Annotated in this window: 58 protein-coding genes and 1 other RNA gene (2 of these 59 only partly in view); 54 read left to right on the top strand and 5 right to left on the bottom strand. The window is 31.7% G+C overall.

Features of this window, described 5'->3' with window-relative positions; genetic code table 11:
- Positions 1 to 292, bottom strand: the 5' portion of a protein-coding gene (locus KA830_RS08790) for an asparaginase (protein ID WP_210134184.1). 683 nt of this gene lie to the left of the window's left edge; only the first 292 of its 975 coding nucleotides appear in the window; its start codon is at positions 290 to 292; its stop codon lies beyond the left edge, outside the window.
- Between the two features lie 78 nt (positions 293 to 370).
- Here KA830_RS08790 and cmk point away from each other — a divergent pair, with 78 nt between their 5' ends.
- From cmk to KA830_RS08665, 25 genes are all read left to right on the top strand, one after another.
- A complete protein-coding gene (gene cmk, locus KA830_RS08785; protein WP_064208934.1) occupies positions 371 to 1,027 on the top strand; it encodes a (d)CMP kinase in 657 nt (218 codons plus the stop codon).
- Between the two features lie 297 nt (positions 1,028 to 1,324).
- The gene (gene rpsA, locus KA830_RS08780) at positions 1,325 to 2,503 is read left to right on the top strand and encodes a 30S ribosomal protein S1 (RefSeq protein WP_070658580.1); all 1,179 of its coding nucleotides are present in this window, start codon (positions 1,325 to 1,327) and stop codon (positions 2,501 to 2,503) included.
- 196 nt (positions 2,504 to 2,699) lie between these two features.
- Positions 2,700 to 4,010, top strand: coding sequence for a ribosome biogenesis GTPase Der (der, locus tag KA830_RS08775; protein ID WP_046208224.1), 1,311 nt, complete (start codon positions 2,700 to 2,702; stop codon positions 4,008 to 4,010).
- Between the two features lie 16 nt (positions 4,011 to 4,026).
- A complete protein-coding gene (locus tag KA830_RS08770) occupies positions 4,027 to 5,025 on the top strand; it encodes an NAD(P)H-dependent glycerol-3-phosphate dehydrogenase (RefSeq protein ID WP_064208936.1) in 999 nt (332 codons plus the stop codon).
- Positions 5,026 to 5,194: 169 nt separating this feature from the next.
- Complete coding sequence (locus KA830_RS08765; RefSeq protein WP_019468914.1) at positions 5,195 to 5,467, top strand: HU family DNA-binding protein; 273 nt, start codon at positions 5,195 to 5,197, stop codon at positions 5,465 to 5,467.
- Positions 5,468 to 5,794: 327 nt separating this feature from the next.
- Positions 5,795 to 6,352 (top strand): heptaprenyl pyrophosphate synthase subunit A, encoded by a 558-nt coding sequence (locus KA830_RS08760; RefSeq protein ID WP_046208226.1) that lies wholly within the window; start codon positions 5,795 to 5,797, stop codon positions 6,350 to 6,352.
- A gap of 17 nt (positions 6,353 to 6,369) precedes the next feature.
- The gene (locus KA830_RS08755; RefSeq protein ID WP_046208358.1) at positions 6,370 to 7,071 is read left to right on the top strand and encodes a demethylmenaquinone methyltransferase; all 702 of its coding nucleotides are present in this window, start codon (positions 6,370 to 6,372) and stop codon (positions 7,069 to 7,071) included.
- A gap of 26 nt (positions 7,072 to 7,097) precedes the next feature.
- Positions 7,098 to 8,051 (top strand): polyprenyl synthetase family protein, encoded by a 954-nt coding sequence (locus tag KA830_RS08750; RefSeq protein ID WP_176745335.1) that lies wholly within the window; start codon positions 7,098 to 7,100, stop codon positions 8,049 to 8,051.
- Between the two features lie 124 nt (positions 8,052 to 8,175).
- Positions 8,176 to 8,625: a nucleoside-diphosphate kinase gene (gene ndk / locus KA830_RS08745; protein ID WP_070038216.1), complete on the top strand. Its 450-nt coding sequence runs from the start codon at positions 8,176 to 8,178 to the stop codon at positions 8,623 to 8,625.
- 387 nt (positions 8,626 to 9,012) lie between these two features.
- A complete protein-coding gene (gene aroC / locus KA830_RS08740; RefSeq protein WP_046208229.1) occupies positions 9,013 to 10,179 on the top strand; it encodes a chorismate synthase in 1,167 nt (388 codons plus the stop codon).
- Positions 10,180 to 10,205: 26 nt separating this feature from the next.
- Entirely contained in the window at positions 10,206 to 11,273 is a 1,068-nt protein-coding gene (gene aroB, locus KA830_RS08735; protein WP_192945975.1) for a 3-dehydroquinate synthase, read from the top strand.
- Positions 11,274 to 11,282: 9 nt separating this feature from the next.
- On the top strand, positions 11,283 to 12,581 hold the full coding sequence (gene aroA, locus KA830_RS08730) for a 3-phosphoshikimate 1-carboxyvinyltransferase (RefSeq protein ID WP_046208231.1): 1,299 nt from the start codon (positions 11,283 to 11,285) through the stop codon (positions 12,579 to 12,581).
- 3 nt (positions 12,582 to 12,584) lie between these two features.
- Entirely contained in the window at positions 12,585 to 13,832 is a 1,248-nt protein-coding gene (locus tag KA830_RS08725) for a tetratricopeptide repeat protein (RefSeq protein ID WP_204180012.1), read from the top strand.
- 21 nt (positions 13,833 to 13,853) lie between these two features.
- Complete coding sequence (locus KA830_RS08720; RefSeq protein ID WP_204180013.1) at positions 13,854 to 14,414, top strand: YpiB family protein; 561 nt, start codon at positions 13,854 to 13,856, stop codon at positions 14,412 to 14,414.
- A 4-nt stretch (positions 14,415 to 14,418) separates the two neighbouring features.
- The gene (locus KA830_RS08715; RefSeq protein WP_064208941.1) at positions 14,419 to 15,021 is read left to right on the top strand and encodes a DUF1405 domain-containing protein; all 603 of its coding nucleotides are present in this window, start codon (positions 14,419 to 14,421) and stop codon (positions 15,019 to 15,021) included.
- Positions 15,022 to 15,058: 37 nt separating this feature from the next.
- Complete coding sequence (locus KA830_RS08710; RefSeq protein WP_046208235.1) at positions 15,059 to 15,754, top strand: zinc metallopeptidase; 696 nt, start codon at positions 15,059 to 15,061, stop codon at positions 15,752 to 15,754.
- A 330-nt stretch (positions 15,755 to 16,084) separates the two neighbouring features.
- Entirely contained in the window at positions 16,085 to 16,402 is a 318-nt protein-coding gene (locus KA830_RS08705; RefSeq protein ID WP_019468926.1) for a nucleotide pyrophosphohydrolase, read from the top strand.
- 32 nt (positions 16,403 to 16,434) lie between these two features.
- Positions 16,435 to 17,583, top strand: a complete 1,149-nt coding sequence (bshA, locus tag KA830_RS08700) for an N-acetyl-alpha-D-glucosaminyl L-malate synthase BshA (RefSeq protein ID WP_064208942.1) — start codon at positions 16,435 to 16,437, stop codon at positions 17,581 to 17,583.
- Positions 17,576 to 18,784, top strand: a complete 1,209-nt coding sequence (locus KA830_RS08695; protein WP_046208237.1) for a CCA tRNA nucleotidyltransferase — start codon at positions 17,576 to 17,578, stop codon at positions 18,782 to 18,784. The genes bshA and KA830_RS08695 overlap by 8 nt, the downstream gene beginning before the upstream one ends.
- Positions 18,768 to 19,739, top strand: coding sequence for a biotin--[acetyl-CoA-carboxylase] ligase (locus tag KA830_RS08690; RefSeq protein WP_192945979.1), 972 nt, complete (start codon positions 18,768 to 18,770; stop codon positions 19,737 to 19,739). The genes KA830_RS08695 and KA830_RS08690 overlap by 17 nt, the downstream gene beginning before the upstream one ends.
- Positions 19,740 to 19,764: 25 nt before the next feature.
- Positions 19,765 to 22,482, top strand: a complete 2,718-nt coding sequence (locus KA830_RS08685) for a helicase C-terminal domain-containing protein (protein ID WP_210122812.1) — start codon at positions 19,765 to 19,767, stop codon at positions 22,480 to 22,482.
- A 74-nt stretch (positions 22,483 to 22,556) separates the two neighbouring features.
- A complete protein-coding gene (gene asnS / locus KA830_RS08680) occupies positions 22,557 to 23,849 on the top strand; it encodes an asparagine--tRNA ligase (protein WP_046208240.1) in 1,293 nt (430 codons plus the stop codon).
- Positions 23,850 to 23,954: 105 nt separating this feature from the next.
- Positions 23,955 to 24,629 (top strand): DnaD domain-containing protein, encoded by a 675-nt coding sequence (locus KA830_RS08675; protein WP_431011155.1) that lies wholly within the window; start codon positions 23,955 to 23,957, stop codon positions 24,627 to 24,629.
- On the top strand, positions 24,619 to 25,278 hold the full coding sequence (gene nth / locus KA830_RS08670; protein ID WP_046208242.1) for an endonuclease III: 660 nt from the start codon (positions 24,619 to 24,621) through the stop codon (positions 25,276 to 25,278). The genes KA830_RS08675 and nth overlap by 11 nt, the downstream gene beginning before the upstream one ends.
- A gap of 5 nt (positions 25,279 to 25,283) precedes the next feature.
- Positions 25,284 to 25,619, top strand: coding sequence for a YpoC family protein (locus tag KA830_RS08665; RefSeq protein WP_064208947.1), 336 nt, complete (start codon positions 25,284 to 25,286; stop codon positions 25,617 to 25,619).
- 312 nt (positions 25,620 to 25,931) lie between these two features.
- Here the strand turns inward: KA830_RS08665 and KA830_RS08660 are convergent, their stop codons facing one another.
- Both KA830_RS08660 and recU read right to left on the bottom strand, forming a co-directional pair.
- Positions 25,932 to 28,142, bottom strand: a complete 2,211-nt coding sequence (locus KA830_RS08660; protein ID WP_070658553.1) for a transglycosylase domain-containing protein — start codon at positions 28,140 to 28,142, stop codon at positions 25,932 to 25,934.
- The gene (recU, locus tag KA830_RS08655; RefSeq protein ID WP_046208244.1) at positions 28,139 to 28,765 is read right to left on the bottom strand and encodes a Holliday junction resolvase RecU; all 627 of its coding nucleotides are present in this window, start codon (positions 28,763 to 28,765) and stop codon (positions 28,139 to 28,141) included. Before recU ends, KA830_RS08660 begins: the two co-directional genes overlap by 4 nt.
- A 250-nt stretch (positions 28,766 to 29,015) precedes the next feature.
- Between recU and KA830_RS08650 the strand changes: the two genes are divergently transcribed.
- From KA830_RS08650 to KA830_RS08610, 9 genes are all read left to right on the top strand, one after another.
- Entirely contained in the window at positions 29,016 to 29,354 is a 339-nt protein-coding gene (locus KA830_RS08650; RefSeq protein ID WP_210134182.1) for a DUF1798 family protein, read from the top strand.
- A complete protein-coding gene (locus tag KA830_RS08645) occupies positions 29,351 to 29,917 on the top strand; it encodes an SLOG family protein (RefSeq protein WP_204180015.1) in 567 nt (188 codons plus the stop codon). The genes KA830_RS08650 and KA830_RS08645 overlap by 4 nt, the downstream gene beginning before the upstream one ends.
- A 12-nt stretch (positions 29,918 to 29,929) precedes the next feature.
- Positions 29,930 to 30,280 carry a cell division regulator GpsB gene (gene gpsB / locus KA830_RS08640; RefSeq protein WP_204180016.1) on the top strand — a complete coding sequence of 117 codons (351 nt, stop codon included), beginning with the start codon at positions 29,930 to 29,932 and terminating at the stop codon, positions 30,278 to 30,280.
- A 136-nt stretch (positions 30,281 to 30,416) separates the two neighbouring features.
- Positions 30,417 to 30,790: RNase P RNA component class B (rnpB, locus tag KA830_RS08635), an RNA gene on the top strand.
- A 162-nt stretch (positions 30,791 to 30,952) separates the two neighbouring features.
- A complete protein-coding gene (locus KA830_RS08630; protein WP_064208950.1) occupies positions 30,953 to 32,086 on the top strand; it encodes a THUMP domain-containing class I SAM-dependent RNA methyltransferase in 1,134 nt (377 codons plus the stop codon).
- 32 nt (positions 32,087 to 32,118) lie between these two features.
- The gene (rarD, locus tag KA830_RS08625) at positions 32,119 to 33,024 is read left to right on the top strand and encodes an EamA family transporter RarD (RefSeq protein ID WP_046208249.1); all 906 of its coding nucleotides are present in this window, start codon (positions 32,119 to 32,121) and stop codon (positions 33,022 to 33,024) included.
- A 246-nt stretch (positions 33,025 to 33,270) separates the two neighbouring features.
- Positions 33,271 to 33,906 (top strand): SDR family oxidoreductase, encoded by a 636-nt coding sequence (locus KA830_RS08620; RefSeq protein WP_046208250.1) that lies wholly within the window; start codon positions 33,271 to 33,273, stop codon positions 33,904 to 33,906.
- A 231-nt stretch (positions 33,907 to 34,137) separates the two neighbouring features.
- On the top strand, positions 34,138 to 37,584 hold the full coding sequence (locus KA830_RS08615) for a dynamin family protein (RefSeq protein WP_070658548.1): 3,447 nt from the start codon (positions 34,138 to 34,140) through the stop codon (positions 37,582 to 37,584).
- Between the two features lie 15 nt (positions 37,585 to 37,599).
- Entirely contained in the window at positions 37,600 to 38,481 is an 882-nt protein-coding gene (locus KA830_RS08610) for a 5'-3' exonuclease (protein WP_064208952.1), read from the top strand.
- 281 nt (positions 38,482 to 38,762) lie between these two features.
- Here the strand turns inward: KA830_RS08610 and KA830_RS08605 are convergent, their stop codons facing one another.
- Complete coding sequence (locus KA830_RS08605) at positions 38,763 to 39,173, bottom strand: ribonuclease HI family protein (protein WP_046208253.1); 411 nt, start codon at positions 39,171 to 39,173, stop codon at positions 38,763 to 38,765.
- A gap of 170 nt (positions 39,174 to 39,343) precedes the next feature.
- Between KA830_RS08605 and KA830_RS08600 the strand changes: the two genes are divergently transcribed.
- Positions 39,344 to 39,889, top strand: a complete 546-nt coding sequence (locus KA830_RS08600) for an RBBP9/YdeN family alpha/beta hydrolase (RefSeq protein ID WP_225309918.1) — start codon at positions 39,344 to 39,346, stop codon at positions 39,887 to 39,889.
- Positions 39,890 to 39,981: 92 nt separating this feature from the next.
- Here KA830_RS08600 and KA830_RS08595 read toward each other — a convergent pair whose 3' ends face one another.
- Entirely contained in the window at positions 39,982 to 40,686 is a 705-nt protein-coding gene (locus KA830_RS08595; protein ID WP_204180018.1) for a queuosine precursor transporter, read from the bottom strand.
- Positions 40,687 to 40,939: 253 nt separating this feature from the next.
- Between KA830_RS08595 and KA830_RS08590 the strand changes: the two genes are divergently transcribed.
- From KA830_RS08590 to sucB, 19 genes are all read left to right on the top strand, one after another.
- A complete protein-coding gene (locus KA830_RS08590) occupies positions 40,940 to 41,134 on the top strand; it encodes a zinc-finger domain-containing protein (RefSeq protein ID WP_046208256.1) in 195 nt (64 codons plus the stop codon).
- Between the two features lie 16 nt (positions 41,135 to 41,150).
- Entirely contained in the window at positions 41,151 to 41,408 is a 258-nt protein-coding gene (locus KA830_RS08585; protein WP_046208257.1) for a NifU N-terminal domain-containing protein, read from the top strand.
- A 19-nt stretch (positions 41,409 to 41,427) separates the two neighbouring features.
- Positions 41,428 to 42,546, top strand: a complete 1,119-nt coding sequence (locus tag KA830_RS08580; RefSeq protein ID WP_046208258.1) for a conserved virulence factor C family protein — start codon at positions 41,428 to 41,430, stop codon at positions 42,544 to 42,546.
- Between the two features lie 35 nt (positions 42,547 to 42,581).
- Complete coding sequence (gene brxA / locus KA830_RS08575; protein ID WP_046208259.1) at positions 42,582 to 43,019, top strand: bacilliredoxin BrxA; 438 nt, start codon at positions 42,582 to 42,584, stop codon at positions 43,017 to 43,019.
- Between the two features lie 364 nt (positions 43,020 to 43,383).
- Entirely contained in the window at positions 43,384 to 44,340 is a 957-nt protein-coding gene (locus KA830_RS08570) for a thymidylate synthase (RefSeq protein WP_046208260.1), read from the top strand.
- Between the two features lie 78 nt (positions 44,341 to 44,418).
- Positions 44,419 to 44,904 carry a dihydrofolate reductase gene (locus KA830_RS08565; protein ID WP_046208261.1) on the top strand — a complete coding sequence of 162 codons (486 nt, stop codon included), beginning with the start codon at positions 44,419 to 44,421 and terminating at the stop codon, positions 44,902 to 44,904.
- Positions 44,905 to 44,913: 9 nt separating this feature from the next.
- Positions 44,914 to 45,753, top strand: coding sequence for a DegV family protein (locus KA830_RS08560; protein ID WP_046208262.1), 840 nt, complete (start codon positions 44,914 to 44,916; stop codon positions 45,751 to 45,753).
- Positions 45,754 to 45,882: 129 nt separating this feature from the next.
- A complete protein-coding gene (msrA, locus tag KA830_RS08555) occupies positions 45,883 to 46,410 on the top strand; it encodes a peptide-methionine (S)-S-oxide reductase MsrA (RefSeq protein WP_046208263.1) in 528 nt (175 codons plus the stop codon).
- Positions 46,403 to 46,831: a peptide-methionine (R)-S-oxide reductase MsrB gene (gene msrB, locus KA830_RS08550; RefSeq protein WP_046208264.1), complete on the top strand. Its 429-nt coding sequence runs from the start codon at positions 46,403 to 46,405 to the stop codon at positions 46,829 to 46,831. The genes msrA and msrB overlap by 8 nt, the downstream gene beginning before the upstream one ends.
- A gap of 14 nt (positions 46,832 to 46,845) precedes the next feature.
- A complete protein-coding gene (locus KA830_RS08545; protein ID WP_046208265.1) occupies positions 46,846 to 47,349 on the top strand; it encodes a PTS sugar transporter subunit IIA in 504 nt (167 codons plus the stop codon).
- Positions 47,349 to 47,570, top strand: a complete 222-nt coding sequence (locus tag KA830_RS08540) for a YozE family protein (protein ID WP_046208266.1) — start codon at positions 47,349 to 47,351, stop codon at positions 47,568 to 47,570. The genes KA830_RS08545 and KA830_RS08540 overlap by 1 nt, the downstream gene beginning before the upstream one ends.
- Positions 47,571 to 47,728: 158 nt before the next feature.
- Positions 47,729 to 49,210, top strand: coding sequence for a S41 family peptidase (locus tag KA830_RS08535; RefSeq protein WP_075100072.1), 1,482 nt, complete (start codon positions 47,729 to 47,731; stop codon positions 49,208 to 49,210).
- A 15-nt stretch (positions 49,211 to 49,225) separates the two neighbouring features.
- On the top strand, positions 49,226 to 49,735 hold the full coding sequence (locus KA830_RS08530; RefSeq protein ID WP_064208958.1) for a GNAT family N-acetyltransferase: 510 nt from the start codon (positions 49,226 to 49,228) through the stop codon (positions 49,733 to 49,735).
- A 10-nt stretch (positions 49,736 to 49,745) separates the two neighbouring features.
- The gene (locus KA830_RS08525; RefSeq protein ID WP_046208269.1) at positions 49,746 to 50,819 is read left to right on the top strand and encodes an undecaprenyldiphospho-muramoylpentapeptide beta-N-acetylglucosaminyltransferase; all 1,074 of its coding nucleotides are present in this window, start codon (positions 49,746 to 49,748) and stop codon (positions 50,817 to 50,819) included.
- An 18-nt stretch (positions 50,820 to 50,837) separates the two neighbouring features.
- Positions 50,838 to 51,452: a phosphatase PAP2 family protein gene (locus KA830_RS08520; RefSeq protein ID WP_046208270.1), complete on the top strand. Its 615-nt coding sequence runs from the start codon at positions 50,838 to 50,840 to the stop codon at positions 51,450 to 51,452.
- Between the two features lie 448 nt (positions 51,453 to 51,900).
- Positions 51,901 to 52,563, top strand: coding sequence for a response regulator transcription factor (locus tag KA830_RS08515; RefSeq protein WP_046208271.1), 663 nt, complete (start codon positions 51,901 to 51,903; stop codon positions 52,561 to 52,563).
- A complete protein-coding gene (locus tag KA830_RS08510) occupies positions 52,560 to 53,915 on the top strand; it encodes a HAMP domain-containing sensor histidine kinase (RefSeq protein WP_210134180.1) in 1,356 nt (451 codons plus the stop codon). The genes KA830_RS08515 and KA830_RS08510 overlap by 4 nt, the downstream gene beginning before the upstream one ends.
- A 184-nt stretch (positions 53,916 to 54,099) precedes the next feature.
- Entirely contained in the window at positions 54,100 to 56,904 is a 2,805-nt protein-coding gene (locus KA830_RS08505; RefSeq protein WP_046208273.1) for a 2-oxoglutarate dehydrogenase E1 component, read from the top strand.
- Positions 56,905 to 56,917: 13 nt separating this feature from the next.
- Positions 56,918 to 57,671, top strand: partial view of a dihydrolipoyllysine-residue succinyltransferase gene (gene sucB / locus KA830_RS08500; protein ID WP_204180019.1) — the 5' portion only. Its footprint extends 524 nt past the window's final position; only the first 754 of its 1,278 coding nucleotides appear in the window; it begins with the start codon at positions 56,918 to 56,920; the stop codon falls past the right edge of the window.

The raw sequence follows: 57,671 nt of genomic DNA, 5'->3' as shown, positions 1-57,671 counted from the left end.
CTAATAAATAAGCTGTTTCCTCTAGTGTATCAGTACCATGTGTAATCACATAACCATCATAATCATCTTGATCCTCAGATTGATTTATAATTTGTTTTAAAGTTTCCACATACGCAATATTCATGTGTGGAGATGGTACATTAAAAGGTGTTATTTCAGTTACATCAGCATATTGATTAATAATATTTTGATGATTAGAAATTGGATTGTCTTTATTTGTAACAACTTTGTTCGATTCATCTTGTGACATGCTAATCGTGCCGCCAGTATGTATGACAAGAAGTTTTTTCATGTGTGCATTCCTCCTATTTATAAAATACATATTTATGATAAAATATTATTTATAAAACAACAAGGAAGGGTTACTAAAATGAAACCAATAAATATCGCACTTGATGGACCTGCAGCTGCAGGTAAGAGTACAATAGCAAAACTTGTGGCAGCCAAGTTATCTATGGTGTATGTAGATACTGGTGCAATGTATCGTGCTATAACCTATAAATATTTACAATTAAATAAAACAGAAAATTTTTCTGAACTTGTCGAATCAACTGAACTTTCATTAACTTATGACGAAGAAAAAGGACAAAGAGTCATTTTAGACAATCAAGATGTGACAGATTATTTAAGAGAAAATGATGTGACAAATCATGTTTCTTATGTATCTTCAAAAGAATCAGTGCGCTCATTTGCCGTTGAAAAGCAACAAGAGTTGGCACAGCAAAAAGGCATTGTAATGGATGGTAGAGACATTGGTACGGTTGTGTTGCCAGATGCTGATTTAAAAATATATATGATTGCCTCTGTTGAAGAACGTGCTTTACGTCGTCAAAAAGATAACGAGCTAAGAGATATACAATCAACAGTAGAACAATTAAAAAAAGAAATAGCCGAACGCGATCATTATGATATGAATAGAGAAATATCTCCTTTGAAAAAAGCAGAAGATGCAATAACTATTGATACTACCGGTATGAGTATCGAAGAAGTTACTGATAAAATTTTGACATTAGTAGAAGATATCTAAATTCATAAAATCATATTATCTATTGATTTTTTTTGTAGTCCTTTTGTTAAAATTGTGTAAAAAAGTTATAAAATATCAAAATCAGGGTATATTATCGTAGTAGGTTTTTAAAACCTGTACTACATATAAGTCAATGTAAATTGCTATTGATATTAAAACTATTATCTACATGTTAAGTATCAATTAATATTTTTAAATGTATAGAATGAGAGTATTCACTATAAAGTGGAATTCCTTGACAATTCTGTCAAATTATAAGATGTTATAAATATGTAGTGTAATAAGGAGGCAGACAAGATGACTGAAGAATTCAATGAATCAATGATTAACGAAATTAAAGAAGGGGATAGAGTTACTGGTGAAATTCAAGAAATTGAAGATAAACAAGTAATTGTACATGTTAATGGAGGTAAATTTAACGGTATTATCCCTATAAGTCAACTTTCAACACATCATATTGATAATCCTAGTGATGCTGTTAAAGTTGGTGACGAAATCGGTGCATATGTCACAAAAGTGGAATATGACGAAGAAAATGAGACAGGTGCTTATATCTTATCAAAACGTCAATTAGAAACTGAAAAATCATATGAATTTTTACAAGAAAAATTAGATAATGATGAAATCATCGAGGCTAAAGTCACTGAAGTTGTAAAAGGTGGTTTAGTAGTAGATGTTGGTCAAAGAGGATTTGTACCAGCTTCATTAATTTCAACTGATTTCATCGAAGATTTCTCTCATTTTGAAGGACAAGTTCTAAAATTAAAAGTTGAAGAACTAGATCCAGCAAATAATCGCGTCATTCTTAGTCGTAAAGCTGTAGAAGCATTAGAAAATGCTGAGAAAAAAGATGACTTACTCAATAATCTTAATGAAGGCGATGTCATAGAAGGTAAAGTTGCACGCTTAACAAACTTTGGTGCGTTTATCGATATTGGTGGTGTAGATGGACTTGTACATGTTTCCGAACTATCACATGAGCATGTTAAATCACCAGAAGATGTTGTTTCAATTGGTGATCAAGTCAAAGTGAAAGTAAAATCTGTTGATAAAGATTCTGAACGTATTTCATTATCAATTAAAGATACATTACCAAGCCCGTTTGAATCGTTAAGAGGAGAAGTCAATGAAGGTGAAGAAATCGAAGGTAAAGTTGTCAGACTTACAAGCTTTGGTGCCTTTGTTGAAATCAAACCTGGTGTGCAAGGTTTAGTTCATATTTCAGAAATCAGTCATTCTCACATCGGTACACCTGGTGAAGTATTAGAACCAGGACAAGTTGTCAGTGTTAAAATACTCAGTGTCGATATTGACAATGAACGTATTTCACTTTCTATTAAAGCAACATTACCTGACGAAAATGTTGCTGAAAGTGATAGTGAAACAACACAATCATATTTAGATAATAATGAAGACGAAGACAATCCAACACTAGGTGATGTTTTCGGAGATAAACTTAAAGATATTAAGTTTTAATAATTATCATAAGACTAAAAATAAATCTTGTCCTATTTTTACGTTAGGGCAAGATTTATTTTTTTAGTATACATATCAATCAATAAATTAATTGTATTTCATGAAAGTCATTTAAATTGATTCATTAATAATTTCTTTTGAAATACTTACCCCGTATGATAGAATTATAGAGATTAAAAAAGAGAGGAAGTTAGTTATGACTAAACCTATAGTTGCTATTGTAGGAAGACCCAATGTTGGAAAGTCTACAATTTTTAACAGAGTCGTAGGTGAACGTGTCTCAATTGTTGAAGATACACCAGGTGTGACTCGTGACAGAATTTATTCATCAGGCGAATGGTTAACTCATGATTTCAATATCATTGATACTGGAGGTATTGAAATAGGTGATGCACCATTCCAAACACAGATTAGAGCGCAAGCAGAAATTGCCATAGATGAAGCTGATGTCATTATTTTTATGGTAAATGTTAGAGAAGGTTTAACACAAAGTGATGAAATGGTAGCTCAAATGCTATACAAATCTAAAAAGCCCGTTGTATTGGCAGTGAATAAAGTTGATAATCCTGAAATGCGAAATGAAATTTATGATTTTTATTCACTAGGTTTTGGAGATCCATATCCAATTTCTGGTTCACATGGTTTAGGATTAGGTGATTTATTAGATGAAGTAGTTAAAAATTTCAAAGAAGAAGAGCCCGATCCATATGACGAGGATACAATTCGTTTATCAATTATTGGTCGCCCTAACGTAGGTAAGTCGAGCTTAGTTAACGCGATTTTAGGTGAAAATCGAGTCATAGTATCCAATGTTGCTGGAACAACTCGAGACGCTGTTGATACTGAATATAGCTATGACGATCAAGATTATGTGCTCATAGATACTGCTGGTATGCGTAAAAAGGGTAAAGTATATGAAAATACAGAAAAGTACTCAGTTTTACGTGCACTTAAAGCGATAGAGCGATCAAACGTTGTTTTAGTAGTTATCGATGCTGAACAAGGTATCATAGAACAAGACAAGCGTGTTGCTGGCTATGCGCACGAAGAAGGAAAAGCGATTGTTATCGTTGTCAATAAATGGGATGCTGTAGATAAAGAAACAAATACTATGAAGAAATTCAAGGACGAAGTACGCAAAGAATTTCAATTTTTAGATTACGCACAAATCGCTTTTGTTTCAGCAAAAGAACAAAAAAGATTATCTACGCTATTCCCGTATATTTTGGAAGCGAGTGAAAACCATAAAAAACGTGTTCAAAGTTCAACATTAAATGAAGTAATTACAGATGCAATTTCTATGAATCCTACACCAACAGATAAAGGTCGTCGATTAAACGTATTTTATGCTACACAAGTTGCAATAGAACCTCCAACATTTGTTGTGTTTGTAAATGACGTAGAATTAATGCATTTTTCTTATAAACGTTATCTTGAAAATCAAATCAGAGCTGCCTTTGGATTTGAAGGTACACCTGTACACATCATAACTAGAAGAAGAAATTAATAAATGGAGGGGTTACATGTCTAATATAGCTGTCTTTGGTACTGGGAGTTTCGGTACGGCATTAGCAAATGTCTTAGCTGAAAACGGGCATCAAGTATTAATGTGGGGAAAAAATGAAAAGACTGTTAATGAAATAAATGAATTTCATACAAACACTAAATATCTTAAAAATGCACAACTTGAATTATCAATTAACGCAACAACAGATATTCATAAAGCAATAGCGCATTCAGATGTATATCTCATGGCTTTACCTACAAAAGCGATGAGGGAAGTTGCAAGTGAAATTGATTCACACTTAACATCGAAAAAAACTTTTATCCATGTTGCTAAAGGAATAGAAAACGATACTTATAAACGCGTCTCTGAAATGTTAGAAGACTCAATTAGCTCTGAACATAATGCAGGTATTGGTGTACTATCAGGTCCAAGCCATGCTGAAGAGGTTGTTATCAAACAACCAACTACAGTGGCTGCTTCTTCTAAATCACCAGAAGTGAGTAAACTAGCTCAAGATTTATTTATGAATGATTATTTAAGAGTTTATACGAATGACGATTTAGTAGGCGTAGAATTGGGTGGCGCATTAAAAAATATTATAGCTGTTGCAAGCGGTGTAATTTCAGGCATGGGCTTCGGAGACAATGCCAAAGCGGCATTAATGACTAGAGGTTTAGCTGAAATAAGTCGACTTGGTGAAAAATTAGGCGCAGATCCACTGACATTTTTAGGTTTAGGTGGTATTGGCGATTTAATTGTAACGTGCACGTCTACTCATTCTAGAAATTATACATTAGGGTATAAATTAGGTGAAGGTAAATCACTAGAAAAAGCATTAGAAGAAATGAATATGGTGGTTGAAGGTGTATATACTACAAAATCAGTTTATAATTTAGCTAAAGAACATCATATTGATATGCCAATTACAACTGCATTATATAGAGTTTTGTTTGAAAATCAACCTGTTGATGAAAGCGTCAAAGACTTAATGGGACGGGGCAAAAAGGCCGAATAAGATAGAACTATTACACTTTTTTGCAAATATATAACAATTTGATATTAAAATCCTATTAATTCAACGTTTTTTACACATAAATCATTGCAGTTGCAGTATTCGTTGTGTTAAAGTCATACCATAATGATATTAAGTTATCATTATAAACCCTAGGGGAGGTGAATTCATAATGAACAAAACAGATTTAATCAATGCTGTTGCAGAACAAGCTGATTTAACTAAAAAAGAAGCTGGTCTAGCTGTAGATGCAGTATTCGAATCAATTCAAACATCACTTTCTAAAGGTGAAAAAGTACAATTAATTGGATTCGGTAATTTCGAAGTACGTGAACGTGCTGCTCGTAAAGGACGTAATCCACAAACTGGTAAAGAAATTGATATCCCTGCAAGCAAAGTTCCAGCATTCAAAGCTGGTAAAGCTTTAAAAGATGCAGTTAAATAATTCTTTACTTAAAAGTGAAGCCCTTGTTACAGGGGCTTTTTTTCTTTTGGTAAAAACTTTTAAATACAAATAAAAATAGATTGTAAACTAAGTCTCTTAATATGATATCATTCGATATGATGATATGATATTAAGAGATTTTTAAAGTGATCAAACATCAATTTAGTTTTTATAAAGATAATAAACAAACATAATTCATTTATTTTTATAATTTTTACTATTCACAAAATACATAAAACGTATATATTTATCACTTTGAAAACCGTTGATTTTAATTTTCCCTATATAATGTTAATATGTATATTGATAATAACGTGAGGTGTGAACATGGAAACGACATTAAGTATTTTTGAAAAACAAATTACCCAACGCTTGAAAGGTATACATCATTATGACGCTATTTATATAAATGAAGTATTAGCAAAAATCCTTGATTCTTATGATATACCTGAAGATGCTAAATTAGCTTGCCTCACTATAGATACTGCGATGCGTCATTTAGATGAGGTTTCCAAAAATTTATCCTCTAAGAAAGCCATTTTGATTGGTGATTTACTAAGCGCTCACTTTTATACATTATTAGCGAAGTTACATGATCCAATTTTTCAAAAGCAAATTAGTTCAGCGATTGTTGAAATTAATGAAATGAAATCCTCCATCCATAACGGAGTGATTCCCAAAGAAGAAATCGGTCATTTTATTTTAAAAATCGAAAATAAATTTCCACTTATTACTATCAATCGATACGTACCAAACATAGAAACAACAGATATCAATCAAAAATTATTAACAAACTTATTAGAAAATCATCCTTCGTATTTAAAAAAATATTCGAAAGATGAACTAAATACATTTTTAGAAGAAATTAAATTAGAAATTAATTAAAAAAGAGGTAATCAATGATGGCAGATAATAAAGCAAAAAAAGAACAAGTACATAACGTTTTTCAAAATATTTCTGGAAAATATGATCGCCTAAACAACATCATCAGCTTTGAACAACACAAGACATGGAGAAAACGCGTTATGAAAGAAATGAATGTTAAAGATGGTAGCAAAGCATTAGATGTTTGTTGCGGAACGGCAGACTGGACCATTTCTTTAAGCAAAGCAGTCGGTCCTTCTGGTGAAGTATTAGGTGTAGATTTTAGTGAAAACATGCTTGAAGTAGGTAAAAAGAAAACAGCGGACATGCAAAATATCCAACTCATTCATGGTGATGCAATGCATTTACCATTCGAGGATAATGAATTTGATTATGTCACAATTGGCTTTGGTTTACGTAATGTACCTGATTACCTTGCAACGCTTAAAGAACTAAATCGAGTTTTAAAACCTGGTGGGATGGTTGTTTGCTTAGAAACAAGTCAACCAACTGCTCCAATATTTAAACAATGTTATAAATTATACTTTAAATTTGTAATGCCTATATTTGGTAAAATATTTGCGAAATCGAAAGATGAATATGAATGGTTACAACAATCCACTTTTGATTTTCCAGACAAAGAAAAATTAAAGCGTTTATTTTCACAAGCAGGATTTAGTAATATTAAGGTACGTAGCTTCACTGGTGGCGTTGCAGCGATGCACCTAGGCTATAAATAAAAATGAAACAACCAAAGGTGATGACTGTGTCAAAGTTAAATATGAACAATGAAATTAAAATAATTGAACAGCGATTGGAAGAAGCATTAATAAGTAAGGATCAAATCTTAGAAGATGCTTCTTATCATTTATTTTCATCAGGCGGAAAACGTGTAAGACCTGCCTTTGTAATATTAAGTAGTCAATTTGGCGAAGAAATTAATGAAGATGTCTATCGTGTTGCTGTAGCACTCGAATTAATCCATATGGCTACTTTAGTACATGATGATGTTATTGATAAAAGTGATAAACGTCGCGGTAGTTTAACGATTGCCAAAAAATGGGATCAAGACACTGCAATTCTCACAGGTAATTTTCTATTAGCTGTCGGTTTAGAACATATTTCAAATATTGAGGATAACCGAGTACATAAAGTGATATCTAGTGCAATTGTCGAAGTATGCATGGGTGAATTGTACCAGTTTCAAGATCAATTCAATGCACATCAAACAATTACTAATTATTTAAGGAGAATCAAACGTAAAACTGCATTGCTTATACAATTATCAACAGAAGTTGGAGCAATTGCTTCACATGCTGATGCCAAAACGGTTCGTAATTTGAAAATGATTGGTCATTATATTGGTATGAGTTTTCAAATCGTTGACGATATTCTAGATTTTACTAGTACTGAAAAGAAATTAGGAAAACCAGTGGGCAGTGATTTAATGAACGGCCATTTAACGTTACCAGTATTGTTAGAAATGCGTAAAAATCCTGAGTTTAAATCACAAATAGAACAACTTGGCCCAAACAGTGATCAATCCTTATTTGATAAATGTATACAAACCGTTAAACATTCTGATGTCATAAAACAATCACAAGCAATTAGCGATAGATATTTAGATAAAGCGCTTCATCTTATTGATCAATTAGAAAAAGATGATGCTAAACCAATATTTAAAAAAATTATTAAAAAAGTAGGGAAAAGAAACGTATAATTGTGTGAAAAGCATTGAAAGCGCTTAAATTAACTGTTAATATTATAATGTGCTTCAAGACATTATAATATTTTGTTTTGTATTTTTATAAAACTTACATCACTAACAGGGGGATAAACACACAATGGAAAGAACATTTTTAATGATTAAACCGGACGCGGTTCAACGTAATTTGATAGGTGAAATCGTTTCACGTATTGAACGTAAAGGACTAAAACTTGTAGGTGCTAAACTAATGACAGTACCTAAATCGCTTGCAGAAGAACATTATGCTGAACATACGGATAAACCATTCTATGGCAATTTAATCGACTTTATTACTTCTGCACCTGTATTTGCAATGGTTGTAGAAGGTGAAGATGCAGTACATATTGCGCGTCACATTATTGGATCAACAAATCCATCAGAAGCTACACCTGGTACAATCAGAGGAGACTTTGGTTTAACTGTAGGCAGAAACATTATTCATGGTTCAGATTCAGTTGAATCTGCTAATAAAGAAATCAATCTTTGGTTTAATGCAGAAGAATTAAGTGATTTTACAGAATCACGCGAAGCATGGTTATACGAATAATCATCGTTGAATCGATACACCATTACTTGTAAGATGATATGCGTTATTAACTTAATTATTTAATACGCTCAACAATAAAGATAAAAAATAATAGTAAAAATGCGATTCATGGTCGTATCCGTAAAATCAAAACACTTTCGTTGTATTCATAATAAAATGAATTTATGCGAAGGTGTTTTTTTGTATAAAAGTTGCAATTGCATTCTAAAGTGAAGTCGTTTAATATCTTAAGTTATTACTGAATTTTAGACAGATGTTATAGTTGTATGTAAGGAAATCTTATAAAGTTTAGTTATTTGAAATTTTTCTGTTAATTTGAACAATTGAATGTGATAAGATAAGGAACATATAATCATTTAAAGTACTAAAGAACGGAGTGGGTAAATAATGAGATATTTAACTTCAGGAGAATCACATGGTCCGCAACTAACAGTAATTATTGAAGGTGTGCCAGCAAATTTAGAAATTCATGCTGCCGATATAAATGAAGAAATGTTTAAACGTCAAGGTGGATACGGTAGAGGTAGACGCATGCAAATTGAAAAAGATAGTGTTGAAATTGTATCTGGGGTACGTAACGGATATACGCTTGGTAGTCCAATCACGCTTATTGTCACAAATGATGATTTTAAACATTGGAGAAAAATCATGGGCGCTGATCCTATTAGCGATGAAGATCAAGAAAACATGAAGCGCGTAATTACAAAACCACGTCCAGGTCATGCCGATTTAATCGGCGGTATGAAATATAATCATCGAGACTTAAGAAATGTATTAGAGCGTTCTTCTGCTAGAGAAACTGCTGCGCGAGTGGCTGTAGGTGCTGTATCGAAAATATTACTAAAGCAACTCGATATTCATTTTTATAGTAGAGTTATGGAAATTGGTGGTATTAAAGATGATTTAGCTTATGACCTTGAAACAATCAAATCTAATATTGATAAAAATGATGTCCGTGTGATTAATGATGATATTGCTCAACAAATGAGAGATAAAATTGATGACGCCAAAAAGGCAGGAGATACTATTGGCGGTGTTGTACAAACTATTATTGAAGGAGTACCAATTGGTATCGGCAGTTATGTACATTATGACCGTAAATTAGATGGTAGAATTGCTCAAGGGGTTGTAAGTATTAATGCTTTTAAAGGCGTCAGTTTTGGAGAAGGATTTAAAGCAGCCGAAAAACCTGGCAGTGAAATACAAGATGAAATACTTTATGATACAAACAATGGTTATTACAGAGGATCAAATCATTTAGGTGGTTTTGAAGGTGGTATGTCTAACGGAATGCCTATTGTTGTCAATGGTGTTATGAAACCAATTCCAACATTATATAAACCGCTAAATTCAGTAGATATTAATACTAAAGAATCTTTTAAAGCTTCTGTTGAACGCTCTGATAGTTGTGCCGTTCCAGCTGCAAGTGTTGTAGTAGAAAATGTCGTTGCTTTTGAACTTGCAAAAGCATTATTAGAAGAATTCCAATGTAATCATATCGAGCAATTAAAATCACAAATTGAAGAACGCCGCTTGTTGAATATTGAATACTAAATTATAAGATTAGCCAGGTGATATCGATGAAATTACAAACTACGTATGAGACTAATAATTATCCTATTATCATAGAACATAACGCGCTAAAACATTTACGTCATTACATTGAAAATTACAAAGATATTGTACTAGTCGTAGATAATACAATTGCTCAAAAATGGGATGATACATTAGAATTTATTACATCTGAATACGATGCTCACATGTTGGCTGTACCGTCAGGTGAGTCTACAAAATCTCTAGATTATTATGCAGAGACTATAGAAACATTATTGAGCAAAAATTTGACTAGAAATACTTGCATCATTGCAATAGGTGGTGGCGCTACCGGTGATTTCGCTGGATTTTTAGCTGCTACCCTATTGAGAGGCGTTGATTTTATCCAAGTACCTACGACGATATTAGCACATGATTCTAGTGTTGGTGGTAAAGTGGGAATCAATTCAAAACACGGTAAAAATTTAATTGGTGCATTTTATAGACCAACTGCGGTTATCTATGATTTGAATTTTCTCTCAACGCTTCCTTATACAGAAATATTGAGTGGTTACGCTGAAGTATATAAACATGCATTGTTAACTGATGCCGATGCAGTACGTAATATTGAATCACATTTTTATGATAAGACAACGTTAGCGTCTTTAGATGAAATGGAATATTATATTTATAAAGGCATAGAGACAAAGTTAAATATTATTGTAAAAGATGAAAAAGAATCAAACGTTCGTAAATTTTTAAATTTAGGACATACTTTTGGTCATGCCGTTGAATACACATTTAAAATACCACACGGTCATGCCGTGATGATTGGCATTCTTTTTCAATTCATCGTATCGAACCATATTTTAAATCAAAAATTTGATATTTTACATTACGTCAATTATTTAAGTTCTCTAGATTATCCATTAAATATCATCAATACCTTCAAATTCGATTCACTTTATGAATTAATGTTAAGAGATAAGAAGAATGACCAACAAGGCGTACAGATGGTTTTATTAGAAGGTATAGGAAATCCTGTGGTTAAACATGTCGATAAATCCACTTTAGTAGAGAGTTTCACGACATTACAAACATATTTTAAAAAGTAGGTGGCATAATTGGTTAATAGTAAAACAATTGATATAAATGGTCCTCTGATTGGAGAAATAGAAGTTCCAGGAGATAAGTCAATGACACATAGAGCGATTATTTTAAGCTCATTAGCATCAGGTAGGTCAACGATATATAAACCCTTACTTGGTGAAGATTGTATTCGTACAGTAGAAATTTTCCGTCTACTTGGTGTCGAAATAGAAATTTTAGAAGATAAAATTGAAATAAACTCACCTGGATATAAATTTTTCCAAACACCACATCAAGTACTCTATACTGGCAATTCTGGAACGACGACACGTTTAGTTGCTGGATTATTATGCGGACTAGGCATTGAAGCAGTCCTTTCTGGTGATGCTTCTATTGGTAAAAGACCGATGGATCGAATTATGAAACCTCTAACGTTAATGAATGCAGATATTTCAGGTGTGAATCATAACTTTACGCCTTTAATCATCAAACCTGCTCAAATTAAAGGCATATCATACCAAATGGAAGTCGCAAGTGCTCAAGTTAAAAGTGCAATATTATTTGCAAGCTTGTTTGCAAACGAAAAAACAACGATTTCTGAAATAGGTATAACGCGCAATCATACAGAAACAATGTTTGAACATTATCAAATTCCGATTACTTACAATGATAAAATGATTCAATTACCTGAAAATAGTATTGAACATATTACTGCCACTGATTTTCATGTACCTGGGGACATTTCCTCAGCTGCATATTTCATTGTTGCAGGGTTGATAACTCCAGGAAGTGATATTACAATTCACAATGTTGGCATAAATCCAACACGTTCAGGTATCATAGATATCGTGACACAAATGGATGGCAATATAACTTTATTCAATCAAACTAATGGTTCAGAACCTACCGCTTCAATACGCGTACAATATACACCAAATATGAAACCTATCCATATTGAAGGTGAATTGGTACCAAGAGCGATTGATGAATTACCAGTTATCGCCTTACTTTGTACTCAAGCAAATGGAACAAGTATTATAAAAGAGGCGGAAGAATTAAAGGTCAAAGAAACCAATCGTATTGACACTACGGCAAACATGTTGAATTTATTAGGTTTCACCTTACAACCAACAAGTGACGGCATGATTATCCATCCATCAAGATTGGAACAAACTGCCACAGTGGATAGCTTTACTGATCACCGCATTGGTATGATGCTTGCTGTAACTTCTTTACTAACTAGTGATACATTAACGATTGATCAATTTGATGCAGTCAATGTTTCCTTCCCAGGTTTCTTAGCTAAATTTAATCAATTAGAAAAAGAGGGATAAAGTATGGAAGATATCTATAAACTTATAGATGATATCAACTTACAAAAACTAGATAACTTAGATACACGGGTAAATGACGCGCTAAGTTCTCCAAAAGATGATGCGCTCTTTATACTCGGTGAAACATTATATAACTTTGGACTAATGCCACAAGGTCTTGAAGTATTTCGTACACTTTATCATAAATACCCAGATGAAAGTGAACTGTTAATTTATTTCATTGAAGGACTGATTGCGGAAGATCAAACAGATGAAGCATTAGAATATTTAAGCACTGTTGAACTATCTACAGAACGTTTGATGCTAGAAGCAGATTTATACCAACAATTAAATATGCTTGAAGTGGCTATAGATAAATTAGTAGAAGCTATTGATATTGAACCAAACGACCCAATCATACATTTCGCATTGGCAGAATTACTTTATTTTGATGGTCAATATTTACGTGCTTCTTCAGAATATGAAACGGTATTAGAAACGGGAGAATATCAAATCAATAATGTTAATTTATTCTCACGTTTAGCTGATTGTAGCTTACAAAGTGGAAATTATAGTGATGCCATCACAATGTTCAATGAAATCAGCGAAGATGAAATGGATTCAGAAATATACTTCAAAAAGGCCATTGCTTATGAAAAAAACGACTTAACACAGGAAGCTATCAAATTAGTGCAAACACTATTATCAAAAGATCCAGACTTCCTACAGGGCTACTTTTATCTACAACAATTATATGAAAACGAGCATAATCATGCAGATGCCATTGAAATTGGTAAAGAAGGGTTGCGCTTGAGTCAATTTTATAAAGAATTAATGGTATCAACAGGTAGTATTCAAATAGAACACGGAGATGCTAATGAAGGTGTACAATTGTTACTACAAGCCTTAGACGTAGATAATGCTTATCAAGAACCACTTTTAATCTTGAGTGATTTCTTTAGACAAGAAGAAGATTACGATTCAATTATTAGCTTATTACAATATGTAGATGAAGAAGATTTAGATCCCGTATTTATGTGGCATGTAGCACATGCTTTAGGTCAAGAAGAGCGAGATAAAGAAGCACAACATTTCTTTGAATTAGCCTATCCAACCATGAGAACGCAATCAGCATTTTTAAGTGATTATTATTTCTATTTAGTTGAAATAGGTTATATAGAACAAGCACAACAAATCTTAAAGCAATTGCTAGAAATAGACCCATCGAACGAAACTTGGCATGATGAAGCTGAAAGATTGCAATCATTCTAAAAAGTAAAGAAGGTGAGTATATTGACTGATACCTTACAACAATTAAAAGCAAGTTTTATAGAATACGTATTATTTCAGTATCGTTTTAAATCTCGAATTAGTGTATGGGTATTAAATTTGATAAAATCCTCACCTGAACTTTTACAAAAAATATACTTTGTAGATGAGCAAATTCCCAGTCATAACACTTTAGAAATTGCAACTGTGAATACAGACAACATCGCCATAAAACTTATAGTAGAGGATCAACAATATATTAATAATGAAAAAATATTTGACTATATCGCAAATCAAAATATCTTTTTTGATATCAAATTATATTTAAATAACGAAGATTCTAGAGATACGAAATTAGACGATTTATTGTTAACACAATTACTTCACTCTCCATATTATGACGTATATATTCAAGATATATATGGTTTGCCATTATCAAAACAAAGTGAATCATCTATTATCAAATATTTACAAGACAATATTGACTTAAGTCTGCAACTTCAGGATAGAGCTTTATTTTATCAATTATCTCAAATCCTAAATACATTTAAGTTGAGGAATCTTAATACATTATCGAAGGATTGACTATATGAACATTTACTCACTATGGCAACTTATCATTTTTAATAAAGGTATGCTGTATTTCTTATTAATATGTAATTTATTAGGCACAGTTTACGGGTATATTTGGTACGGTTCACAAATGAGTGCTACACCTTGGCAATTTATACCATTTGTACCTGATAGCCCAACTGCATCATTATTTTTATGTATTGCTATTCTAGGTTTGATTGTTAACAAGAACTTACCAATCATCGAAGCACTCGCTTTTGTCACATTAATCAAGTATGGAGTATGGGCTGTAATTATGAATATCATTCTTTTTATTCAATACGATATGATTACAATTACAGGTTGTATGTTGATACTTTCTCACGGCATTATGGCAATTGAAGGTTTTATTTTTTATCCAAGATTTAAAGTGACGATTTCTGCCTTTTTCGTAGCGATGATATGGGTGTTTCATAATGACATTATCGATTATGTATTTATGCAATATCCTTTTTATGATTTTATTGCAAGTCACATTGAAGCAATTGCATACTTAGCATTCTGGTTAAGCGTTATACCTTTAGTTTTATATTTAAGTTTAACTCTATTTAAAAAAGATAAAATATTTGACCATTATTAACGTCCACAGTAAAATGTTTATAAAGGAGTGAGGATTTTTGTCTTTTATTTATATGATTATATACTTTGTTATTTTAATGGTTCTGCCTCTATGGGCACAACACAAGGTTAAATCTAACTATGAAAAGTATTCTCAAGTGAGATCAACTAGTGGGAAAACAGGGCGTGAAGTAGCGCTTGAAATACTCCATTCAAATGGAATTTATGATGTAGATGTTGTCGAAGGTAAAGGATTTCTAACAGATCACTATGATCCTAGTAAAAAAGTTCTTGTCTTATCACCAGCAAACTTCAATAGACCTTCAGTTGCTGGTACAGCAATTGCAGCCCATGAAGTAGGACATGCTATACAGCATGCCCAAGGATATTTCTTCTTAAGATTTAGAACTTCATTAGTACCTTTAGCAAATATTGGTAGTTCTTTAGGTTACATGGCAGTGTTTGCTGGTATTGTTTTAACGAGTTTACAGAGTACATTGGGTTCAACTGCACTTTGGATAGGAATTGCATTAATGTCATTCGCAGTATTGTTCTCAATTGTTACCTTGCCAGTCGAATTTGATGCTAGTAGTAGAGCAATGAAACAAATTAAAAGCTTAGATATTGTTAATGAAAAAGAATATCGCCATGCAAAAAAAGTATTATCAGCTGCTGCAATGACTTACGTTGCATCCACTGCTGTAGCATTAGCAGAACTTGCACGTTTCATTTTAATCGCTAGATCAAGTGAATAATTTATCCATGCAAATGAGACAGAAATATAAATTATTTAAATTTATTTCACTGTTTCACAACGCTTAGGTTGATAAAATTAGGATAAGAGGTTGAGGCAATCATTTTGCCCAATCTCTTTTTTTATATATACAATTATTATTTTTTAAATATAGATTTAAAATGGTGACTTTCTTTACATCTATTATTGTTATACCTCAGCATATCACATTATCATTTAATTTAACTACTTAATTCATATTGAATAGTGTATAAAGGTTGCAGGAATAATGCATGAATCATAGAATTAGTCTATACTATAAAAGAAACTGATAGAATGAGAGGCGTTTATCATGAAATCGATGAAAGACATGCAAATCGAAGTAGATGACTATATAAATCAATTTAAAACTGGCTACTTTTCACCTCTAGCAAATCTCGCAAGGTTATCAGAAGAAGTAGGAGAGTTATCAAGAGAAATCAATCATTTTTATGGAGAAAAAAAGAAAAAAGATAGTGAAGCTGCAAACACGGTAAAGGCAGAACTTGGAGATAATTTATTCGTGTTACTATGTATAGCTAATTCCTTAGATATAGATATGACTGAAAGTTTTAACGAAACAATGGATAAGTTTAATACACGAGATAAAAATCGTTTTGAAAGAAAATAGATTGATATTGTTTAAGAAAGGATGTGCCACCTATGAAAATAGGAATTACATGTTACCCTTCTATGGGTGGTTCTGGAATTATCGCCACTGAATTGGGAATCAAATTAGCAGAAAGAGGACATGATATCCATTTTATAACATCGAATATACCTTTTAGAATTAGAAAACCTTTACCTAATATTACATTTCATCAAGTTGAAGTGAATCAATATGCTGTATTCCAATATGCACCTTACGATATTACCTTAAGTACCAAGATTGCTGAAGTAATCAATGAATATGACCTAGATTTATTACATATGCATTATGCCGTACCGCATGCTGTTTGCGGTATCTTAGCAAAACACATGTCTGGTAAAGACATTAAAATAATGACTACCCTACATGGCACTGATATTACAGTATTGGGATATGATCACTCATTAAAAAATGCGATTAAATTTGGTATAGAAGGTAGCGATGTAGTGACAAGCGTCAGTAAATCACTTGCAGAACAAACGACTGATATTATTGAAACAGATAAAACAATCATTCCAATTTATAATTTCGTTAGAGAAAATGAATTCCCTACAAAACATTCAATGCCAACTGAATCTGATATCAAATTAAAAGCTTGTTACGGGATAGAACCTGAAGAAAAAGTGATTATTCACGTTTCTAATTTTAGAGCTGTCAAACGAATTGATACAGTCATTGAAACTTTCGCAAAGATACACCAAAAATTGCCATCAAAACTTATTTTATTAGGTGATGGACCTCAATTAATGGATATGAAAGCAAAAGCACGTGAATTAGACATTGAAGATGCTGTGTTATTTTTAGGTAAACAAAATTGGGTGAGTGAATTTTATCAAATATCAGATTTAGTATTATTATTAAGTGAGAAGGAAAGCTTTGGTCTCACATTGTTAGAAGCAATGAAATCAGGTGTACTTCCAATTGGATCTACTGCTGGAGGTATCAAAGAAGTAATTAAACATAACGAAACAGGTTTTATAGTAAATATTGGTGATAGTGATACAGCCAGTACGTATGCGTTACAATTGTTGACAGATGATGAACTTTATAAAAAAATGCAGCAGCAAATGTTGGATGATGTTGCTGAACGTTTTTCTTCAGATTTAATTGCAGACCAATATGAATATTATTATAAAAAAATGTTAGAGGGTAATCATGACTAAAACATTATTCGAACAAGCAAAACCAATATTAAAAACTTTACAATCTAACCATTACCAAGCATTTTTTGTTGGGGGTTCTGTGAGAGATTATCTAATGCATAAAACAATACACGATATTGATATTACTACGAGTGCGACGCCTGAAGAAGTAGAAGCTATTTTCGAAAAGACAATTCCTATAGGTAGAGAACATGGCACAGTCAATGTTGTCTATAATGATGAACACTATGAAGTAACAACATTTCGTGCAGAAGGTGATTATGATGATCATCGAAGACCTAACGAAGTCTTTTTTGTGCGTGAATTATATGAAGATGTTAAAAGACGTGATTTCACAATGAATGCAATAGCTATGGACGCCGATTTTCATATTCACGACTACTTCAATGGTCAACAAGATATTGAAAATCACATAATTAGAACCGTAGGCAATGCGCATGAACGTTTTAATGAAGACGCGTTAAGGATTATTCGAGGTCTACGTTTTCAAGCACAATTAGGATTTGCATTAGAAAATGAAACTTTTTATGGTATGAAATCACATATCCATGATATTAAATATTTATCAATTGAACGAATTGTGGTTGAACTAAAAAAACTCACTTCTGGTAAGTATGTAGCCCATAGTTTTGAAAACTTACAGTACTTGAATGCATTTAATTACATTCCTTTTTTCAAACATTATAAACTAAATGATTTTATTTTAGATGAAGCCATTCCGTTCACTTTATTTGTAGCTTTATTGAAAGCACAACAACCTTTAGTAAATGGTGCGCTTAATGATTTAAAAATTAGTAATAATGAAAAAAAGTATATAGGTAAATTAGAACGGCTACTTAATCAATTACCCAATATTAAATCTAAATCAGACTTTAAAATACTTCTTTATGATTATGGTGAACAAGATATACTATTAATATTAAATTTCATTGATTTACATATTAAAAACCATTTACCTTCTTTTTCACCGCTTATTATAAATATACAATCTGTAAAAGAAGAATCTAAAAAGTTACCTATTCACTCAAGAAAGGATATTGATATTAATGGTAAAGATATCCTTGAGGCAGTTAATAAGCAAAGCGGTCCTTGGCTAAAAACACTATTGAGAGATATTGAGATTGCTATTATCAATAGAGATGTTCAAAATATTAAACCAGAAATCATTAGGTGGGTGAAGTCACATGTCGAAATACAGTAAAGATGTTATTCAAATCTTATATACAAACCAGTCAGAATATATTTCTGGACAGTTTATTGCAGAACATCTTTCAATTTCTCGAACAGCAGTCAAAAAAGTAATTGATCAACTTAAGCAAGAAGGGTGTGAAATTGAATCAATTAACCATAAAGGACATCGCTTAATTGAACTACCTGATAAATGGTATAGTGGGATTGTAGAACCTTTAATCGATGAACAAAAAATGTTTGATCATGTAGAGGTCAAAGCGCAAGTTGATTCCACACAGTTACTCGCCAAACAAAAATTAGTTGGAAACTCAAACACCTTTTTAATTTTAAGTGATGAGCAAACGAAAGGAAAAGGGCGCTTCAATAGACCATGGGATTCATCACGTGGCAAAGGATTATGGATGTCTCTTGTGTTACGTCCAAATGTCCCATTTGAAATGATAACAAAGTTTAACTTGTTTATAGCATTAGGTATCAGAGATACAATGCAACAATTTAGTAATGAGAAAGTAACGATTAAATGGCCAAACGATATCTATATTGATGGAAAAAAAGCTTGTGGATTTTTGACTGAAATGGTAGCTAATAGTGATGGTATAGAAGCGGTGATATGCGGTATTGGCATAAATATGAATCACTTGCCTGAAGATTTTCATGGTGAGTTGCAATCAAAGGCCACGAGCTTGAGAATACATGCTAACCAAAAAATACATCGTTATCATTTATTAGAGCAATTAATAAATCAGATTGAAAAACGTTACCATCAATTTTTAAGCCAGCCGTTTTCCACGATACGACATGAATACATTGAAGCTTCAAATATTTGGAATAGAACTTTAAAATTCACTGAAAATGGTCAACAATTTCAAGGTGAAGCTATAGATATTGATGAGCATGGTTATCTAATTGTCATTGATGAGCAACAGACACAACACAAACTCATGAGTGCAGATATAGAACTATAAATTTATAAGAAAAGGAGGAATGAAAATGACACAGCCTTGCTACGCTGTTGTTGATTTAGAAACAACAGGCAACCAATTAGACTACGATGAAATTATTCAAATTGGTATTACTTTCGTCCGCGATAATAAAATAATTGGCACCTATCACTCTATGGTAAAAACAGATTTAGAAATTCCTCCTTTTATTCAAGCATTAACCTCAATTGAAGATGAAATGCTAAAGCAATCACCATATTTCCATGAAATTGCTGACGATATATACAAACAACTTGAAGGCTGTATCTTTGTCGCACATAATGTAACTTTTGATTTAAATTTCATAAAAAAATCATTTAAAAAATGTAATATCAGATATAGACCCAAAAAAGTATTAGATACATTAGAATTGTTTAAAGTTGCTTTCCCAACAGATAAAAGTTATCAATTAAGTGAATTAGCAGAAGCACATGGTATTACGTTAAATAATGCCCACCGTGCGGATGAAGATGCTGCAACGACTGCACAACTTATGATACTTGCTTTCAATAAATTCGAAGCACTACATTTAGATACTTTAAAACAACTTTATTATTTAAGTAAAAATTTAAAATATGATTTACATGATATTCTTTTTGAAATGGCTCGAAACCATAACCATGAACAACTAAGTGAAGATTTCGAACAATTTGAACAGATTATTTATAAAAAGCAAAGAGATTTTAAAGCGCCCACAGTAAACTTTGACGGAACTTTAAAAGATCTTTATACAGACATTACTGAAAAATTAAATTTAACATATAGACCCCAACAATTATATTTAGCTGAAATTATATTAGAACAGTTGATGCATAGCGAGAAAGCTATGATTGAAGCGCCGTTAGGGAGTGGTAAATCATTTTCATATTTATTAGCTTCACTAATGTATAACATACAAACAGGAAAACATGTAATGATTTCTACAAATACAAAATTATTACAAAATCAGTTGTTGGTAAAAGATATACCTGCATTAAAATCAGCATTGAATTTTAAAATAAATGCATCTTTAATCAAAAGTAAACGAGATTATATTTCGTTAGGATTAATCAGTCAAATCTTAAAAGATGAATCTAATAATTACGAAGTTAGCATTTTGAAAATGCAATTATTGATCTGGATTACAGAAACACATACTGGAGATATACAAGAGTTAGATTTAAAAGGCGGACAAAAAATGTATTATGAACAAAAGTTAGAAACTTATGTTCCAGTGCGTAATGACATTAATTATTTTAATTTTATTAAGCGCAACGCAAAAAATATACAAATTGGTATAACAAATCACGCTCATTTAATACATGCTTCACATGACAATACAATTTATCAATTATTTGATGATTGTATCATTGACGAAGCCCATAGGTTACCTGATTACGCATTAAACCAAGTTACGAATGAATTAAGCTATTCTGATGTCAAATACCAATTAGGCCTAATTGGTAAAACTGAAAACGATAAACTACTTGCCGCTATCGACCATTTAGAACAACAACGTATACTTGAAAAATTAGATATACCACCAATCGATGTTTTTGGCCTTAAAACAAATATCAATGAAATACATGATTTAAACGAACAATTGTTTAGTACGATGTTTAATAGCATCCAACAATCAGAAATACATGATGATGAAGTGCATAAAGTTCATTTTGTATATCATTTCGATGTAACACCTATTTTAAATGATTTGCATGCCATCATTCATAAATTAAATATGACCTTAGAATTCTTTAACGGCATGAGCCATAAAACAATTAAAACAGTAAGAAAACAATTACTTTATATTAATGATAAGTTTAGAGCAATTGAAACTAGTTTAAAAAATAATCATACTAGTTATTTATCCATTAAAAACATTAACCAAAAATCTACAATCAAATTAAATGTAAAAGATTATGATGTGAAAGAAATATTAACAAAACAAGTGTTAGATAAATTTAATGCACTTACATTTATTTCAGGTACCTTAACTTTTAATCACTCATTTGAAAATTTCAAGCAATGGTTTAATAAGGACATCATATTTAATACTTATGAGCTTGATACTGCAACAGTATCTTCAAACCAGACAACTGTATTTATACCAAATGATGTCGCTTCATATAATTATAAAAATATTGATGACTATGTGAGCTCTATTGTCAACTATGTTATAGAATATACAACAGTTATTGAATCAAAATGTTTAATTCTATTCACTAGTTATAAGATGATGCATATGGTACAAGAACTCTTGAATGAATTACCTGAGTTTGAGGATTACGTAATACTCACACAACAACAAAATCAAAACTATAAAATTGTACAGCAATTTAATAGTTTTTCTAAAGCCATCCTATTAGGGACTAGCATATTCTTTGAAGGTTTTGATTTCCAATCAAATGGTATCAAGTGTGTAATGATTACAAAATTACCTTTTATGAATCATAACAATACGAAATATTGGTTAATGGAATCTGAATTCACTTCCACATTTAAAGATTTCGTTTTACCTGATGCTGTTACTCGTTTCAGGCAGGGACTAGGCAGACTTATTAGAAATGAGCAAGATAAAGGTATCATCGTATCATTTGATGATCGTTTAATTAAAAGTAATTACAAACAATTCTTTGAACAATCATTAGAAAGTTATCGTCAAAAGAAAGGCGATATAAAACAATTTTCAAGCTTACTTAAAAAAATAAAAAAAGAGACAATACATCATAAAAGTAACTCGCGCAACTAGAAGTTGTACCTTGATTTTGTTAAAATGTATAAGGATTAATAAAAGAAGACTACAAAAATATTAGGAGTTTGGTTATGAAAACAACGATAAAAGAAGCAAAACATTACATTAACCAAGAAGTAACGATAGGTGCTTGGTTAACGAATAAACGTTCAAGTGGTAAAATTGCATTCTTGCAGTTAAGAGATGGTACTGGCTTTATGCAAGGTGTCGTAGTAAAAGCTGATGTAGATGAAGATACTTTTCAGTTAGCTAAAGATATTACGCAAGAAACTTCATTATATATTACTGGCGTTATTTCAGAAGATAATCGTTCTGATTTAGGTTATGAAATGCAAGTGAAATCTATTGAAATCATTGCAGAAGCTCATGATTACCCAATCACACCGAAAAACCATGGTACAGAATTCTTAATGGATCATCGTCACCTTTGGTTACGTTCAAAAAAACAACATGCAGTTATGAAAATAAGAAACGAAATTATTCGTGCAACATATGAATTCTTTAATAATACTGGGTTTACCAAAATAGATCCACCTATTTTAACAGCTAGTGCACCAGAAGGTACAAGTGAACTATTCCATACTAAATATTTTGATCAAGATGCTTTTTTATCTCAAAGTGGTCAACTCTATTTAGAAGCAGCTGCAATGGCTCATGGTAAAGTATTTTCATTTGGACCTACATTCCGTGCAGAAAAATCTAAAACACGCCGTCATTTAATTGAATTTTGGATGATAGAGGCTGAAAAAGCGTTTTGCGATCATAACGAAAGCCTAGAAATTCAAGAACAATATGTGACACATGTTGTTAAATCAGTACTAGAAAATTGCAAATTAGAATTAAATATTTTAGAACGTGACACTGAAAAGCTTGAAAAAGTTACCACGCCTTTCCCACGTATCACATATGATGATGCAGTTGAATTCTTGAAAGAACAAGGTTTTGATGATATCGAATGGGGAGAAGACTTTGGTGCGCCTCATGAAACTGCAATTGCAAATCATTACGATTTACCTGTATTTATTACAAATTATCCAACAAAAATCAAACCTTTCTATATGCAACCAAATCCAGATAATGAGGATACAGTGTTGTGTGCAGATTTAATAGCACCCGAAGGATATGGAGAAATAATCGGTGGTTCTGAACGTATCAATGACCTTGCATTATTAGAACAACGTATCGATGAATTTGAATTAGACCCTGAAAGTTATAGTTACTATTTAGATTTACGTCGCTATGGTAGTGTACCTCACAGTGGATTCGGTTTAGGTCTAGAAAGAACAGTCGCATGGCTATCAGGTGTAGAGCATGTTCGTGAAACTGCACCATTCCCTCGTTTATTAAATCGACTATATCCATAATATTATCAATACAAGAAACTACCTAAACTACGTCCAGTCTATTTTACGGCTGGACTTTTTTATAATATTTACACATGATAAGGAGGGGTGCTTTTGAATATAGATATGCTTAAAACTAGACCTGTTGTAATTCGTAAAGAATTACTAGATTATTATAATGAATTAGGTATCAATGAGCGTGAATTAGTTATCTTAATAAAATTAATTTACGCGTCGGAAACGACCAATAAACAACCATCCATTGAATCTTTACAAAAAGGCACATCACTAGATTCTAGAGAAATTACTGCTATTATACAAAATCTTATTCAACGTGATTTATTAGAGTTAAATGTTAACAAAGACGAAGAAGGTAAATTCACTGAATATATGAATCTCGATCAGTTCTATCATAAACTAAATGATATTATGCAACACGTTAATAATAATAGTAACCAAAAACAAGTTGAACTTGAATTCAATAAACTTTTCCAACAGATTGAGCAAGCTTTTGGTAGACCATTATCACCGTATGAAATCGAAACATTAAACCAATGGTTAGACATAGATAAACACGACTTAAGTGTGATTCAAGCAGCATTAGATGAAGCGCAAAGTCAGAACAAAATGAGTTTTAAATACATTGATCGAATTTTATTAAATTGGAAAAAAAATAATGTAAAAACCATTGAGGATTCCAAAAAAATAAGTCAACAGTTTAACCAACCTAAAATGAAACATACTGTTAAAAAAGTGCCTAAATTTGATTGGCTAAATGAGGAGAATCAAGATGATAAGTAATAAAAAAGCTTTAGAAATGATCGATGTCATTGCTAATATGTTCCCAAACGCTGAATGTGAACTCGTACATGATAACCCATTTGAACTAACAATTGCAGTACTATTATCAGCACAAACTACAGATGTTTCTGTAAATAAACTCACTAGAGAGCTTTTCAAAAAATACAAAACACCTGAAGACTATCTAAATGTAGATATATCAGAATTAGAAAATGATCTGCGTACCATTGGTTTATACAGAAATAAAGCTAAAAACATTCAAAAATTATGTGCGTCATTACTAAATAAATTCGACGGGGTGATTCCGCAAACACATGCCGAACTTGAAAGTCTAGCTGGAGTGGGGCGTAAAACAGCAAACGTAGTGATGAGTGTTGCTTTTAATGAGCCTTCACTTGCAGTAGATACTCATGTAGAACGTGTAGCTAAACGTTTAGGCATTTGTAGGTGGAAAGATAATGTTAGACAAGTAGAAGATAAATTGTGTAAAGTCGTACCTAGAGAACGTTGGAATAAAACACATCATCAACTTATTTTCTTCGGACGCTATCACTGTTTAGCACGTAGCCCTAAATGTGATATATGCCCCTTATTTAATGAATGTAGAGAAGGGCAAAAAAGATATAAAGCCAGTTTGAAAGAAGTGTGACACAATTGATTTCAAAAGAAGCGTTTAAACAATTAGAAGAACAAATAGATTTATTTTCTAAACAGAAGAAATTAAATTCTTCTGAAGCCAAGGTATTAATTGATAAATACTTTGATATGATTGAGTCTTTTTTTAAACAAATCAATCACATTCATACGATTGATTTTGAACAATTAAACGATTATCCAGTTGTACCAATGAATTTTAAAGAGCGTTATCAATATATGCTTGCCCGTAAATACCATTTTATGGGTTACAGTCAAATGAAGACAGTCAAATCAGAATTAATAAAAATGAATGCATCCTATCAAATACGTAGAAAAAACAAAGGTAATCCTTAAAGTCCCACTTCCCAACTTGTTGGGTTAGTGGGACTTATGCATGAGCAGAAGCTCAGGTAATCCTTAAAACCACTTCCCAACTTGTTGGGTTAATGGGACTTATGCATGAGCGAAAGCTCAATACTTGATAGTCAGTTGCTCACTCATACAAAGCCATCAATCTTCAATTAGTTACGAAAACTCTATAAAATAAAGAAAACGCCAATTTCTATAATATTTCAATAGAAATTGGCGTTTATTTGTTAGTAAAGAATAATGATAATCAAGTGTTTATTAAGCACTTAGTTACTTGTTCAAAAATTTATTTGGACACTATTGTGCTCTTGATAAACCAGTAGAATTATTTGCATTATTACTGTTCGAGCTAGCTGATGATGCATTATTGTTATTGTTGTTGTTATTATTGCTACCACCGCTATTATTATTACTACTACTGCTGCTGCTTCCACCTTGTCCTCGAGGCTTATTACTTGTTGTGTTGTCATCAGGATGTCCTGCAACAGATAGGCTGTCTTTACTATCACCATTTACTGAGTCAGGTTTACTAAAGTCCTTGCCGTCTCTTGGTGAGATATTACTCATTACATCCTCGAATAAATATTGCGGATATTCTTGTTCGTCATGACCAACAAATGAATTTACGCCGCCTTGTTTAACTTCTTTGAAGCCCATCCACACAGACATGCTGTATTTTGGCGTGAAACCATTCATCCATACATCTTTTGCAGCATCGTCAGGTAAACCATATTGTTGATAAGTTTGATCACCATAAGTACCTGTACCAGTTTTGGCTGCAACATTTACACCAGATATACCGTGGCCATATGCAGAACCATATGCTTCAAATGTACCTTTAAGTACTTCTGCAAGCATATAAGAAGTGGAATCTTTCATTGCTTTCTTACTTGTGTGATCGTAATTAATTGTTTCCCCATCTTCTTTTTCTACTTTTTTAATAGAATGCGCATTATTATATTCGCCACCATTTGCAATTGATGCAAAAGCAGATGCTAATTGAGTAGGAGAGAATTCTGATGATGAACCACCTAATACTTCAGAAGGTCCAATATCTCCTTCATATTCCAAACCTACTTTATTTGCGAAATCTTTTGGTGCGTCATTTCCAGCGTTCTCTTTTGAAGATTGCCATGCTTTTAATGCTGGAATGTTGAAACTTTGACGTAAAGCGTCATACAATTTAACCTCGCCGTGACCTTTAGTATCATAGTTTCTAAATGTAACACCATCAACTTGATATGCTTCTTCATCCTGAATTGCGTGGTTCGTAGCCCAATTCATATTTTCTATAGCAGGGCCATAAGCTAAGAATGGTTTTAATGATGAACCAGTAGGGTGTGCATCTGTAGCTAAGTTTCTATCAACAATATCTTTATAGTTTCTACCACCTGATATTGCCACTAATCCGCCAGATTCACTGTCTACGATAGAAGCACCAACTTGTTGGTCTTCGTTTTTATAGTAACCACCATTATCTACACGATCTTGAAGCGTTTGTTGTACGTCTTTGTCCATATTTGTGTAGATTTTAACACCACTGTTAAGAACTTCTCCTAAATCTTTACCTTTGAATGCTTTATTATTCATTAATTCAGATTTTACGAAGTTAACATAAGAATCGTATTCAGGATTTGAACTTTTATCACTAACTTGACGTTCTTCCGAATCACGTTTTACTAGATTATCTTCTAATGATGTATTTTGTGCTTCTTCTTTTTGCTTCTTAGTAATACGATTATGATATTCCATTAAGTATAAAACAGTATCTTTACGTGATTCTGCTTCTTTTGGATGATCATAAATATTATAAGTATTCGGAACTTGTGGTAAACCAGCAAGATAAGCCGATTCAGCTAAATTTAAATCTTTTAAATCTTTATCAAAATAATATTTAGCTGCAGCCTTCACACCATAAACACTGTCAGAATAGTAAATTTTATTTAAATACATCTCAAATATTTCATCTTTACTATATTCTTGTTCAAGTCTATATGATAGGTAAGCTTCTTGTGCTTTACGGGCAATTGATTTTTGATCCGTTAAGAATGAACGTTTAACTACCTGTTGCGTCAATGTCGATGCACCTTGTGAACCAAATCCTCCCGTAAAGTTTTTAGCCACTGCACCAAACAAACGTTTATAGTCAAGTGCACCATGGTCATAGAAACGATTATCTTCTGTAGCCAAGACAGCTGCTTTCATGTTTTTAGGTACTTCATCTAAATCAACATGTTCACGTCTTTGCCCATTATCAATCGTTTTAATCAAATCGCCATCTTTATCATATATTTTAGCAGGAATTGGATCTTGTAATTTTGATTCTGTAAATGCTGGTGCTTTCCAAGCATAATATGCAAATAACAAAATACCAATTAATGCTAGAACAATGAAGGCTATGATGAGAAATCCGATTATCTTAATAATCGTTCTTTTTATATTCCTATTCTTTTTTTCTCCGGACTTATCATTCTTTTTTGAATCAGAAGTCCTTTTTTTCTCCGTCATACGCGGTCCTCACTTTCATCTAATATCAACTTATCAACTGCTTTGAGGTAATTCAATCTTGGTTGATACTGATAAGGAATATAGTAACCATTTTTTCTAATTTCTTCAACCGTAATCGACTTTTTAATTTCTTTTTTGTACCGATGCCAATAATATTTAAATTTGCAATAAGGCAATAAATAAACTTCATCTAATAATTTAAAGCGAATTAATAAAAAAACAATACCTCCTTGATCATAACAAGCATCCATGTGTATCACTTGGTGCTCATGCATATTATTCAATGGAAATGAAGTTTTATTTTTAGTTTCTTTCGCTTCAAAATCTAAATAGTGCCCTTTATAAATACCATTGTAATCAGTAGTCGAAGGCGTTCGGAAATAAGCCTCATTAATTACCGCCTTACTTCTCATAGGATAATGAACATTAACTATTTGAACAGGGGTGGGCTTTTTATGTATAACAGCTTGCCCAAGTTTCAAATAGTGCGTATTAGATAATTCAATATCGCTCTCAAGTGACATACCTCTGCCACCATAATTTATTTTACTCTTATCATCCTTATAAGTTCGTCCGACTTGAGACTTATTTCCGTAAAATGGTTTCCCATTTGGATAATTCATTGTTTTTCACCACTTTAATTTGGTTTCAAAAACTTTTTCCATTATACATGAAAACAGTTATTTTTTCCAAACTATGAAATATAAAGCAATGTATCTGTACATACATCAATATTTATTTTAACGTGCTTTTCTCAATTAAACAATATTTCCCTATAAATAAGCCTATAATATGACATAAATGTAAGTTCGTTGTTTCTCAAATGACTATCAAATTCATTTATGGTAAATTTAATATGTAGGAGGAAACTTCATGCAACAATTAATTACCCAACTCTTAAATGATGTACAAAAGATGCAAAATAGATACGAAACAGTCAAATCGAAAGATATAGATTATGACTTTTACAAAGATGTTGTTCCATTTACGAGTTACATAGATAATCTGTTAGAAACGTTTAGCACCTTCGAACCTAAAATACTAAGATTATCCTATATGAATAAGAAAAAATTTGATTTACTTATTTCAAATATTGAATCACTGTCCGTTGAATGTCATTTTAAAAGGACTAACCGGAAATTATTTACTGAAAAAGTCAAGGCAGTACAATATGATTTAAGTTATATACAAAGAAGTGATGCTAAATTATGATAAAGACAATTTATGTGACTGGCTACAAGTCATTTGAACTTAATATCTTTAAAGATGACGCACCTGAAGTTTCATATTTAAAAAAATTTATAGCACATAAATTAAAATCATTGATTGAAGAAGGACTTGAATGGGTATTAATACAAGGACAGATGGGTATAGAATTATGGACTGCTGAAGTAGTAATTGATTTAAAAGAAACGTATCCTGATCTTAAACTTGGTGTCGTTACACCATTTTATGGCCACACAGATAGATGGAATGAACAGAATCAAGCAAAATATAATCACATTGTACAGCATGCTGATTTTGTAGATAGTGTATTTCATACATCATATGTGGGACCACACCAATTTAAACAAACAGATCAATTTATGCTCGACCATACAGATCAAACATTACTAATATATGATGAAGAACAAGAAGCTAGTCCAAAATACTTTAAGCAAATGTTAGTTGATTTTATGGAAAAAACAAATTATACTTGTGACGTTGTTTCGTTTGATGAATTAACAGAATTTATCAACGATTTACAGTGGTCTCAAGAACAAAGTTTCGAATGAGGTGGAAAAAATATGTCAGATGTTTCATTAAAACTATCAGCTAAAGATATTTATGAAAAAGATTTTGAAAAAACTATGACACGTGGTTATAGAAGGGAAGAAGTGGATGCTTTCTTAGACGACATCATAGCAGATTATCAAAAGATGGCAGATTTAGATAATGAAGTTGTTAAACTTTCCGAAGAAAACAATAAACTAAAAAAAGAACTAGAAGAATTGAGATTGCGTGTGGCTACTTCAAGACCACAAGAAAACAAAAACTTTTCAGCAAATGGGAATGCTGCAAGCAATACTACTAATAATAACAACGTCGATATACTAAAAAGAATTTCAAACTTAGAAAAAGCAGTTTTTGGTAAATAATAAAACAAGCAATCATAACAAATGCGATGTCCAAGTAGTTATAATTGCGTACATAAAGATAAGTTTTGTTTTTCTCAAAACTTATCTTATTTTTATTTGTTCTGATCTTTGAAAAGTGATATACTCTTAAAGATGGTGTTTTGGGTAATCGCTATAGCGATATAGAGGAAAGTCCATGCTCACACAATCTGAGATGATTGTAGTGTTCGTGCTTGATGAAACAATAAGTCAAGGCATTAAGTTGACGGCAACGAAATAACCTAAGTCTTTAGATACGGTTAAAATAGTTTGAAAGTGCCACAGTGACGTAGCTTTTATAGAAATATAAAAGGTGGAACGCGGTAAACCCCTCGAGTGAGCAATCCAAATTAGGTAGGAGCACTTATTTAACGGAATTCAACGTATAAATAAGGCATACTTTAAAAGTATGTAGACAGATGGTTACCACCAGCGTACGAGTGTAACTAGTACACGTTGGCAGTACAAAGGTACAAAACATGGCTTATAGAAACATCATTACTAGACCCCAAGCTCTCCCAATTAGGAGAGCTTTTTTAATGTTTAAAATTAACATAAAGCCATAATATAATCCAGAACAGAAGTAAGGTCATATCTATTTAAAATAACTTTTGATAAAATAAAATTAAATCCACTTAAAAAAGGAGCAAAACAATGTATCAATTATTAGCTGTGTGCCCAATGGGGTTAGAAGCAGTTGTTTCTAAGGAAATTCAAGAACTTGGTTATACAACAACAGTAGAAAACGGCAAAATCTTTTTCGAAGGTGATGAAGCAGCAATAGTTAAATGTAATTTATGGTTAAGAACTGCTGATAGAATAAAGATTGTTGTTGGACAATTTAATGCAACAACATTTGATGAATTATTTGAAAAGACGAAAGAACTCCCTTGGGAAACAATCATCGAAAAAGAAGGAAACTTTCCAGTACAAGGTCGTAGTGTAAAATCTACTTTGTATAGTGTGCCAGATTGCCAAGCAATCGTTAAAAAAGCAATAGTAGAGCGTTTAAAATCTGCTTATAAAGAAAAAGGGTGGCTAGATGAATCGGGAGCTAAATATCCAGTGGAAGTATCTCTATTAAAGGATAAAGCACTACTGACAATAGATACTTCTGGATCAGGACTTAACAAACGTGGTTATAGACTAGCTCAAGGTGAAGCACCTATAAAGGAAACACTTGCTGCTAGTTTAATTAAATTAGCAAATTGGACAGGTGATACACCATTGATTGATCCATTTTGTGGTTCTGGAACGATTGCGATTGAGGCATGTTTAATTGCTCAAAATATTGCACCCGGTTTTAATCGAGATTTCGTTTCAGAAACATGGGATATTATGCCTGATAGATTATACGATGAATTGAGAGATGAAGCTGATCAACAAGCTAATTATGATAGACCTTTAAAGATATATGCATCAGATATTGACCCAGAAATGATAGAAATAGCACGTAGAAATGCTGAAGAGGTTGGCTTATCAGACATTATTAACTTTAAAGTTCAAGATGTTAACACTTTATCAATTGAGTCGGCAGAACCAGTTGCATTGATTGGCAATCCACCTTATGGTGAACGCATTGGCGATAGAGCAGAAGTGGAAGAAATGTATCGTTATATCGGCCAATTAATGCAGGAGCATCCTTACTTATCAACTTATATTTTAACAAGTAACAATGAATTTGAATTTTTAGTTAATCAAAAAGCAACCAAAAGACGAAAGTTATTTAATGGTTATATAGAGTGTACTTACTATCAGTACTGGGGGAGTAAAAAACCTAAAAAATAGACTGCATGAGCAATCAGAAAGAGGTGTGACAAATGAATAACGAGTTTAAAAAAGGCATATTTTTTGCTTTTGGTGCATATATTTTATGGGGGATTTTACCTATATATTGGGATTTAATAGAAGATATTGGTGCTTTTGAAATATTAGCTTTTAGAATTATACTTTCAATGATATTTATGTTAATAGTGGTAGTCGTCACTAACAATACAGCACCATTTAAACGTGATTTACAACAGCTCATAGCAAATCCTATACAACTCATTGCTATCATAGCTGCTGGTTATGTAATAACAATTAATTGGGGCACTTTTATATGGGCTGTTACGAATGGCCACGTATTGCAATCCAGTTTAGGCTACTACATTAATCCACTCGTAAGTATTCTATTAGCGTTAATTTTTCTTAAAGAGCGATTTAATAAATTAGAATGGATTGCCATTGGATTTGCAGTTATCGGTGTTTTGTATATGACTATAAGAGTCGGTGTATTCCCTAGTATTTCGTTACTACTAGCATGTTCATTTGGTATTTACGGATTGATTAAAAAAATCGTACCGATTGATGCAATCAGTAGTATTACAATAGAATGCATTGTTACTGCACCAGCAGGCATTATATACCTATGGTACATATGGCAACAAGGTAGTTTAACGTTTGGCTATAATACCTCATCTTTCTGGTTAATCTTCTCAGGAGCTGTAACGGCAATTCCACTTATACTATTCTCAGCTGGCGCCCGTAGAATTCCGCTATCACTGACTGGTTTTATACAATATATCGGACCGACAATTATGTTTGTATTAGGTATTTTCTTATTCAAAGAACCTTTTAGCATCGATCAATTTATTACATTTATTTTTATTTGGGTTGGCATTGTAATTTATAGTATTTCACAATATGTAAAAATTAAAAAGAATAATAACCCTGTTATTCACTAAACGATATTTTCAATTCCGTAAAGGTAACTTTATATAAGTTATCTTTACGATTTTTATTATGTTTTGAAATTGTTCAAAACATGTTTACATATCAAATCGGTCATTTTATTATATTCAATGTCGCAAATATATCATTAGTATAAATTATGCATTTGTAGTATTGTAAAATTAGATAAAAAGTGAACCAATCGAAAATTTATTATATACACTATTATTTTTAATCATATATTATAATGGAGTGATTATATGACGAGAGTATTAATATTAGGGGCAAATGGAGCTATTTCTAAAGCAGCTATTAATTCTTTTTTAGAAAACACCTCATATACGCTGAGATTATTTTTAAGAGACGCTAACAGATTACCTGATTATGCATCAGATCGCATCCGTGTACGTGAAGGAGATGCTACAAACTTCGAGGATGTTAACAGTGCAATGGAAGATGTAGATATTGTATTTGCTAGCCTTTCTGGTGAATTAGATAAAGAAGCAAGTACTATTGTTAAAGCTATGGAACAAAATCACGTTGATCGTTTAATATTTGTAGCGGCTCTTGGTATTTACAATGAGGTACCAGGTAAATTTGGTGAATGGGTAAATAAACAAATCCATAATCACTTACCTATTTATAAACAAGCAGCTGATATCATTGAAAGTTCAAACCTCGATTATACTATTTTAAGACCTGCATGGTTATCAGATATTAACGAAATTGATTATGAGATTACTCATAAAAATGAATTATTTAAGGGAACAGAAGTTTCCAGAAAAAGTGTTGCTGCTGTTGCAGTCCAAATTGCCAAAAACCCTGAACTGTATTTAAAAGAAAACATTGGTATTAACAAACCTAATACTGATTTTAATAAACCAAGATGGAAATAAAAATAAAATTGTAAAATCGACTAATTTATTAATGATTGCGAATACCACCAGTTAAGGTGGTATTTTTAATTTTAAATTAAGTCACATTCAATAAGTGGAAAATACTTTTTACATTTCTACTTATAAAACATTGCTAAATACAATTTAATTTTGCTAACTTACTTTAGACGCACATTAATTTGTTATACAATAGAAATTAATTACATATAAGTAATAAAGGGGATACATAACATGTCTAAAACGAAGCAACTCGATATACTATATAAATTAAAAAAAGAGGTTGAAAAATCAAACAATCATAGATTGATTCATATTATAAATCAAGTCATTAAAAAAATATTTTTAGAACAGTATACTGCTACTTTTGTCGGCCATTTTTCAGCAGGCAAATCCACACTTATCAATATGCTACTAGAAGAAAGCATACTACCAAGTTCACCAGTGCCCACAACCAGTAACACAGCAATTGTCTCTGTATCAGATGAACCAGGTATTATAGCTAATTTGAACAACCAAAAATATACTTTATTAACAAACTACGATGAAGTTAAACAAATGAATCGTGAAAATATTGACGTTGAATCTGTAGAAATTAAATTTCCTTCTGATAAATTTAATAAAGGGTTCACACTTCAAGATACACCAGGCGTTGATTCAAATGTATCAACACACCAATCTAGTACTGAAGAATTTATGTATACAAGTAATGTTTTATTTTACACAGTAGACTATAACCATGTTCAATCTGCAATGAATTTTCAATTTATGAAACAGCTGAACTATGCTGGTGTTCCGGTCGTTTTTGTTATCAACCAAATAGATAAACATCATGAATCGGAAATTCCATTCGACACATTTAAACAACGCGTTGAAAAATCAATTGCTGAATGGGAAATCAAATTAGATCAAATATTTTATGTTTCTAAATTTGAACATGAACACAACCAAATTCAAGCACTTTCAGATTATCTCATCGATAAAGATCAACATAGAGAATCAATGGCGGATTATGTGGAGCGTACTGTGAATTTTATTACAGACGAACAACTATCTTTTATACAACATGAAATTCAAACGATTCTAAATGAGCTAGATATATTTGAAGAAGACTTTGACCAAGCATATTTAAACTTTCAACAACATCAACAAGTAAGTGAAGAAGCGAAGTTACTTAATAACCCTGATCAATTGTATGATTTCTTAAAACAAAAGCGTAAAGCGATTCTCGACAATGCATATGTTATGACGCACGATACTAGAGAAAAAATAAGAACTTATTTAGAGAGCAAAACTAAAGACTTTAAAGTAGGCGGCATATTCAATAAAAAGAAAAAAACATTAGAAACGCAACAAATTAGACTTCAAGAATTACTTGAGCAATTACAAGAAAAAGTAAATCAAGAAATACGCCAACCTTTGAGAGAAGATATGTCATTTTTAACGCGATTTATTAACTCATCCGAAGTAAATGATGCGATTTTAAACCAACACTATCAAATGCCTCCAAATCTCATAGATGATTTGTATCAAATGCAAATATCTATTAGTAATCAATATGTTTTAACATTTTCAGATGACTTAATGAAATCTATTAAACAATTTATTATTAAAGAAACTGAACCATTATTTGAGAAAGCAATCAGCCATTCTCAAGCAAACGACATTGGCACAGAAGAAGTAGAAGATTACAATGATTATGTTAAATTTATGGAGTTGCGTAATCTAAGAGAATCACTTGAAACACAAAATTATAGACACTACTACATTCATATTGATGATTCACTAGATAAATTAATAGATAGAGAAGAAATCACATATCAAGCTAAACCAGAGCATTCAGAAGTTCAAAAACAGAATCGTTCTAATACCACTAAAACAAAAACAACGGATACTACAATTCAAGATATAAAAAATTCATTAAACTTGATAAAAGATATTCCATTATTCGAACAAACAAAACAAGATATCAACGATACACTGAAACGCCTAGATCATAAAATCATTAAAATAGGTGTTTTCGGGACGTTCAGTGCTGGAAAAAGTAGTTTAATCAACGCACTACTAGGCGATGCATATCTTGTTAGTTCACCAAATCCTACAACAGCAGCAATGACAGAACTGACATACGGTGAAGAAAGTCAAATTACACTTAAATCACCTGAGCAAATCTTAGAAGAGTTAAACCAATTATTTGAATTGGAAAATAAAACTTTTGATTCAATTGAGGCATTTTTAAATCAAAACACAAAAAAACTAACAGCATCTTTAGAAAAAAACAAATTAGCATTTATCAATGCGATTGAGAAACATTATGCGATGTATCAAGAAATGCTAGAACAAGGTTTAACACATACCATTGCACGGGATGAAATAAAAAAATGGAGTGCAGAAGACGAATATGCAACCTTTGTAAATACAGTTCATTTGAAATTACCTATCGATTGGTTGAAAGATAAAGTTATCGTAGATTCACTTGGGTTACATTCCAATAATCAACGTCATACAAATGAAACAGAAAAGATTTTAACTTCTTCAGATTTAATACTTTATGTAAGTTATTTTAATCATTCATTCACAGATAATGACAAACGCTTTATAGAACATATGAAAGAAATGAACCAATTAAGTGAAAATCAAGCATTTAAAATGGTCATAAATGCAACTGATTTAGCTGAAACTGAAGAAGACTTAAATGCAGTCATAAACTATGTAAGTGATGCACTTAACCAAGTAAATATGAATTCGGACATTTTTGCAGTTTCGAGTCGAGAAGCTTTAAAAACAGGAGACTTAGGAATTGATAAACTAAAAAATAGTATAAACTATTTTACTCAAGTTGAGTCTAAAGATATATTGCAACAACAAATGACGAAACAATTAACCAATATTTCAGAAGCATTTGACCAAATGATAGAAGACGCACAGCATAATCAATCTAAAATTAAGCAACGTAAAAACAAACTCGAGCAGTATCATAATCAAATATTACTGAATAATAATATATTACAAATTGCCGTGCAGCGTGCTTCAAATGAAGTTGAAGATCAAATTTATCACCTCAATGAACGTTTGAAAATTCAGTTGTTAGATGAAGTTAAATCAATTTATAATGGGCAAATGACACAGAGCAACAACTTTAACGAAGCAAAACGTCATTCCACAAAGCAATACTTAGATCAAATTCATCAAAGATTGTATTTAGAACAATCCTTACTAGTGGAACGTGTTAAAAAGTATTTCATTCAACAAATACATGAAGAAATTGCTCCTTTAAAACAAAAATTAGAGCAATTACACATTTTCATTGAACCTGAATTTAATAAGAGTAATATAGAACTAGACGATCCTTATTTAAAAATTGATTTAAGTCAAATGCTTTCCGCTTTGCCTAAATCATTAACGAAAAAGAACATCTTGCAGCCAAAAATGCAAAATGAAGTTCAAACCACAATAACTCAAAACACGCTCGTACAACTTAAACCTTGTATAGCTGAATTAAGAAAAGCATTAATTGAAATCGTGAATAATTTGAATAATGATGCAGAAATAAAATTCAATCAGTATGAAAAAGATATACACACACAAATTAAACAACTCTTAGCATTTGAAATGGATCATTCTTTAATAAAACAACTCCAAGAAACAAATAGCGAATTAAAAGCTCAGTTGTTAATTTAGAAAGAGGTACTTACGATGTCCAAAAAGATATTATTAATAGACGGTATGGCTCTACTGTTTCGTCATTTTTACGCAACTAGCCTACACAAACAATTCATGAGAAATTCATCAGGTATTCCTACAAACGGTGTTCAAGGGTTTGTTCGTCATGTATTTACTGCGATAAACGAAATACAACCTTCACATGTGGCTGTGTGTTGGGATATGGGTAAATCTACATTTCGAAATGAAATGTTTGACGGATATAAACAAAATCGACCCGCACCACCAGAAGAATTGATACCACAATTTGATTATGTTAAAGAAATATCAAACCAATTTGGATTTGTAAATATTGGTGTCCAAAATTATGAAGCAGATGATGTAATAGGCACTTTGGCACATCAATATTCACAACAAAATCAAATTTTTGTAATCACTGGTGACAAAGATATTCTACAATGTATTAATCCTAATGTTGAAATTTGGTTAACTAAAAAAGGATTTAACTTATACAACCGCTATACATTAGACAGATTTCAAAATGAATATGGATTAAATCCGCTACAATTAATAGATGTTAAAGCATTTATGGGAGATAGTGCTGATGGTTATCCTGGTGTTAAAGGGATTGGTGAAAAAACTGCTATAAAACTTATTCAAAATCATGGTTCTGTTGAAGCAGTGATTGACGCTTTAAACGAATTGACACCTGGTCAAAGACATAAAATAGAAGATAATTTATACAATTTGAAACTTTCTAAATCACTAGCTAAAATTCATACAGAAGTACCTATTAATACTTCTGATTTATTAAACGACATGAAGTTTGGGACGGAATTAGCTGAAATACTAAATATTTGTAAAGAACATGAACTCTATGTATCAGGAAAATACTTAGCTACACATTTTAGTTAAATAAAAAATAAAGGGCTCATACGTATTCAAATAAATACGTACGAGTCCTTTATAATTATTGTCTAATCCTTTTCATCGTACATGTTTAACGAGATAAAAATGATATCCTTCTATCCTGTAGTCACACTCATATATTTTAAAATAAAGGTTTAAATTCAAAAAATGTGTTTAGAATCATCTATTAAAAGTTTCTCACTATAGAAAGGGACTATTTCTGATTTTCGTCATAATAAGTTTTCAAATATCCTACTGACTTTGAATTGTTAAGATACTGTTTTGATTTAACGCTTTTTTGCTCTTGTTTTAGTAATTTTATATAAGGCATTTTTGGCATGATGATTTGCTTCTTTATTTTGATTCCTTGGAACCCATTTAACAAACAATAAATCAAAATATGACTCTAATGATTTTATTTTGAGCAAGTAATTTATAAACTGCTTATTTTTTACTTGTCCTTTGTTCATACTATCTTCTATTAATTTCGAATCAGTGTATACGAGTGCTGTAGTAATCCCGTGGTGTTTTGCACATTCCAATGCAAATACGAAAGCTGCCCATTCTGCACTATGATTGTCTAAGATTCCTAAATCACAGTCATAATGCAATCGTTCTTGCTCAGTAATGATAACGATAGAACATGCGCTTTGACCAGGATTGCCTGCTGTAGCAGCATCAAAATATATTTTCGCCATAAATTCACCTTCAAATTTAATAAGTTAATTTTATATTATCAAAAGAACATAAATAAGTATAATCATGTAGATGCATTTTTCTTGGAAAAATACATCAATATAACGTAAGCTATTACCGTCGTTAAAAAAGCACAACATTAATTTAATAAAGGATGATCTAATTGAAAAATATGTTTATTATACATGGCTATCAAGCTAGTACAAAAAGCCATTGGTTTCAATGGTTAGCCTCACAAATAGAGGCATATGGTTATAATGTTGAAATTATACACTTACCAAATTCTGATCATCCTGAACTTGATTCATGGTGTCAAGCAATAGATGATATTATTCAAAGTAAATTGAATTCAGAAACTATTATCGTTGCACATAGTTTGGGAGTCATATCAATATTACATTATTTAACTTCTGTTAAGCCTCATTCAAAAATAAAAGGCCTTTTTCTAGTTTCAGGTTTTAACGAAAAGTTATCGAACATACCCGAATTAAATCAATATATAGATAACACACGTATAAAACTCGATAAATTATGCGCGCAACACATTATTACAATTGGTGCTTTAAATGATCCAGTAGTGAATATAGACGCGACAGATAGATTATCAAAACAATTAAATGTCAATACACATTATATAAATCATAACGGCCACTTTTTAGAAACTGAAGGGTATCACACATTCAAGTTCTTAAAAGAAAAGATAATTGAAATATTATAATTATATTAAATCACCAGAAATAAATAAGCCCGTAAATGAACTTATCTGTTAATCATTTACGGGCTTTTCCTCAGTTATATTAAAACATGTCATTAATAACCTTCATCTAATTTTTGTATTTTGCCTTTTCGGTACATTGATTTTGCCCAATAACCAAAAGGAACATTAAAGATAGTAGAAACAATTTTTAATAAATATGTTGTAATAAAGATTTCAAATACCGCTTTATTTGGCATTGCACCTAAAAAAGCAATGATGACAAATAACGCAGTATCCACGATATTACTTAAAATAGTACTACCATAAGCTCTTATAATAAATGTTCTATCTGAACTAAACACTTTTTTGATTAATGAGAAAAGTAAAACATCTAAATGTTGTCCAATAATGTATGCTATAACCGAACCTAAAGCAATCCTTGGAACAATATTAAAAATAGATTCTAATGCTTTTTGTGTATTGTCTACCGGCGAAGGCGTGAAATGAAGCGAAAATTGCATCACGATAATCATCACCAATGTCGAACAAAAACCTAACCAAACTGCACGTTTAGCTATTTTGCGTCCGTAAATATCATTTAAAATATCAGTTGCTAAATAGATAGATGCAAACATAACATTTCCCAGGGTTGCTGAAATAGTAAAAATATCGATTGTTTTAATAACTTGGATATTAGCTATAATGGTGCCAATAGCAATCCATGCAATCAAACCATGTTTACCAAACAAACGATACATAGTAACTAATAATATGAATGTTACTAAAAAAGTAATAACGCCAAATATTTCATTAAACAATTTTATTCCTCCTAAATTTTGATAATGCGGGTGTTTAGAAACCGCAAAATAAACAACTACATTATTTTACTAGAAAATATTAAAAAAGCAAGTTCAAACTTCAACTGATTTTTTAAATATTTATACTAATGTTATATTTCATATTAATGATTAAACAATCGTTGTTACAAATGATATAATATCAACAAGTCTCAAATCTTATAATAAATTAACTAGTTGGGTACTTATAATTCATTTTTAGAAGTACAGGAGCGTGAAACGTATTCTAACCTATTCTGAAAAAGAGGCAATTGATGCCATAGACCAATTAATGAACACATATTGTAAAGCGTGTTTATTGAAACGTCATATAAAAAAGACAAACGGCAAAACACAAGCACATCATTTTTGTATTAATGAATGTTCTGTCGGAAAACAAATTAAGCAAATTGGCAATGAATTACAATAAAAAGGAGCATACGATTATGGAAATAATAAATATAGCTACGACACCAAATCCAAATACGATGAAAATTGATTTAAACATAGATAGTGGGGATAACAAACCTAACACATATACAAAAGTTAAAGAGGGACAACCTGACTTCATCAATGCAGTACTAGATGTAGAAGGTGTTAAATCTATATTTCAAGCAATGAATTTTATTTCTGTAGATAAAAATTCAGAAGTAGATTGGGATACACTTTTACCAAACATCACAAAAGCTCTAGAAGAAATATAAACATAAGGAGGGTGCCTTAATGGAAATAGTACGTGTTGAACCTACACCAAGTCCAAATACAATGAAAATTGTACTAAGTGAAAAAAGAGAAGATAACCAGTCTAATACTTATTCATCAGTCGCAGAAGGGCAACCTGATTTTATCAATGATGTTTTAGCAATTGATGGTGTTAAATCTATATTTCATGTAATGGATTTTTTGGCTGTAGATAAAAAACCAAAATTTGATTGGGAAGATGTTTTACCAAAAGTAACAGCAACACTCAATGATGAACAAGAAATAACTTCCGAAGCACAACCAGATGAACATTTTGGTGAAGTAAAAGCAGAGGTTTTGACATTCAAAGGTATTCCTTATCAAATTAAACTAACGACAAGTTCAGAAGAACAACGTAAACAATTACCTGAAATATATGTTGATAGCATGTTAGCTGCACAGAAAGATGATGATAATGTTGTGTTCCAACGTAAATGGGAAGATTTTGGAATACGCTATGGCGAACTCTCAGAGGTAATGGAAGACGTCGTTGAAGAAATAACGGCAATCTATCCTAAAGATCAATTGCAAAAACGAGTTGAAGAAGCTTTAGCATCCAACGTTACAATTCCTGAAACTAAATACCGACATGTAACATTGGAAGCATATCAAGCAACTGAAAGTTGGAAAGAACGATTAAGAATGCTAAAATCATTCCCAACACCTACAATTGAAGATTTACCGTTGCTCGGTGAGGTCGTGAGTGATGAACAGAAAACACCATTAAGACGTGAAGCAATTATACTCCTTGGAATGATTGAAGATGAAATCGTACTCCCATACCTCTATAAAGGCTTAAACGATAAAAGCCCTGCAGTAAGAAGAACTGCTGGTGATTGTTTAAGCGATTTAGGTTTCAAACAAGCATTACCAGAAATGGAAAAAGCATTAGACGATCCACATAAAATAGTCAGATGGAGAGCAGCAATGTTTATTTTTGATGAAGGTGGGCCAGAGCAGTTAAATTCACTTCGTGAACATGCTGACGATTCAGCCTATGAAGTGAAGCTGCAAATCGAAATGGCTATAACAAGAATTGAAAATGGCGATGAGGCATTAGGTTCCGTTTGGAAGCAAATTGCAAATCGAAATAATAGCTAAAGAAACTATCATTAAATGAAATAGGAGTGTTATAAATGAATGCTTATGAAGCATATATGAATGAACTCGCAACACAAATGCGCAGCGAACTCACAAATCACGACTTTAACAGTTTAGAAACTGCTGTTGATGTTGATAACTTTATGAATAATGTATCTGAAGATGAAACAACTTTTGTTGTGATTAATTCAACTTGTGGTTGTGCTGCTGGATTGGCAAGACCTGCTGCAGTTACTGTTGCAGAACAAAATGAAAAAAAACCAACAAATAAAGTGACTGTTTTTGCCGGTCAAGATAAAGAAGCAACCGAAGAAATGCGCGCTTTTATTCAACAAGTACCGTCCAGTCCATCGTATGCATTGTTTAAAGGAAAAGAATTAAAACATTTTATGCCAAGAGAACATATAGAAGGTAGAGATATACAAGATATTTGTATGGATATTAAAGACATATTTGATGATTATTGTGATTAATCAATAAGACCAAGGCTGAGATATAAATAAGTGTCTCAGCCTTAAATTGCTTTAATAACAAGTACAACATCCTTAATACTTATCATGCATTAATTTAATGAGCATATTTTTACTGTTTTTTGAGTAGTTTCTAGGTCATCCTTTTATTGATTATAACTATTTAAAAAGTTTATAATACTTCTAATTATTTATCATAATCATTAGAACAACCAGCCAATATTATTAAGGCATAAACTGAATACATATTTTATTCTCAAATTCCACTCATATTTTCACTTTACTAGTGGTTATTTCTTTAAATTATTGGTATTTTAAAATATGATTAACTATAAATAACTTTACTGTTGAAAGGAGTGTGTTCGTCATGCTAAATACATTTGATCAATCCTATCATGATCTTTGTAACGAAATATTAGAAATAGGAAAGCAAAAAGAAGACCGTACAAATACAGGTACTATTTCAAAATTCGGACATCAATTAAGGTTTGATTTGTCAAAAGGATTCCCATTGCTAACTACCAAAAAAGTATCATTTAAATTGATTGCAACTGAATTACTATGGTTTATCAAAGGCGATACAAATATTAAATATTTACTCCAATATAATAATAATATATGGAATGAATGGGCGTTTGAAAATTATATTAACTCAGTTGATTATAAAGGTCCAGACATGACAAACTTTGGTCATAGAGCCCAAACCGATGAGGCATTTAATAAAAAATATAAAGCGGAAATGCGTAAATTTAAAGAGCTAATTTTAAATGATGCGTCTTTTGCTAAAAAATATGGTGATTTAGGAAATGTTTATGGCAAACAATGGCGTGATTGGGAAGATAAAAATGGCAATCATTTTGATCAGTTAAAAACTGTTATCGAACAAATTAAACATCATCCGAATTCAAGACGCCATATTGTCTCAGCTTGGAATCCAACTGAAATCGATACTATGGCATTACCACCTTGTCACACAATGTTTCAGTTTTATGTCCAAGATGGGAAATTAAGTTGCCAATTATACCAAAGAAGTGCAGATATCTTTTTAGGTGTACCATTTAACATTGCTAGTTACAGTTTGCTGACACATTTAATTGCTAAAGAATGTGGTTTAGAGGTGGGTGAATTTATACACACATTCGGCGATGCTCATATTTATACAAATCATATGGAAGCTATTGAAACACAGTTGTCTCGTACAAGCTATGCGCCACCACAACTTAAAATAAATTCAGATAACTCTATTTTCGACATTAACTATGAAGATTTAGAAATAGTAAATTATGAATCACATCCAGCAATTAAAGCACCAATAGCTGTATAAAATTTTAAAAAATGATTAGTATTAATAATGATTTAATATATTTACTGATAATATTATATTACTATTAGGAGGGAAATTATGACACTTTCTATACTTGTTGCTCACGATCAGCAACGTGTTATTGGGGTAAATAATCAACTACCATGGCATTTACCAAATGATTTAAAGCATGTAAAAAAACTATCCACTGGCAATACACTTGTTATGGGCCGTGCAACATTTGATTCTATAGGAAAGCCGCTTCCTAATAGAAAAAACGTAGTATTAACAAGAAATAAATCATTCGCACATGACGGTGTAGATGTTATCCATTCAATTGACGAAATATATAATTTGCCAGGCCATGTGTTCATTTTTGGTGGACAAACATTATTTGAAGAAATGATTGATAAAGTCGATGATATGTATATTACAGTAATTGAAGATAAATATAATGGAGATACATTCTTTCCACCTTATACATTTGAAGAATGGGAAGTAGAATCTTCTATTCCGGGAACATTAGATGAAAAAAATACGATTCCACATACATTTCTACATTTAGTTCGTAAAGATACAACATAGGAGGAAAGAATAATGAAAATGAAAATTGTAACTGATTCAACATCAGATTTATCTCATGCTTATTTAAAAGATAATGATATACATGTCATCCCACTTAATTTAACTATTGATGGTAAGTCGTATGTAGATCAAGTCGACATTTCCTCTGAAGCATATATAAAAAAATTAGAAGAAAATGCTGATGTAAAAACGAGTCAACCAGCTATCGGTAATTTTATTGAGTTATATGATGAATTAGGCAAAGATGGTTCTGAAATCATTAGTATCCACATGACATCAGGGCTTAGCGGTACTTATCAAACCGCACTTCAAGCAAGTCAAATGACAGATAGTACGGTAACTGTCATAGATTCAAAATCTATTTCATTTGGATTAGGATATCAAGTCCAACATGTTGTAGATTGGAATAACCAAGGTTTTTCATCAGAAGAAATTGTTTCAAAAATAACTGACTTACAAAGTAATATAAAATTATATGTTGTTATTGGCCAATTAAATCAATTAATCAAAGGTGGTAGAATCAGTAAAACGAAAGGATTAATTGGTAATATGATGAAAATTAAGCCAATTGGGACGCTTGACGATGGTAAAATTGAACTCATTCATAATTCTCGTACTCAAAATGGTAGTATTCAATTTCTAAAAAAAGAAATCAGTACGTTTTTAGGAGATAAAAAAATTAAATCTATCGGTATCGCACACGCTAATATTTTAGAATTTGTGGATAAAATTAAAAAGCATTTTACCGAAGAATTTAATATCACTGAATATGATACAAATGTTACAACACCTATAATATCAACACACACTGGAGAAGGCGCAATAGGTCTAGTTGTTTTAAAATCATAAACTAATTTATAATAAATTAAGGTTCGTTTTAATTATTCTTTCATTTGTTAAATTTTCAAAACAATTTAATAGCTTATCACTGAAAATAATGATAACTTAATGACAAGATAATAAAAAAGGAGGTATACCATGGCATATGCGACATTAGCTGGGGGTTGTTTCTGGTGTTTGGTAAAACCGTTCACCTCTTATCCGGGCATTGAAAATGTTGTTTCTGGCTATAGTGGTGGACATGTTGAAAACCCTTCTTATGAAGATGTTAGTCATGGACAAACCGGCCATGTAGAAGCAGTACAAATCACATATAACTCTGAAATTACTTCCTTCGAGAACATTTTAGATGTTTATTTTAAAACATTTGATCCAACTGATAATGGCGGTCAATTTTTTGATAGAGGCGAACATTATCAACCAGCTATTTTTTATCATAATGAAGCACAAAAAAAAGCTGCAGAAGCAAAAATTCAAGAGTTAAATGAGCAGGCAATATTTAATAAACCCGTAATTACACCCATAAAACCATACAAAAACTTTTATCCTGCTGAATCCTATCATCAAGATTACTATAAAAAGAATCCATTGCATTATGAGCAATATCAACGTGGTTCTGGCAGAAAAAGTTTTATAGAAAAACATTGGGGGAAACAATATGATTAAGAAAAATAAAAATGATTTAACAGAAATGGAATACTTGGTAACTCAAGAAGATGGAACAGAGCCTCCTTTCCAAAATGAATATTGGAATCATTTTGAAAAAGGGGTTTATGTTGATAAAATTTCTGGTAAACCTTTATTTACCTCAGAAGAAAAATTTGAATCAGACTGTGGTTGGCCTAGTTTCTCAAAAGCTTTAGATGATGATGAAATCATAGAGCTCGTTGACAAAACATTTGGTATGGTGCGCACAGAAGTACGCTCTGAAGATGCGAACAGCCATTTAGGACATGTTTTCAATGATGGTCCAACTGAAAGTGGCGGTTTAAGATATTGTATTAACTCAGCTGCCGTGCAATTTATACCATTTGAAAAACTGGAAGAATTAGGTTACGGAGATTTAATACCACATTTTGAAAAATAAGGAGCGAACAAGACATGTTTAAAAAATTATTTGGTAAAGGTAAAGAAGTCGACAAAGAAACGAGTGTATATGCACCTATTACTGGAGAATATGTGAAAATAGAAGATATCCCAGATCCAGTATTTGCGCAAAAAATGATGGGAGAAGGATTTGGAGTAAATCCAACTGATGGTGAAGTTGTTTCTCCAATCAATGGTAAAGTAGATAATATCTTCCCAACAAAACATGCAATTGGTTTACAAGCTGATAATGAACTTGAACTACTTGTTCATATTGGTTTAGATACAGTACAACTTGACGGAGAAGGTTTCGAAGTATTAGTCGAAAGTGGCGATACTGTTAGTGTGGGAGACCCATTATTACGTTTTGATTTAGATTATATAAAAGAAAATGCTAAATCAGTTATTTCTCCAATAATTGTTACAAACTCAGATAACACGTCATCTGTGGCAATTGCCGACGATATAACATCAGTAACTAAAGGTGAAACTAAAATTATTGATGTGACAATGAACTAATGAAAGATCATTCATTTTATCAATTTGCATTAACAGCACGTGGTCGAAAAGACGAAAAAGGCGAATTAGCTGAAGAAATTTTTGATGATTTGTCTTTTCCACGACAGGAAAAAGATTTTCATGCTCTATCAGATTACATTGAAATGCAAGGAAGTTATACCGTTTCAATGTCTGTTTTTGATAGTTTATATGATGAATATACTGAATGGTTAAAATTTTAGTCTTAGTTTATATTTGAGAGAATATAGTAAAGTATATTAAAATAATAAAGTATCATAGAGAGCTGGGATTAATCTTTAATGATTCAATCCCAGCTACTTTTATTTTCAAATCAATAAAATTTCGATTTGAATTATACATATATTTAGGAAGTGATAAAATGTCGGAAAGATCAGACATGCAAAATGAAAACCACGAAGAAACTAAAAATAACGATGCTAATAACAAATATTCCACTAAAAATATGAGCTTTAAACGTAAAAATTTCATTTTAACAATCATAAGTATTGTGCTTATAACAGCAGTTTTAACAGTTTTTGCAACCATAGCAGTCATGAACTGGACAAGTGGGTTAGATGGAAAACAAAGAACAGAAATGAAAAAGGTTGAAGATGTCTATAGTATTTTAAATAAGGAATATTATAAAAATACAGATTCAGAAAAAATATCGGAATCTGCAATTAAGGGAATGGTAAAAGATTTAGATGATCCATATTCGGAATATATGACTAAAAAAGAATCTAAATCGTTTAACGAGGATGTCTCAGGTGATTTTGTGGGTATTGGTGCAGAAATGCAAAAAAAGGGAGATAAAATTCAAATTACAAGCCCTATGAAAAACTCTCCTGCAGAAAAAGCTGGCATTCAACCTAAAGATGTAGTGACTAAGGTGAATGGTAAATCTATTAAAGGTCAACCACTTGAAGCTATAGTCAAAAAAGTGCGTGGAAAACAAGGTTCAAAAGTTACATTAACAATTGAAAGAGCGAACCAAGAACACGACATCACTATTAAAAGGGATAAAATACATGTTAAAAGTGTTGAATATGAAAAACATGGAAATACTGGTGTGTTTACAATAAATAAATTTCAAAGTAGTACTTCTGGTGAATTAAAATCTTTAATTATTAAAGCTCATAAAGATGGAATTAGAAAAATTGTTCTCGATTTACGTAATAATCCCGGTGGATTGCTTGATGAAGCTGTGAAAATGGTAAATATTTTCGTGGATAAAGGAAAAACCGCAGTTCAACTTGAAAAAGGCGATCAAAAAGAACAAATAAAAACATCAAACGATGCAAGCAAAGAAGCTAAGGATATGGATGTTTCAATTTTAGTGAATAAAGGTTCGGCCAGTGCGTCAGAAGTATTCACTGGTGCTATGATGGATTATAATAAAGCTAAAATTTACGGTTCAAAAACTTTTGGTAAAGGCATAGTACAAACCACACATGAATTTGATGATGGTTCACTATTAAAATTTACGAATATGAAATGGTTGACTCCAAAATCTCGTTATATTCATGGGAAAGGCATTAAACCTGATACAAAAATTAATGAACCTGAATATCAATCTTTAAGCGTCATACCTAATACACAGACATACCAGTTGGGTGATGAAGACAAACATGTTAAAACAATTAAAGTGGGTCTATCTGCATTAAACTATCAGTCTAATAATAAATCTAAACGCTTTGATAAGGAATTAGAAGATGCTATTAAATCATTCCAAAAAGATAATAATTTAACAGTTAATGGAAAATTCAACAAACAAACCAATGATAAATTCACACAAGCTTTAGTTAATAAAGCAAATAAAGAAGATACTGTATTACAAACCCTATTAAACAAATTAAAATAAAGAGGTGAACCTCGCATGATAAGATTAGGTACCGTAGAAGATTTACCAACTATTTTAACGATTGTAGAAGAAGCAAAGTCAATAATGCAACAAGAAAACAACAACCAATGGGATGAACAATATCCATTAAAATCACATTTCAAAGAAGATATTAGTAAAGATTCATTGTTTGTTTTAGAAGAAAAAGATACAATTTTTGCCTTTATAGTTGTCGACCAGCAACAATCTGAGTGGTATGATGAACTGGCATGGCCAATTGATAGAAAAAATGCATACGTTATTCATAGATTGGCAGCCTCATCAGAATATAAAGGTGCTGCTACAAAATTATTTGATTTTGCTGTTAACCTTGCTTTACGAGATAATGTACATGTAATGTTAACTGACACTTTTGCATTGAATAAACGTGCTCAAGGATTATTCCAAAAATTTGGCTTTATCAAATTAGGTGAAGTAAATATTGATTATCCTCCTTTCGATAAAGGAGAACCATTCTATGCCTATTATAAAAAATTAGAAGAATAGAGGTAATAATATGACAAAAATCGCATTTACTGGTGGCGGTACTGTTGGACATGTTTCTGTTAATCTAAGTTTGATTCCAACAGCTTTAGAAGAAGGACATGAAGCATTTTATATCGGCTCCAAAAATGGTATGGAACGAGAAATGATTGAATCCCAATTACCAGAAATCCCATATCATAAAATTTCAAGCGGTAAATTAAGACGATACATCTCTTTTGAAAATATTAAAGATATTTTTAAAGTATTAAAAGGTATCTTCGATTCAAGACGCATATTAAAAAAAGAAAAACCTGACCTATTATTCTCAAAAGGTGGTTTTGTATCTGTGCCTGTAGTTATCGCTGCTAAATCCCTAAAAATTCCAACTATTATACATGAATCTGATTTAACACCCGGACTAGCAAATAAAATTGCTTTAAAGTTTGCTAAAAAGATTTATACAACCTTTGAAGATACATTACAATACCTGCCGAGTGAAAAAGCGGATTTTGTAGGTGCTACAGTGCGGGAAGATTTAAAAAGTGGTGATAAAAATAGAGGCTATCAATTAACAGAATTTAAAGATAATAAAAAGGTTTTATTAATCATGGGTGGTAGCCTTGGAAGTAAAAAGTTAAATGATATTATTAGAGATAATTTAGACGCATTATTAAATAATTATCAAGTGATTCATTTAACTGGTAAAGGATTGCTGGATCAATCCTTGACAAATAAAGAAGGATACGTTCAGTTTGAATTTGTTAAAGACGATTTAACTGATTTATTAGCGATAACAGACACAGTTATTAGTCGTGCTGGCTCAAACGCTATATATGAATTCTTGGCATTAAGAATTCCAATGCTCTTAATTCCATTAGGCCTTGACCAATCTAGAGGAGATCAAATTGACAATGCGAAAAATTTTGAATCTAAAGGTTTTGGAAGAACAATTCCTGAAGACACTTTAACCGAGGATAAACTCATCGATCAGTTAAAAGATATCGAAACTCACCGTGAATCTATTATAACTCAGATGCAAACATACAAAGAAAGTTTTACACGCCAAGATTTATTTCATAAAATTATTAAAGATGCAAATAACTAATAATAGGGAGGATACGCAATGAGTCGTTGGAAAAGAATAAGTCTACTCATTATTTTTACATTAATTTTTGGCATTATTGCATCCTTCCATGAATCAAGATTAGGGAAATGGATAGACAATGAAGTTTATGAATTCATATATTCTTCTGAAAGTTTTATAACTACTACATTTTTCTTAGGAGTAACTAAAATCGGGGAAGTATGGGCAATGGTTTGTTTATCATTATTACTTATCGCCTATTTAATGCTTAAAAAATTAAATATAGAGGCACTTTTCTTTGCAATAGCAATGAGTTTATCAAGTACTTTAAACCCATTATTAAAAAACGTATTTGACAGAGAACGACCTACACTATTACGTCTCATAGATATCTCTGGTTTTAGTTTTCCAAGTGGACACGCAATGGGGTCAGCCGCTTTCTTTGGCAGTACCATTTACATTGCTAATCGTGTCTTGAAAGGTAAAACAAAAGGAATTATGATAGGTCTTTCAGCACTATTTATTATTTTAATTTCATCATCAAGAGTATATCTTGGTGTTCATTATCCAACTGATATCATTGCCGGTATCATTGGTGGTGCTTTTTGTGTCGTATTATCAACACTAATATTAAGACACAAATTAAAAATTTAAATAATAACGAAATAGAATAAATGGCAATTTCTATATAAAATAGAAATTGCCATTTTTTAAATTCATCTGAGATACTTATATCTCAAACTTAATTTAATTGTGTCAAAAATTATTATAAAAACCGATTTCATAATGCAAACCGGTTTCTATATATACGTTGATTTACAACGTTAGTCTTTTACGGGCATATAAAAGGGGATATTTGCGAAAATGATCAATTCTACTAAAACAAATATGTGTGGGGGGAATGTCTATGTAGTATTGATAATCATTTTCAATTACATTATACAATACTGAGAATAATTGTCAATTAGATTTCGAATATTTTCTTATTTTTTATTTCAACATCGTTATACTTATTTATATTCAATATCTTATTTTATTTTTAATACCCTGTTACTTTCTATAAACTGTTATTTCATATATTATATATTTTGAGGTGTAAGCAATGACAAAAATTTTAATTGTTGAAGATGAACAAAATCTTGCACGTTTCATCGAGTTAGAATTAGAGCACGAAAACTATGCAGTAGATATTGAATATGATGGCAAACCTGGGTTGGAAAAAGCTTTAACAAATGATTACGATTTGATTTTGTTAGATTTGATGCTACCTAATATTAATGGTTTAGAAATTTGTAGACAAGTCAGACAAAATAAATCCACTCCTATAATTATTATCACAGCAAAAAGTGACACTTACGATAAAGTAGCTGGATTAGATTATGGGGCAGATGATTATATAGTAAAACCCTTTGATATTGAAGAATTATTAGCAAGAATAAGAGCAATGTTACGTAGACAGCCACAAAAGAACATCATCGACATGCAAGGCATTATTATAGATAGAGATGGCTTTAAAGTAACTGTAGATGGTAATTCTTTAGATTTGACGAAAACAGAATATGATTTATTGACCTTATTAGCTGAAAATCGTAATCATGTATTACAGCGAGAACAAATTATCGCAGATGTGTGGGGTTATGATTCAGAAGTTGAAACTAACGTTGTTGATGTATACATCCGCTATTTAAGAAATAAGCTTAAACCATATAATAAAGATAAAATCATAGAAACTGTACGTGGCGTGGGATATGTGGTTAGAAAATGAAACAGCGTAAATTAAAAACCAAGTGGATGATTATCACAACAACGATTACATTTTCAACCATATTTATATTTAGTTTAATTATCATATTCTTTCTAAGTAACGCATTACGTCACAACGAACTAAGCGAAGCTGAAAGAAGTTCATCGGATATCATTCAACTTTTCGAATCTAAACAATTAAACGATATTACACCATTAGACTTAAATGCTTCGTTAGGTAATTTTCAAAAAGTGATTCTTTATAATAAAAATGGTGAAAAACAAATAGAGACTTCAAATGACAACGATATCGTTTATTCACCTAATTTCAAACCTAAAGAAATTGATACGGCTTTAATAAAAAAATACCATAACAACGATTATTTAATTATTACAAACCGGATTAATACACACCATTTTAAAGGATATAGCGTAATCATTCATTCTTTAGAGAATTATAATGCACTCGTCAATTCATTGTATTTTATTGCACTCATATTTGGAGTGATTGCTACTTTTATAACTGCGATGGTAAGTTATTTCTTCTCTGCACAAATTACAAAACCATTAATCTTAATGTCTAATAAAATGCAGCAAATTCGTCGTGATGGTTTCCAAGAAAAAGTGGACTTAGTTACTAATTATGAAGAAACAGATAATTTAATTGTCACTTTTAATGAAATGATGTTCCAATTAGAAGAATCGTTTAACCAACAGCGTCAATTTGTTGAAGATGCTTCACATGAGCTACGAACTCCATTACAAATTATTCAGGGTCACTTAAATTTGATACAGCGGTGGGGCAAAAAAGATGCAGCAATTCTTGAAGAGTCACTCGACATATCCTTAGAAGAAATGACTAGAATTACAAAATTAGTTGAAGAATTATTATTGTTAACAAAAGATAACAACAATAGTAAAGAAAATGAAACCGAAAGTGTAGAAATTAATCAAGAGATTACATCCAGAATTAAATCACTAAAACAACTTCATCAAGATTATGTTTTTGAATTTGTACCTTATCAAAAACCGCTTAATATAAAAATAGACCGTTATCAATTTGAACAAGTACTAATTATCTTCATTGATAACGCCATAAAATATGATCAAGTTAATAAATATATTCAAATTCAAACAAATCTAAGGAACAAACAAATATCAATTGAAATCACTGACCATGGTGTAGGTATTCCAAAAGAGGATATAGATTTTATTTTTGACAGATTCTATAGAGTTGATAAATCCCGTTCCAGAAAGTTAGGCGGCAATGGTTTAGGTTTGTCGATAGCTAAAAAAATCATTGAATTAAATCATGGGACAATTCATGTAGAAAGTGAAGTAGGAAAATACACGACATTTAAAATCACATTTTGATTATTAACAGGTTACTCATTCAAGTAAAAATATGTTACGCTATAAAATGAAAATACAATTAGCAGAGCCAAATAAAATCAGGTTCTGCTTTTTTCATATAACTAGTTATTGATACTTTAATTTGCGTTTATTTAATGCTATTATTGATTTGTAAGCGTTTTAACTATTTTGTGGAGGGTGTAATATGAGCAACGAAAGTCAGGTTACCCAGGCACCTGTAAATTTCGGGGCAAATCTTGGATACATTTTAGATCTATATGATTTATATTTGAATGATCCAGCTTCAGTCCCTGAAGATTTACAAGTCCTATTTAGTACAATCAAAAACGGTGAAGCAAACATCACAACAAATACAGCTGATGGTCAACAAAATACGACTAAAGCTGATAGCACGATTAAACGTGTTATGCGTCTCATAGATAACATACGTCAATATGGGCATTTATTGGCAGATATTTATCCAGTTAACAAACCTGAAAGAGAAAATGTTCCAAAATTAAATATTGAAGATTTTAATTTGGATAAAGAAACACTAGAGTCAATTTCAGCAGGTATTGTATCTGAACACTTTAAAGATATTTACGATAATGCTTATGAAGCTATTGTTCGTATGGAAAAACGTTATAAAGGACCTATTGCATTTGAATATACACATATCAATAACAATAGGGAACGTGTATGGTTAAAACGTAGAATAGAAACACCATACAAAGCAACATTAAACGATAATCAAAAGATTGAATTATTTAAAAACTTAGCACATGTAGAAGGCTTCGAAAAATATTTACACAAAAACTTTGTGGGCGCAAAACGTTTCTCAATAGAAGGTGTAGACACACTAGTGCCAATGTTACAACAAACATTAAGACTTGCTAGTGACGAAGGCATTCAAAATATACAAATAGGTATGGCCCACCGTGGTAGATTAAATGTACTTACACATGTGTTAGAAAAACCATATCAAATGATGATTTCTGAATTCATGCACACTGATCCAATGAAATTCCTACCAAAAGATGGTAGTTTAGAATTAACTTCAGGTTGGTCAGGAGATGTAAAATACCATCTCGGTGGTGTAAAAACTACAAATTCTTATGGCAGTGAGCAGCGCATTTCCCTTGCGAATAATCCAAGTCATCTTGAAATCGTTGCGCCGGTTGTATTAGGTAAAACACGTGCAAATCAAGATGATACCGACAAACCTGGAAAAGTTCATACTGATTTCCATAAATCTATGCCGATATTGATTCATGGTGATGCTGCTTACCCAGGACAAGGTATTAACTTCGAAGCTATGAATTTAGAAAATTTAGACGGCTATTCAACAGGTGGTACACTCCATATTATCACTAATAATAGAATTGGCTTTACAACTGAGCCAGAAGATGGTCGTTCTACAACGTATTCATCTGATGTTGCAAAAGGCTACGATGTACCTATCATGCATGTTAATGCAGATAATGTTGAAGCAACTATTGAAGCAATTGAAATTGCTATGGCGTTTAGAAAAGAATTCCATAAAGATGTTGTCATTGATTTGGTTGGTTATCGTAGATATGGGCACAATGAGATGGATGAACCATCCATTACCAATCCGTTACCATACCATAATATTCGAAAACATGACCCTGTTGATGTACTTTATGGTCATCAATTAGTTCAAGATAATATTATTTCTGAAGATCAAATGAATCAAATCTTTGATGAAGTTCAAAAAGAACTCCGTGCCGCTCATGATGAAATAGATAAAAACGACAAGATGGATAATCCAGATATGCAAAAACCAGATAGTCTTGCCGAACCACTCCAAAGTGTCGATGTGGATGTAAGTTATGAACAACTTAAAGAAATTAATGATGCAATGCTATCATATCCATCTAACTTTAATGTTCTTAAAAAATTAAATAAAGTCTTAGAGAAAAGAAGAGAGCCTTTTGAGAGCGAAGATGGATTAGTTGATTGGGCTCAAGCAGAACAATTAGCATTCGCAACAATCACTCAAAAAGGTACGCCTATTCGCTTAACTGGACAAGATAGTGAACGTGGTACATTCAGTCACCGTCACGCCGTACTCCATGACCCTGATTCAGGTGAAGAATATATCCCACTTCACAATGTTCCAGGACAAAAAGCAACTTTTGAAGTGCGTAACTCGCCACTATCAGAAGCAGCGGTTGTTGGTTTTGAATATGGTTATAATGTGCAAAATAAAGATTGTATGACAATTTGGGAAGCCCAATATGGAGACTTTTCTAATATGGCTCAAATGATATTCGATAACTTCTTATTTAGTGCTAGAGCTAAATGGGGTGAACGTTCAGGTTTAACACTATTCTTACCTCATTCATTTGAAGGTCAAGGGCCTGAACATTCATCTGCACGTTTAGAAAGATTCTTACAATTAGCTGGGGAAAATAACAGTACAGTAGTAAACTTATCAAGCTCAAGTAACTACTTCCATTTACTGAGAGCTCAAGCTGCTAGCTTAGGTACACAATCAATGAGACCACTAGTAGTAATGTCTCCTAAGAGTCTCTTACGTAATAAAACAGTTGCTGACCCAATTGATAAATTTACATCTGGAAAATTCGAACCAATTTTACCAGAAGAACATGATAAAGAAGCTGTTAAAAAAGTAATTCTAGCGTCAGGTAAAATGTTTATTGATTTAAAAGAATATTTAGCAAAAAATCCAAATAATTCAATTTTACTAGTTGCCGTGGAAAGATTATATCCATTCCCAGCTGAAGAAATTGAAACATTACTAAATGAATTACCTCATTTAGAAAATGTAGCTTGGGTACAAGAAGAACCTAAGAACCAAGGCGCTTGGTCATTTGTTTATCCATATCTGAAAGAATTAACTACAGATAAATACGATTTAAGCTATCATGGCCGTATTCAACGTTCAGCTCCTGCTGAAGGTGATGGAGAAATACACAAACTTGTTCAAAATATGATAATCGAACAAAGCACAAAATTTAACTAGGGGGAAGTTAAGCATGCCAGAGGTAAAAGTTCCAGAATTAGCAGAATCCATTACAGAAGGTACCATTGCAGAATGGTTAAAACAAGTCGGTGATAGTGTAGATAAAGGTGAAGCTATCCTTGAATTAGAAACAGATAAAGTAAACGTCGAAGTAGTTTCTGAAGAAGCTGGTGTATTGCAAGAATTACTTGCAAATGAAGGTGATACGGTAGAAGTTGGCCAATCTATCGCTGTTGTAGGCGAAGGAAGTGGCAATAATAATTCAGAAGCACCTAAACAAGATAATTCTGAATCACAAGCAGCTGAGAGTAACGAAAAATCAGAGCAACCAAAATCAGAAGCTCAAAATGATAATGAAAGTACTGCTGACGATTCACAAAATAAAGGACAACGTGTTAATGCGACACCATCTGCACGTAAATATGCACGTGAAAAAGGCATTGACTTATCCGAAGTAGCAACGCAATCAAATGATGTTGTTAGAAAAGAACATGTTGATCAATCACAAAATAATAAGAATGAACAAGCTGCACAATCATCATCAAAAGAAGAACCTAAAAAACAAGCAGCTCCACAAAACCCAACAAAACCAGTTATCAGAGAAAAAATGTCTCGTCGTAAGAAAACAGCTTCCAAAAAGTTATTAGAAGTATCTAATAATACAGCAATGCTAACAACATTTAATGAAGTTGATATGACAAATGTGATGAACTTACGTAAACGTAAAAAAGAACAATTCATTAAAGATCATGATGGTACAAAACTAG

Source organism: Staphylococcus sp. GDY8P119P, from assembly GCF_017892075.1.
Taxonomy (GTDB): Bacteria; Bacillota; Bacilli; order Staphylococcales; family Staphylococcaceae; genus Staphylococcus; species Staphylococcus ureilyticus.
Note: the sequence above shows the minus strand (reverse complement) of the source record. Positions and strands in the feature narration are given on the sequence as shown.

Bases quoted from the DNA above. Each gene is read 5' to 3' on its own strand.
- cmk (WP_064208934.1), top strand. From the start codon at position 371: ATGAAACCAATAAATATCGCACTTGATGGACCTGCAGCTGCAGGTAAG.
- rpsA (WP_070658580.1), top strand. From the start codon at position 1,325: ATGACTGAAGAATTCAATGAATCAATGATTAACGAAATTAAAGAAGGG.
- der (WP_046208224.1), top strand. From the start codon at position 2,700: ATGACTAAACCTATAGTTGCTATTGTAGGAAGACCCAATGTTGGAAAG.
- KA830_RS08770 (WP_064208936.1), top strand. From the start codon at position 4,027: ATGTCTAATATAGCTGTCTTTGGTACTGGGAGTTTCGGTACGGCATTA.
- KA830_RS08765 (WP_019468914.1), top strand. From the start codon at position 5,195: ATGAACAAAACAGATTTAATCAATGCTGTTGCAGAACAAGCTGATTTA.
- KA830_RS08760 (WP_046208226.1), top strand. From the start codon at position 5,795: ATGGAAACGACATTAAGTATTTTTGAAAAACAAATTACCCAACGCTTG.
- KA830_RS08755 (WP_046208358.1), top strand. From the start codon at position 6,370: ATGGCAGATAATAAAGCAAAAAAAGAACAAGTACATAACGTTTTTCAA.
- ndk (WP_070038216.1), top strand. From the start codon at position 8,176: ATGGAAAGAACATTTTTAATGATTAAACCGGACGCGGTTCAACGTAAT.
- aroC (WP_046208229.1), top strand. From the start codon at position 9,013: ATGAGATATTTAACTTCAGGAGAATCACATGGTCCGCAACTAACAGTA.
- aroB (WP_192945975.1), top strand. From the start codon at position 10,206: ATGAAATTACAAACTACGTATGAGACTAATAATTATCCTATTATCATA.
- KA830_RS08725 (WP_204180012.1), top strand. From the start codon at position 12,585: ATGGAAGATATCTATAAACTTATAGATGATATCAACTTACAAAAACTA.
- KA830_RS08715 (WP_064208941.1), top strand. From the start codon at position 14,419: ATGAACATTTACTCACTATGGCAACTTATCATTTTTAATAAAGGTATG.
- KA830_RS08705 (WP_019468926.1), top strand. From the start codon at position 16,085: ATGAAATCGATGAAAGACATGCAAATCGAAGTAGATGACTATATAAAT.
- bshA (WP_064208942.1), top strand. From the start codon at position 16,435: ATGAAAATAGGAATTACATGTTACCCTTCTATGGGTGGTTCTGGAATT.
- KA830_RS08695 (WP_046208237.1), top strand. From the start codon at position 17,576: ATGACTAAAACATTATTCGAACAAGCAAAACCAATATTAAAAACTTTA.
- KA830_RS08690 (WP_192945979.1), top strand. From the start codon at position 18,768: ATGTCGAAATACAGTAAAGATGTTATTCAAATCTTATATACAAACCAG.
- KA830_RS08685 (WP_210122812.1), top strand. From the start codon at position 19,765: ATGACACAGCCTTGCTACGCTGTTGTTGATTTAGAAACAACAGGCAAC.
- asnS (WP_046208240.1), top strand. From the start codon at position 22,557: ATGAAAACAACGATAAAAGAAGCAAAACATTACATTAACCAAGAAGTA.
- KA830_RS08675 (WP_431011155.1), top strand. From the start codon at position 23,955: ATGCTTAAAACTAGACCTGTTGTAATTCGTAAAGAATTACTAGATTAT.
- nth (WP_046208242.1), top strand. From the start codon at position 24,619: ATGATAAGTAATAAAAAAGCTTTAGAAATGATCGATGTCATTGCTAAT.
- KA830_RS08660 (WP_070658553.1), bottom strand. From the start codon at position 28,142: ATGACGGAGAAAAAAAGGACTTCTGATTCAAAAAAGAATGATAAGTCC.
- recU (WP_046208244.1), bottom strand. From the start codon at position 28,765: ATGAATTATCCAAATGGGAAACCATTTTACGGAAATAAGTCTCAAGTC.
- KA830_RS08650 (WP_210134182.1), top strand. From the start codon at position 29,016: ATGCAACAATTAATTACCCAACTCTTAAATGATGTACAAAAGATGCAA.
- KA830_RS08645 (WP_204180015.1), top strand. From the start codon at position 29,351: ATGATAAAGACAATTTATGTGACTGGCTACAAGTCATTTGAACTTAAT.
- gpsB (WP_204180016.1), top strand. From the start codon at position 29,930: ATGTCAGATGTTTCATTAAAACTATCAGCTAAAGATATTTATGAAAAA.
- KA830_RS08630 (WP_064208950.1), top strand. From the start codon at position 30,953: ATGTATCAATTATTAGCTGTGTGCCCAATGGGGTTAGAAGCAGTTGTT.
- rarD (WP_046208249.1), top strand. From the start codon at position 32,119: ATGAATAACGAGTTTAAAAAAGGCATATTTTTTGCTTTTGGTGCATAT.
- KA830_RS08620 (WP_046208250.1), top strand. From the start codon at position 33,271: ATGACGAGAGTATTAATATTAGGGGCAAATGGAGCTATTTCTAAAGCA.
- KA830_RS08615 (WP_070658548.1), top strand. From the start codon at position 34,138: ATGTCTAAAACGAAGCAACTCGATATACTATATAAATTAAAAAAAGAG.
- KA830_RS08610 (WP_064208952.1), top strand. From the start codon at position 37,600: ATGTCCAAAAAGATATTATTAATAGACGGTATGGCTCTACTGTTTCGT.
- KA830_RS08605 (WP_046208253.1), bottom strand. From the start codon at position 39,173: ATGGCGAAAATATATTTTGATGCTGCTACAGCAGGCAATCCTGGTCAA.
- KA830_RS08600 (WP_225309918.1), top strand. From the start codon at position 39,344: ATGTTTATTATACATGGCTATCAAGCTAGTACAAAAAGCCATTGGTTT.
- KA830_RS08585 (WP_046208257.1), top strand. From the start codon at position 41,151: ATGGAAATAATAAATATAGCTACGACACCAAATCCAAATACGATGAAA.
- KA830_RS08580 (WP_046208258.1), top strand. From the start codon at position 41,428: ATGGAAATAGTACGTGTTGAACCTACACCAAGTCCAAATACAATGAAA.
- brxA (WP_046208259.1), top strand. From the start codon at position 42,582: ATGAATGCTTATGAAGCATATATGAATGAACTCGCAACACAAATGCGC.
- KA830_RS08570 (WP_046208260.1), top strand. From the start codon at position 43,384: ATGCTAAATACATTTGATCAATCCTATCATGATCTTTGTAACGAAATA.
- KA830_RS08565 (WP_046208261.1), top strand. From the start codon at position 44,419: ATGACACTTTCTATACTTGTTGCTCACGATCAGCAACGTGTTATTGGG.
- msrA (WP_046208263.1), top strand. From the start codon at position 45,883: ATGGCATATGCGACATTAGCTGGGGGTTGTTTCTGGTGTTTGGTAAAA.
- msrB (WP_046208264.1), top strand. From the start codon at position 46,403: ATGATTAAGAAAAATAAAAATGATTTAACAGAAATGGAATACTTGGTA.
- KA830_RS08545 (WP_046208265.1), top strand. From the start codon at position 46,846: ATGTTTAAAAAATTATTTGGTAAAGGTAAAGAAGTCGACAAAGAAACG.
- KA830_RS08540 (WP_046208266.1), top strand. From the start codon at position 47,349: ATGAAAGATCATTCATTTTATCAATTTGCATTAACAGCACGTGGTCGA.
- KA830_RS08535 (WP_075100072.1), top strand. From the start codon at position 47,729: ATGTCGGAAAGATCAGACATGCAAAATGAAAACCACGAAGAAACTAAA.
- KA830_RS08530 (WP_064208958.1), top strand. From the start codon at position 49,226: ATGATAAGATTAGGTACCGTAGAAGATTTACCAACTATTTTAACGATT.
- KA830_RS08525 (WP_046208269.1), top strand. From the start codon at position 49,746: ATGACAAAAATCGCATTTACTGGTGGCGGTACTGTTGGACATGTTTCT.
- KA830_RS08520 (WP_046208270.1), top strand. From the start codon at position 50,838: ATGAGTCGTTGGAAAAGAATAAGTCTACTCATTATTTTTACATTAATT.
- KA830_RS08515 (WP_046208271.1), top strand. From the start codon at position 51,901: ATGACAAAAATTTTAATTGTTGAAGATGAACAAAATCTTGCACGTTTC.
- KA830_RS08510 (WP_210134180.1), top strand. From the start codon at position 52,560: ATGAAACAGCGTAAATTAAAAACCAAGTGGATGATTATCACAACAACG.
- KA830_RS08505 (WP_046208273.1), top strand. From the start codon at position 54,100: ATGAGCAACGAAAGTCAGGTTACCCAGGCACCTGTAAATTTCGGGGCA.